Below are 57,671 nucleotides of genomic sequence, written 5' to 3' on the forward strand. Positions count from 1 at the left end.
CAGATAAAAATCGAAAAAATATAAAAGCAAGTGGAGAGAAACGAATTGTTTTTCTCCACTTGCTTCATTTTAGGGACTTATCGGACAGCCCCTTTAACTAAATCCTATAACTAACAATAACAATTCCTATATCTAATTAGTTAATGTAAAAACCGCATAAAAATCAATATTCCAGCGGTTTTTATAAATAAAATTTTTTCTTACTAGTATTCCATAGTATGTAAAAATATCCTCATACTCTCGAAATTGCATATCATAGATATAATAATAAAATCCAGGAAAACAAAAAGGAAACTCCTTCAAAAAAGGAATTCCCTTGAAAATTTACTTGCTGCCATACAACAGCACTTGCGCTATGCCGACAAAATATTCTGATTCACGAATAATATGGTTCAAAACAACTTTGGCGGTCGGATTTTTTCGAACAGCAGCGCTTTCCGTTTTAATTTGCCGGCATAATTTAATAAAATCGAGACTTTGCTTTAAGCAAAATGACACCAAATTCAATACTCGTTGATAAAGCTTTGCTGGAATATAGTAAGGGGAGCGTATGACAGACTCAATATAGCGCACAACCTTTTGATGCGTCTTCGACAATTCTTCTTCCCAATTTAACAAAGCATCTACATAGTTTTGCTCTAAATTTGCCACCAGCTCTCGGATCACAACAGTATGCTCTTCCTCTTGATGCTTCCAAAACTCCGCTTCATCCAATATGCGAAGCGGCATTTGCTGACCGTAATAAAATTGCATCATCCATCCTCCCATGATCGTCGTTCATTTCAATTGTATGGAAGGAATGGATAAGGTATGATAGCTTTGTTTGAGGATCTTTTTATTTTCAACACACTAGCTTCTATTATCTATGACACCGTAAAAAAAAGCGCCTTGCCTAGGCATTTTTTTGTTTTAAAAAATTTGAGATGTGATGACATGTGAAGAGTTTAGTGAATATGATTGGATTTACGCGAGAAAATCGGCTTATGTTTGTTTTAGCTGATATTTTTTTAACTTCCGATAAAGAGTGGACCTGGCAATATTCATTTTTTTGGCGACAGCTGATAAATTCCAGCCTGTTTCCTCTAAAAGCCTGACAAGCACTTTTTGCTCTTCGACTTCTATTAAAGATAAATCTTTAAGCTGGTTATTGATGGAGAGGCTCATTCTGTTTTCAATAAAGTATGCCGGTAAGTCTTCTATCCTAATAACAGGAGAATCACTAAATATGACGGCATACTCAATGACATTTTGCATTTCTCTTATGTTGCCGGGCCACGAATATTCTAAAAAGTAATTTAAAGTTTCTTGCGCAATGGAAAGGGATTCTCTCGCATACTTTTTTGCAAATTTTTTTAAGAAATAATCAGCAATCAGAGGAATATCTTCCCTTCGCTCACGAAGAGGAGGAATATTAACCGTAACAACGTTAAGTCTAAAAAATAAGTCTTCGCGAAAAAGCCCTTGTTTACACAAGGCATATAAGTTCTTATTCGTTGCAGCAATAATTCTCACATTGATTGGAATCGTTTGAGATGAACCCAGCCTCATAATCTCCTTTTCTTGCAGCACCCTAAGCAAATGGACTTGCAGATCTAGTGGCATCTCGCCGATTTCATCTAAAAACAAGGTTCCTTCGTTTGCTTCCTCAAATTTTCCTTTCTTCCCTTCTTTCGAACCTCCGGTAAAAGTTCCACTTTCGTAACCGAACAGTTCACTTCCAATCAATTCTTTCGGAATTGCGCCACAGTTTATTGCTAAAAAAGGTTTGTCTCTTCTCTGACTAGATTGATGTATTGATTTTGCAATTTTTTCCTTTCCTGTACCGCTTTCTCCCAACAGAAGAATCGGAACATTTGAAGGAGCAGCTTTATAACATTTGTTTAGTGCTGTTAACAATGCATCCGATGTCCCAATAATATCGTTCCATGGTTCATCCTTGAGAATGTATCGCGCAGTGGTACGGAATACCTTTTTGTTATCCTTCAACACGACCATATATCCAGCAACTTCCCCTTTAAAATGAATCGGCTCGATTGCTAAAACCTTGAAATCTCGAACCATCAAATCGCTGGAAATATCGTTTTTCGCAGAGAATTTGGACATCCTTTTCATCTCATTTATTAAAGGATGAAAATCAGGATTTACCGCCAAATCTCCTGCATGTTTCAGGTTAAATAATTCCATTAGCTTTTCACTGCTCTTCACAACATAAAAGGCATGGTTCAGTACTAGAATATGATCGTTTTTCCATTTATTTGCGCATTGAAAAAAATAATCTATTAAATAGTTATTCACTTTCATATAGACGTATGCAAGCTGTTTTTCAATCACTTGTGCAGTGGATACAGCTAAACCAAGTGTATGAGGCTGAGCATCTTCCCAAAATCCTGTAAAATCGATGACACCGATGACCTCTTTTGTGAAGGGATGAATGATAGGAGCTGAAGAACATGTCCATGGATGACATCCTTGACAAAAGTGTTCTGCAGAAAAAATTTGAATGGGATTTTGGGTGACGATACACGTTCCAATCGCATTTGTACCTGCTGCATTTTCGCTCCAGTCCATGCCAACTGTGAAATTCATTTTTTCCGCTTCCCGCAAAACATACGGTTCACCTTTCAAATAAATTATGCAACCGTTTTCATCCGTCAGCGTGATAAGATACCTAGTACCTTTCAACTTATAAAATAAATTATCAATAATCGGTTTCGCAATTTGATATAGCTCAGATCCTTTTAACAGATGATTTAATTCGTATTCTGTTAAAGCTGCCTTCGTTTGCAATTGCATCGGGTCAACTCCAGTTTCCTGACAGCGGCTCCAAGAATCTAAAACATTTTTTCGTATTTTGCCCGATATTTTATCTTCCCACGATCTTTCCACAAACATTTCCCATAAAGTTTCCAAATCTCTTTTTTTATCTGGCAAGTTGTGCGTAGAGAAAATAGATATATATGGATTGCCCATGTACTCCCCCCTCCTCTTGAACATATTATCAAAATTTTTCGAAAATAGATTATAAAAATACTTTATTCGGGGCTTTAAAAGCAAAAAACTTACCACCCCCGTAGTTCTTAAGGAATTACACACCAGTGATGATAAGCAAGGAAGTGACAAGTGTTACCACAATTATTAACGTATTTACTCGAAGATATCAAGTGTCTAGATTCGCATTTTTAATCTTTTGAATCAAATTCATGCGTTCACCATCGCTTTATCAAAACGATGTCAAATGTTTAACGCATTTGCTCAAGTGTGCATGCGACAGATTAATTTTGAGCAATACGTTTTGAACTGCTTGTCGTAAAAAATTCTGTTTCTTTATGGTATTCTCTCTAAAAATGAAATAATGTGTCAACTTTCTATAGTTTTTTTAAAACTGCTTTAAATAAAAGTGGATAACCTTTGTGATGAAAACACTAGGTTATCCACTTGCTGTTCGATTGTGTCAGCCTTTAGTCAGAAACGAACTCCTGGTTGATGGTTTATTTCACTTGAGGTATCGGACGCTTCAGCCATTCATTGTAAAATGCATCAATATCTGGTTCAAAATCTTTTAAGATTGGATACCAAGGTGTTACAGCTTCTACCTCCAGTTGACTTGCACAATTTGGGCAATAGTATTCACGTATAACCTGCCACTCCGGATCTGGAGCAAGCAGCTTCGGATACAGCTCCACCATTTTTTCCTCTGTATCACGAACGTGTATAAGCGCATGAAGTTTCCAGTTGTCACTTGCCTCACAAAATTCATGTCCGCAATCACACTTTACGACTCGTTTGCCATCTGGCTTCAAAACGATATAAAGGTGAAGTCCAGCCGGCAATAGAATTGGATCATCCCATGGAACTCTTTCCTGCAAAATGCTGATATATTTATCAAATCGGTCAGTATCCTTAAAATTTGAAAGCATTTCTTTTAATTTGTAAAAATCAATTGTTCCGTCGATCAGCTCTTCAATCGTCTTACGATCATATTGTGCCATGTTCTCACCCCGTTTTTTTCTGATGATTTATTTTTGCTCCGAAGGTTGGTACACCTAACTCATCTTCTGATAAATGCCATTCTGTCGGCAGATTCCAGAACTGTTTAAACTCATTCGCAAATTTTTCACTTAAGGCAAAGCTGCCGGCATACATATGACGAACCTGTACAGCCGCTTCTTTGTTTAGAATTTTTTGTCTCTCCTGCTCCATCCATTCTTTTACAGGAACCCCGCGCTTTAGACGCTCTTTTCTTATTTTTTTGCGGCGTTTTTCTGTCGCTTTTTCATCAACGATATACTTGCCTTTTTCATTTTTGCTGACAACTGCTCCGTAAACGCTTTCTGCATAACGCGGCAGCAGCAGTCCTTCATTTAAATCATCCTCAATCATTTTCGGCTTGCGCTCAAGCGGATCCCCAAAACCAGGTCCCCCACGAAGGTAATTTAAATACAGATCGTAATTTTCAAAAATTGTTTCTGTTGTAATGGATTGCTTATCACGGATAATTTCCTTTGCTTCCATTAAAGTATCGTATTCTGGATTATCCGGATCACTGTCTCCCCCTGTAGGAATAGGCAGTCTTTTTTCGATCCGTTCTTTCAAATTCGTTCCATGTGCTTCAAAACGGTATCCTGATGCTGCTGGATAGCCTCCCATTAAACCGCAGTCACTTGACATATAGCCATTTCCCATAAAGAACATTGTCCAGTCTTTTGCACCATATACCATCCGCAAAGTCTCGTAGCCGCTGCCTCCCCGGTATTTTCCATACCCTGCTGTATTTGGTTTTATGCTTCGTCCCAAATAAAGAAGCGGTTCTGCGAGCTCCCAAATTTCCATATCTCCCATATCACCTTCAGGGTTCCAGATGGCTGCCGCATGGTTAATACCGTCTCTTACCGCACTTGCTCCGACCCCTTCGGCTGCTGATTCGAAGCTGTTAACGGCATGATTTTCGTTAAATTGGTTATATCCTCCTCCTTGCAGCCAGTTAGAAGTGTTGGCATTTCCGGCGTTAACTTCTTCTAAATACCCGCGTGCAAAGTAGTTGCGGCTAAGTGCACGCCATAATGGACTCCATGCAGATACAAGGAAGTGCCATGCATAGCTGTGAGCGGTCCGAATATCGTCCGGATTTAGCCATGAACCGTAAGGCAAGTCGAACTGGCTCGCATAATAAGCGCCATCATTAACCCGATCGTTCGGGATGAGCGTTTGCGACATCATGACCCATATTCCGCTCGTAATCGAAACAGGTGTAGCATTGTAGCTGTGCCATCCCCATCTGTTAACGCCTTCAAAGTCGATTTGGAACTTGCCATCTTTGTGAACAGTCAGTTCTGTTGGGGCATGCATAATCGTGTTTACACGAGCGTAAGGAGGAACATCTAGGTTTTTATACGGTACGTCCACAAATGAAACTTGGCGGTATTTACCCGGAATCAGCAACGTTTTTACTTGATTGACAAAACCGCGCCGTCCATCCTCAATTACCTCGCGAATAAATTGTTTATAAGTGTCGACACCTTCCTCCTTAACAATATCAAGGACAAGGTCTCTGATCATATGGCAGCCGGCAACGCGAGTCCGTTCATCAAGAAGCCAGTACTTTGTTGTTCGGACAGAACGCTGGCTTTCAATAAGCCAATCTTTTAAGAGCGTATCATTTTTACCGATTTTACGGCAGGCCACTTGATAACCGTCATCGTAACGGCTAACTGGTCCAACGGTCATACTTCCTGGTGCAGTCGCCCCAACATCAATTACGTGGGTAACTCCGCCAACCCAGCCTATCAGCTCGCCCTCGTAAAAGATTGGAACAATTGTATGAACGTCACATGGGTGCACATTTCCGATCTGGCAATCATTGTTACAGAAAATATCTCCGTCTTCAATTCCCGGATTCTCTTCATAATCGTTTTTAATCATGTATTTAATCGCTGCGCCCATCGTCCCGACGTGAATGATAATTCCAGTAGAAGTTACAATCGAATCTCCTTCAGGAGTGTATAAAGTAAAGCATAATTCCCCTTCTTGCTCAACAATCGGGGAGGCCGCCACTCTTTTGGCCGTTTCCCTTGCATGCACAACTCCTCCCCGTAATTTTGAAAAGATCTTTTCATAGCGGATTGGATATGACTCTTTTAATGGCAATGTTTTTAAACCTGCGTAATGTCCTGTCTCTCGGCTGATTTCATCAATTTCTTTGCGCATTTGCTTGAGTGTTTTTCCGTGCCAACCAATATTTTTCTGGCTTTGTATTGTTTTTTCAGTAATCGTCATGAAAAAATACCCTCCTTTTTCCTTAAAGTTCTTTTAAGTGGAAAATGCGATGCTCATCAAGATATGTTTCAAAACCAGGTGGAATCACAAACGTTGTGGCTGGTGATTCTAAAATTGAAAATGCACCGATTTTGTTCCCTGGCTTCAATTTTTCCATTTCCCAAATGTTTGCTTTGATCCACTCGCCCTTCCAATACACATCACGCTGGCCAAGAAACGCTTCTGACGGCGGAGTTTCTCCAGATAAAGGCTCCTCAGGAATTTTCGGCTTTGCCACTTCAACAATACCGCGTACGATTGCTCCTGTGATGCTGTAACCGAGTTCAGGCGATTTGGCCGCTTTTGCGTAAATTCTCGCATACGTTTCTTCGAATGCTTTGACAAGCTCTTCCCAGTCGTTAATATCCTTAAACTTTTGAATCGGCGATTCAATTTCAAGGTCGTTTAACTGACCTTGGTACTGCATGCGGAAATAAAGACGGAAACTCACATCTTGTCGTTTAAAGTTATTTTTCTCAAATTCAGCTGCCACTTTTTCGATTAGTTCATCCCAAGCATCCTGCAATTCTTTACCTGCCTTCAGCTTACTGCTGTCTTCATCTCCGTTGTTTACATTGATATCAAGTGTTTTATCATAGCGGTATTCAAAGTCTGCCGCACCGCAGCCAAAAGCAGAAAATCCAGCTGCCCACGCCGGTACTAGAACATCTTCAAAGCCAAGACCTTTTGTGTAGCCGGCAGTATGAAGCGGACCACCGCCTCCATAAGAGAAGCATACATATTGAGATGGCGAATACCCTTTTCCAAGGATCATAGATTCAAGGTAATTGCGCAGTTGCGACTCAAGCAGATCGATAACACCGTATGCTGCGTCTTCAACAGATAATCCGAGCGGATCGGCGACCTGCTTCTTCAATGCTTCATAGGCTCTTTCCGGATATAGCTTAACCTCGCCGCCAAGGAAATTATCCGGGTTGATTAGTCCAAGAACAACGTGGCAGTCGGTTACTGTTACCGTTTCTATACCGCCTTCCGGATAACAAACGCCGACTCTCGAACCTGCGCTGTCCGGTCCAAGTGTTAATGATTTGAAGTTCGGATCCACTCGCACAAAGCTGCCGGCCCCAGCTCCAACAGTATCCATGGAAACAAGCGGTAATGATAGTACAAGCCTTGCCATATCTGGGCTTGTATTAATACTCAAATCCCCTTGAGTAATAAGCGCCATATCAAAACTTGTTCCGCCGATATCCGAGCATGCAATATTGCGAATACCGAGTTGTTCACCAAGATATTTCGCGCCAACTACTCCCCCAATCGGACCTGAAACGAGCGTTCTTGCCAGTTCATTTGCTCGCGTACTTATCGTTCCACCGTGGCTGGCCATGACCCGAAGATCAAATTTTGCCCCGTGATTTCTTAACATGTTATCAATTTTCGACAATGTCTCCCGAGACGGGTCTGCTGCATATGCCTCAATAATGGTTGTATTTGTGCGGTGAGACTCTTTTCTAACAGGGTAATAATCAACCGATGCAAACACAGGCACTTCTTTTCCGACTTTCTTCATGACTTCCTTTGCAATATCCCTAATTTTTCGTTCATGCTGCGGATATTTGTAAGAATGAAGCAAACTGATCACAATTGCTTCGACATCCTGTTCCAGAAGGTCCAATACTGCTGGTTCCACTTCATGTTCATAAAGCGGAATGACAACGTTTCCAAATAAATCGACTCTTTCTGTTACGCCTCTTGTCAATTCTCTCGGTACAAGTGGAGGATCGTAACGATGAGTATTCAAGTGTAAACGGTCTGAATAAGAATATCCTAGGTAAGCCTGGATCGCCCGGCCCATTCGATGGAAATCCTCCATCCCTTTATTAACGATCAGACCGACGCGGCGTCCTTTCCTTGACACGAGACGATTCAGCATCGCTGTTCCGGAGTAGACACCCGCAAGCAATTTAGGAAATTCTTCTTCTACTGTTGTGTTCCAGTAAGTTAGTGCATCCCTTGCAGAGTTGAGAAGACCAATTGATTCATCTTCAGGTGTGGATTGTGCTTTTCCGACGACAAATTCACCATTGTCGTCAATAATGAAGGTATCTGTCATCGTTCCCCCTGCATCGATAGCAAGTATTTGTGCATTGCGAGTTGTTACTGCTTCCATCCATTTCTCTCCTTTCTTTTTTCAAAAATTGATTTTGTTTTCGCTTTTTACTTTGCAACATTCGTGCCAATATTAAAAATTATCAAAAAATTAAGGAGAGAAAAGGCTTTCGTAAATTAGAGAATGGTGAAAGAGAATGATGAATTGTAGTGAATCGCTACACTGTTTCGCTACAATTTTTTCGTACAACAATACAGCTAAAAAAGAATTTGTTGCAATTTGCCCATAGAATTTTGTTGCTTGCTCCATACTATTCGACAGACAGCTTAAGCTCGATCAAGAGATTTTTTGTAAAAAAATAGACCATCTTTTAGTCTAGTAAACATAAAAATAACGACAAGGAATTTTCCAAGGGACAACAAAGACGACTTGAATGACAAAGCCACTATTGTACCGTCCTAATTTTATGATGGAAAATTTGATGAACAATAACTGCAGTTTCATTTTGTTTCTAAGTAAAAAACAAGTTTGAATGTTCTCAAATTTTCACCGGAAACAGTTGATACTTTGATGAAAGTCCCCATTATCGAAACGATAAATACGTTTGAAAAATCATAATGGATTTTCTTTAAGCATTTCCAGCAATTTTTTTAAAGCAAATGAGTGATATCTACCTTTTCTCGTAATGATGCCGAGTCTCCAAAGAAGAGGCGGATCTTTAAGTGGAACAATCGTGATGTTGGGGCTGTTCTGTTTATGAAAAATCATTTTCGGCATTAAAGTAATACCTAGTTTTGATGAAACAAGCTCAAGAATTAAATCCCATTGCGAGCTTTCATATGAAACAATTGGAGTAAAGCCTGCATTTTTACATGTGTTGATGATGTAATCGTGGAGTTTGAAGTTTTTTGAAAACAATATAAACGGTTCATCTTTTAATTCATGTACTGAAACTGTTTGTTTTTGTGCAATTGGGTGGTCGCGATGAATAAACAAGACAAATTCTTCTGTAATAAACGGATGAATATGAAAAACGGATTCGTCTACAGGCAGTACAACTATGCCAATGTCAATCTCTCCTTCTTCCACTAATTGTTCGATGACCTTTGCCCCAAGCTCTATAAGTTCAAGTTTCACATTCGGATAGTTTTGATGAAACATTCTAGCAATAGAAGGAAAAAACAAAGTTCCAATGAGCGGCGGAACCCCCATCTTAATCTCTCCAGTCGCAAGATTAGAAAGTTCATCTAATAACATTTTCATTTCTTCCAACGTTTCAATCAATTTTTTTCCTTGCTGATATACAATTTGACCTGCATCTGTCAAACGGAGATGACGAGTTGACCTTTCGATCAGTTCAACACGCAGCTCAGCTTCAAGCTTTTTAACGGCTTTGCTCAATGAAGGCTGTGATAAGTAGGAATATTCAGCAGCCTTTGTAAAGCTGTTATGATTGGCAACATCAATGAAAGATTGAATATCACGAAATTCCACCATACTCCCCCCTTATTTATTCACTATTGGAATAAATTGTATTCTTTTTATCTATTTTACTTATAGATAATGGGAATGTAAACTCTTACATAAGACAAAGAAAGGAGGAGATGTTCATGAACAAAATCATGAATTCATTTTCGAAAGCGGTTTCAGACATTCAAGACGGTGCATCCATTGTTGTAGGCGGATTTGGGTTGTGCGGAATTCCAGAAAAGACTATTCAAGCTTTACGTGACAAGGGGACAAAGAATTTGACTATTTACAGCAACAATTGTGGTGTCGATGATTGGGGACTTGGTCTTCTACTCAAAAATAAACAAATAAAAAAAATGGTCGCTTCCTACGTAGGGGAAAATAAAATTTTTGAACAGCAATTTTTAAGCGGCGATTTAGAAGTAGAACTTATTCCACAAGGTACTCTTGCAGAACGAATGAGAGCAGGCGGAGCAGGAATTCCGGCTTTTTATACCGCAACAGGTGTCGGAACGCCGATCGCAAAAGGAAAAGAAGAAAGAGAGTTCAACGGAAAAACATATTTGCTGGAGGAAGCCATCGTTGCAGATTTTGCTTTTGTAAAAGCGTGGAAGGCTGATACTTATGGGAATCTTGTGTATCGGAAAACAGCGCGAAATTTTAATCCGCTTGCCGCGATGGCAGGTAAAATCACCATAGCGGAAGTGGAACAAATTGTTGAACCTGGTGAGCTTGATCCGGACGAAATTCACACACCATGTATTTATGTTCAACGCTTACTGGTAGGAACGAATTATGAAAAACGCATTGAGCGGAGAACAGTGGTTACTAAATAAGAGAAGGAGTGATCAGGATGTCTAACAATCGATTAAAGATTGTTAAGCGTGCGGTAAAGGAAATTGAAAACGGAATGATTGTCAATCTTGGTATCGGAATGCCAACACTTATTGCCAATGAGATTCCGTCCAATTTCAACATCTTATTACATTCAGAAAATGGGCTGCTTGGCATTGGACCTTATCCGGTTGAAGGGGAGGAAGATCCCGATTTGATTAACGCTGGTAAAGAAACGATTACTACAGTGCTTGGCGCTTCATTTTTTGACAGTGCCGAATCATTTGCAATGGTTCGTGGAGGACATATTGATCTTGCTATTTTAGGAGGTATGGAAGTTTCAGAGAACGGCGATTTAGCCAATTGGATGATTCCAGGGAAAATGGTCAAAGGTATGGGCGGAGCAATGGATCTTGTAAACGGTGCGAAACGTGTCATCGTCATTATGGAACATTTGAACAAGAGCGGGGAATCGAAAGTGAAGAAAGAATGTACACTTCCACTTACTGGAAAAGGGGTCGTCCATCGATTGATTACCGATTTAGCCGTGTTTGACTTTACAGATCAAGGGATGGTGCTGATTGAAACAATGGATGGTGTTTCAGTTGATGAAGTGATAGCAAAAACAGAGGCAAAATTCACAGTTTCTCCTGAACTTTCGGAGGTGAATTAAGTGGTAAAGACAGTTATTTTAGAAGGCGCGCGTACCCCGATTGGAAAATTTAACGGATCGCTTGCTCAATTAACAGCATCACAGCTTGGCGGTATTTCGATGAAAGAGGCTTTAATGCGAGCAGAAGTAAAGCCTGAAGATGTGAATGAAGTCATTTTCGGAAATGTTCTTCAGGCTGGACAGGGACAGATCCCGTCGCGCCAGGCAGCACGTGAAGCAGGTATTCCTTGGAGCATTAAAACAGAAACAGTGAATAAAGTTTGTGCATCCGGTCTTCGCAGTGTAACAATGGCTGATCAAATCATTCGGGCAGGCGACGAAGAAATCATTTTGGCAGGCGGCATGGAGTCAATGTCAAACGCTCCATATGCATTGAAGAACGCAAGATGGGGGTTAAGAATGGGTAATGCACAGATGGTTGATTTAATGATTCATGATGGCCTGTCATGCAGTTTTACTGGTGTTCATATGGGGACGTACGGAAACAAAATTGCGAAAGAGTATGAAATATCGCGTGAAGAACAGGACAATTGGGCTGTGAGAAGCCATAAAAGAGCAATTGCAGCAATCGAAGAAGGCAAGATGGCAGAAGAGATTGCAGCGGTTGAAATTCCACAGCGTAAAGGCAGCCCGCTTGTCATTTATAAAGATGAATCACCGCGAAAAGACACAACGAAAGAGATTCTGGCAACATTACCTCCTGTATTTGACAAAGATGGAACGATTACAGCCGGCAACGCACCTGGAATTAATGATGGAGCTGCAGCGCTTGTACTGATGAGCGATGAACGGGCAAAAAGAGAAGGTAAAAACGTTCTTGCAACCATCATTGGCCATGCAGAAGTTGCGGTTGAAGCAGAAAATTTTCCAATAACACCGGGCCTTGTCATTCTTGAGCTATTGAAAAAGACGGGGAAATCTGTCGATGATATCGACTTGTTCGAAATTAATGAAGCATTCGCAGTCGTTGCACTCGCTAGTATAAAAATTGCGGGAATCGATCCGGAAAAAGTGAATGTAAATGGCGGTGCTGTTGCCCTTGGTCACCCAATCGGCGCAAGCGGCGCGCGTATTCTTTTGACACTAGCGTACGAATTACGCCGTCGCGGAGGAGGGATTGGAATCGCAGCGATCTGTTCTGGAAGCGGTCAGGGAGATGCCGTGATGATTGAAGTAAAATAAAATGGATATAATTTGAAACCTATAAACAAAAAGAGTGAATTTGACCAAACTAATTATTATATTGATTTAATAGAAACATAATCGCCATTTTGCATCAAGCTTTGATTCTATTAAAACATTTAGCATCAGTAGTTTTGTGCGCCAGTGCAAAAAAAAAGAAGCCTCCATAAAATCAGGCCCCATTGAAAGCAAAAAATCATAAACATCGATATATCAACGTTTCAAAACATTAAAGGGGGCATCAATAAGCCGTAAAAGCGACTTATTAGACACCCCCGTATTTTGTATTAATTTTTTATTTTTTTCATCACATTGTTCGTTCCGCGGCCGAAATAGTTTACCAATTTTTTATACTCTTCATAATACAAATTATATTTTTCTACGTGATCCTGTTTCGGATAAAAAACTTTGTCTTTTAATTTGGCCATATTTGCTGCTGCTTCTTCGATCGTATCGTATCCACCTAGTTTTGATCCTGCAGCAACAGCTCCGAACATTGCAGCTCCGATGGCTGATGTGATTTTGTTAGATGCGATCTTGATTGGTCTTGCCGTTACATCTGCATATATTTGCATGAGCATTTCATTTTGATGAGGCAGTCCGCCGCATGCAACCAATTCATTAATTTCGATTCCTGCATTCTCAAAGCTTTCAATGATCAAGCGTGTCCCGAATGCTGTTGATTCAATTAATGCACGGTAAATTTCTTCAGGTTTTGTATTCAGCGTAAGACCGACTAATAAACCTGACAAATTGGCATCAACTAACGGAGTTCTATTTCCATTATGCCAATCCAATGCCAGCAATCCTTTTGATCCTGGAGGCAATGTGCTGGCTTTTTGTTCCAAATATTGATGAATAGATAGATTTTTGGCCTCCGCTTCTCTTTCGACATAACCCGGCACAAGCTCTTTGACAAACCATGCAAAAATGTCGCCAACAGCAGCCTGGCCTGCCTCATATCCGTAGTAGCCAGGGATTATTCCATCTTCGACGACTCCGCTGATTCCTTCGACAAACTCTTCTTTTGTGCTTAACAGCATATGACAGGTGGAGGTTCCCATAACCATAACCATGCTTCCAGGTGCGGTAACTCCTGCACCTGGAACAGCAGCATGAGCATCTATAATTCCAATGGCAACCGGTGTTTTTGGTTTTAGTCCAATTTTTGCTGCAAACTCTTCCGTCAGCTCGCCAGCCTTGCTGCCGATCGGAACCACTTCACCCGACAGTTTTGTTTCATAAATATTTTCCATCAATGGATGAAGTCTTTTTAAAAATTCTTTTCTTACATAGCCTTCCTGTTTATGCCACATTCCTTTATAGCCGGCAGAACAGCTATTTCGTTTCACTTCACCGACCATCAGCGACGTCAGCCAATCAGCTGCTTCAAGGAACAATGCCGCTTCATGATAGAGCTCCTCACGATCATGTATAATTTCTAATATTTTCGGCAGCATCCATTCTGACGAAATTTTTCCACCATAACGCTTTAACCATTCTTCATTCGACTCGCTTGCTAATTGATTAATTGTATCTGCTTCTGGCTGCGCTGCATGATGTTTCCATAATTTTACCCATGCATGCGGCTCATCTTTCCATTTTTCCTGAAAACATAATGGTGTTAATTGTTCATCGACAGGCAGAATTGTACAGGATGTAAAATCAATTCCTATGCCGACGATATCATCTTTGCTCACCCCGGAATCCTCTAACACTCTCGGGATGGACGTTTCCAGCACATCTAAATAATCTTGCGGGTGCTGAAGAGCTGTACTGTTTTTCAGCTTCTTCTGCTTATGAGGAAGAGTTTCCGTTATGACTCCATGTTTATATTGTGTGGAATGAGTACCAGCAACCTCACCAGTTGCAACATCTACTAAGACAACTCTTCCAGATTCAGTCCCAAAATCTACTCCGATTGCGTATTTTTTCATAAGCATCCCGTTCCTTTGTTACTTGTTATTTATAGATCGGCCCAAAGTTTTTACATGCTCTGTAATCAGCGCCTTCAAGATCTTTTGTTCCAAACATGCTCCAAGCATCTGGTCTGAATATTTTTTCCTCAGGTACATTGTGCATATTTACCGGAATGCGAAGAATGGATGCCAGCGTGATTAAATCGGCTCCAATATGACCATAGCTGATGGAACAATGGTTGGCTCCCCAGTTATTCATAACCGAGTAAACATCTTTAAATGCACCTTCTCCGGTTAGATTCGGAACAAACCAAGTGGTAGGCCAAGTTGGATCGGTCCGTTTGTCAAGCACGTCATGAACTTCTTCCGGCAAATCAACCGTATATCCTTCTGCAATTTGCAGAACAGGACCCAGCCCTTTAACAATATTTAAGCGCGAAATCGTTACAGGCATGCCGCCTTTTGTTAAAAAGTCAGTTGAATATCCGCCGCCTCTGAAGTATTCAGTTGAAGCAGGTCTAAATTGTGTTGCTTCCAAGCATTTTTTAATATCTTCATCTGTCAATTCGTAGTATGGTTTAATAACTGGTTTGCCGTCTTTTGTTTGTTCTCCTGTTCCATCCAATGCAGCCGCTCCAGAATTAATTAAATGGATGATTCCGTTTGCCGCTCTCCCTTCAAGAGTATAGCCAGTTACCCGCTTGACAGCCTCCGGACTCCAATAAGTTCTCACGTCGGCAAAAATTTGCGCCGTATTAGTTAAAAGGTAGCCGAACAACATGGAAATGCCGTTCAAGTTATCATTTTCCGTTGCAAAAATATATGGCGCTCTTTTTCCGTTCCAGTCAAAAGATGAATTTAAAATCGTTTCCATAAAATCTCCATTTGGGAAATAGTCGGTCCATTGACGCTGTCCTTGGAAACCAGCAACAATGGCGTTTCTTCCTAGAGCTTCTTCTCCATATCCCATTTCTTCTAATTTTTTATTGCCAACCATTAAGTCGCGTGCGATAAGAGCCATTTTTACGCTGATTTCCCAATCTTTTTCCTTCTGCTCTTCTGTTCTTTTAAAGCCGTCGCGATTGTTGTCCGGACCAACTTTACAGTTTTCCTTCACCCATTTTAAGGCTCTTTCATATTCCTCTTTATCGTAAATTTCCAGTTCAATTCTGCGCACGAATTCGCTCATATCAACATATTCATTTCTCATTCCAAGATAGTTTTGGAAAAAGTCTTCTTGCACAACACTTCCTGCAATTCCCATTGATACAGATCCAATGGAGAGATAAGATTTACCCTTCATCATAGCAACAGCCAGTCCTGCTTTTGCAAAACGAATGAGCTTCTCTTTTACATCTTCAGGTATATTCGTATCTCCTGCATCTTGAACATCCTTACCGTAAATTCCAAAGGCAGGAAGTCCTTTTTGGTTATAACCTGCTAGAACAGCAGCTAAATAGACAGCGCCAGGTCTTTCTGTTCCATTGAATCCCCAAACTGCTTTCGGAATGTGAGGATCCATATCCATTGTTTCAGTTCCATAGCACCAGCATGGAGTAACAGTAATCGAAACGCCAACGCCTTCTCTTGCAAACTTTTCAGCTGCTTCTGCCGCTTCTTTTACTCCTCCAATACATGTATCTGCAATCACACATTCCACTGGCTGTCCATTATAATAAAAAACATTTTCCTCCAGTAATTTAGCTACAGCTTTTGCCATGTTCATTGTTGTTTCTTCTAATGATTCACGAACTCCTTTTCTTCTGCCGTCGATCGTCGGGCGTATTCCTATCTTTGGTAGATTTCCTACATATCGTGGATCTTTTGCCATCTTTCATTCCTCCTGTATGTTATTTATTTAATGATTGCTAGAAATGATTTATAATGTTTTTCCCAATGATCACAGTTTTCGGGTTCATATGTTTTAAAGCTAAAGGAGTTGGTAACAATTTTTCTTGCTTCTTCTAAGTCTGCAATTTCTCCAAGGGCAATTAATTGAGAAAGCATATTGCCGATTGCGCTGGCTTCCACCGGCCCTGCATAAACGGTACGCTTTGCGGCGCCAGCAATAAATCGACAAAACCATTTGTTTTGTATTCCCCCGCCTCCCATATGAATCGACCGGATGTTATGGTGGATTAAATTTTCCAGCCGTTCGATCACGAAACGGTATTGAAAAGCTAAGCTTTCCAATATACATCTCAAAAATTGCCCTTTCGTTTCCGGAATAGGCTGTAAAGTTTTTTGACAATAATCTTGAATAGCTTTCAGCATGCTTGGCGGGTTAAAAAACGATGGATCATTTGGATTTATAAAAGAACGGAACGGTTCTGCTTCTTCTATCAGCCGGCTTTCTTCTTCATAGGAGATGCCTTCGCCATTATCGTTCCATTCTTTTTTACACTGTTGAATAAACCATAAGCCGGTATTGTTTTTTTGCAAACGGAACTTCCCGTCAAATGTCCCTTCATTTGTGAAGCCCCATTCATAAGCTTCATCTGAAACAACCGGCTTTTCAACCGTCACACCGATCAGCACCCATGTTCCGCAGCTCATAAAACAGCTTGTTTGATCATTTTGGATCGGCATGGCACCTAAAGCACAAGCTGTATCGTGTCCTGGAACCGCGATGACATTGGCCGGATCGATCCCTAATTCCTTATTAATAGATGCTTTCGTTTTGGCCAAAATGCGATTCGTTTCTACCAGAGGTGCAAAATTCACCTTATCTGCAAACAGCTTATTTAAAATCGTCTCATCCCAATCTTTTTTTTCCCAATTTAATAGTTGAGAAGTCGACGAGATTGTAAATTCATTTTTGATTTCCCCTGTAAACAAATAGGCGAACAGACTCGGTGTCATTAATATATATTTTGCCTTTTCTATTAGCTCAGGCCTTGTTTTCAAAATCGCATACAGCTGATAAAGCGTATTGATGGCAGCTGGCTCTACGCCAGTCATTTGAAAAAGTTTTTTCTTATCTATCTTCTCATGGACTTCATCCATAAAGAGAACGGTATGTGTATCCCGATAAGAATACGGGTTTTCTAATAGATCTCCTTCCTCAGAAATGAGACCGAAATCTACTCCCCACGTATCAAAACCAATTCCATCGATCCTTTTTCCATAAACCTCGACAAATTTTTTTATTCCTTTTTTCATTTCAGCAAATAAGTAGTTTAAATCCCAATGCAAATGATCTCCGATCGTGATGGGGTTATTTTGAAAACGGTGAATTTCTGTTATGTTTAATTTTCTATTTTCATATTCTCCGAGTATTAATCGACCATTCGAAGCACCCAAATCAAAAGCTAGTACTCTTTTCATGTCATTCGCACTCCCGTAAAAAAGCCTGTTTATGACTTCTTCTTTAACAGACTGGCCCGATACTTTTCGGATGACAAATTTCGTAAATCTTCGCACTCTTGTTCCGTTAAAATTCTCGGAGTACCAACAGTTGAAGCGATGGTAAATACTTTTGCTGATTCTTCGGTTAATTGCATATAAAAAAATGCTTCTTTCATCGTTTTGCCGACTGTGAGCACTCCATGGTTCCTCATCACAATGACATCGCTGTCATGGATGACTTCTCCAACAGCATCTGCTAAAAGATTGGTTGTAGGAATAATATAATCTAAGTAGGAAACTTTCTTTACCATTGCAGGAAAATCGGGGAAAAGCATTGGGATATCTTTCCCTGCACTAGAGACTCCAACAGAGTAGCTAGGATGCGCATGCAACACTGCATTGATTTCTGGATTTCGCCGAAAGCATTCTAAATGCATGAGCAATTCGGAGGAAGGTTTTAAATCTCCAAAAACTTCTCCAGTGTCAATTTTTACTTTAACCCATTGATCATCTTCAATCTCCTTTAAATCAAAGCCGCTTGGTGAAATGTACATATATTCACCATCACGCATGCTAAGATTTCCACCGGCTCCAACAACTAAACCAGCATCTACAATTTTATGTGCATATTTTTTTAGTTCTCCGATTACTGCTGACATTAAATTCCACCTCTAGTATATGTTTATCATCTTGAAAACAATTTTTAAGTTTCGTTTCACCCTGTTTTTATGAGCTGGTTAATCTTTTTCCCCTTCAAGTATTTGTATAACTGGGGCTGCAAAATGCATCCCCAGCTTTCAGGTTATTATTCGTAAATGGCAGATTTAATTTCTTCATTATCAAGATTGGTTTTGTCATACCAATAGAATCCTGTGTCAATAACCTTTTCTACTTTCTCGCCATTGATTGCTTGAACAGCAGCTTTTACTGTTTCATAGCCGATACCGACCGGATTTTGTGTAATGGCTCCTGCCATTGTACCGTCTTTAATCGCTTCAATTTGCTGTTTACCAGAGTCAAAGCCGATGACAACAATTTTGCCTTGTTTATTCATTTCTTTTACTGCATTAATTACACCGATCGCTGAACCTTCGTTGGCACCATAGATCCCTTTTAAGTCAGGATGCGCTTGGATGATTGCTTTCGCTAAGTCTGTAGATTTTAATTGGTCACCGCCGCCATATTGAATGTCGACAATTTCAATATCTGGATATTTTTCTTTTATTCTCTCAACAAATCCATCTCGGCGGTTAACACCAGTTATACTTGTTTGGTCATGAACAATTAGCGCAACTTTTCCTTTGCCTCCAATTTTTTCAGCCATTTTGTCTGCCGCTAACGCTGCAGCAGCTTTGTTATCTGTAGATGCAGTTGCCAAAGGAATATCGCTGTCAACCCCTGAGTCAAATGCAATAATCGGAATACCTTTTTCATCAGCTTCTTTTAATAAAGGAATTGATGCTTGGCTGTCTAGAGCAGCAAAACCAATTGCATCCGGCTTTTTATCAATAGCTGTTCTTAACATTTCAATTTGTTTGTCGACTTGAGATTCACTTTCTGGACCTTCAAACGTAATTTCTACGTCAAACTCTTTTGCTGCTTGTTCAGCACCTTTTTTAACAGCTTGCCAGAATTGATGCTGGAATCCTTTAGAAACAATAGCGATATAGGGTTTTCCACTGTCGCCTCCTGCGGATTCAGAGCTTCCTTCGCTCTCGTTTTTCGAGGAGCTTCCGCATGCTGACAAAACGAGCGACAACATTAAAATACCGCATAGAGTTAACAACCATTTCTTCACTGAATTTTCCCCCTTATAATTTTTTTATTTTTTAACTCTAGTTTGTAACTAGAGATAAAAAACGGAATTTAACTGCTTTTGCCTCGACGGATAATATCGATATAAACTGCAACCAAAATGACAAATCCAACAACAACTGTCTGCCATTCTTGAGGGATTGACATAATTCTCAAACCGTTTGTTAATACGCTCATAATAAGAGCCCCAATAACTGTTCCTAAAATAGTTCCTTTGCCACCACTTAACGAAGTCCCTCCGATAACGACAGCTGCAATTGCTTCCAACTCATACCCGGCTCCCAAAGCAGGCTGTGCTGAATTAAGCCTTGAAGCCATTAAAACTCCTGCTATTCCTGTAAACACACCTGCAACCGTGTAAATGATGATTTTCCATTTATCCGTATTGATACCGGATAATCTTGTTGCTTCTTCATTGCTTCCAATAGAAGTTGTAAAGCGGCCAAAAATAGATTTCGTTAATAAAATTCCTGCAATAATTGCCATAATAATGAAAATTAGGACACCGTTAGGCAAATTAAATCCTGGTATAATTGAACCTAATGCAATTTCACTGAAGCTAGGTTTATCACTAAAATAAATTGGAGTTGCATCTGAAATAACAAGTGCTAATCCTTTCGCGATCATCATCATCGCCAATGTTGCAATAAATGGAGGAATTTTTAATTTTGAAACACTGAATCCGCTTATAAATCCCATTAATGCACCAGTCAGAATTCCGCCTAAAATGCCGACTATAATTGGCAAATCCCAAAAGACGATAAATACCCCTGTCATAACAGCACATAGCGTCATTCCTGTACCAATGGAAAGGTCAATTCCTCCAGTCATAATAACAAATGTAGTTCCTAACGCCATGATTCCGATAACTGTCGTTGATAATAATATCCCAGTAATATTAGTCCAATTTAAAAAGTTATCGGAGGAAATGGTAAAAAACAGAATAAGTACAATTAAACTAGCAAATGCCAATATTTGTTGCAGTGCATTGGATTTTAATAGATTTCCACTCTTTTTTGTCTCTGTGTTAGGTGCAGTTCCTGTACTCATATTGATCCTCCTCGTTTTGTATTCCAAATCCTTTTGACATAAAGGACACTTCAATCGAACTTACAATTTATGATCTAGTTCGTGTTGCATAATCCATAATCTTTTCTTGAGATGCTTCTTCGTTTGTCAACTCTCCGGTGATTCTTCCTTCACACATGACGATGATTCGATGGCTCATTCTTAATATTTCCGGTAATTCGGAAGAAATCATAATAATGGATTTTCCTTGCTGAGCCAGTTCATTTAGCAGCTGATATATTTCAGTTTTCGCCCCAACATCAATTCCGCGTGTAGGTTCATCAAAGATTAAAATGTCGCAGTTTTTAGCAAGCCATTTGGCAATGACAATTTTTTGCTGGTTTCCTCCCGATAAATTCTTCGCTAGCTGTTTGATGCTTGGCGTTTTAATTTTCAGCGACTTTACATACTCTTCTGATGTTACATATCCTTTTGAGTCATTGACAAAGGTCAGCCAATTCACATAATTGCTCAGTGAAGAAATTAAAATATTCGAATTCACGTCCATTTCAAGCATTAAGCCATATCGCTTTCTGTCCTCAGACAAATAGGCGATTCCGTGCTTTACTGCATCTTCAGGCTTATTGATTTTCACTTCTTTTCCATTGATAAAAATTTGCCCTTCATCGATTTTGTCAGCACCGAAAATGGCTCTTGCTACTTCTGTGCGTCCAGCTCCCATTAAACCGGCAAAGCCTAAAATTTCTCCTTTTTTCAAAGTAAAGCTGATATTTTCTAAAAAGTTTTTGGTCGATAAGTTTTTCACTTCCAGGACTGTTTCAGCCTCTTTTGAAACCGTCGTTGTAGGGCGAGATTCATCCTGGATGTGACGGCCTACCATTAACGAAATAACCTTTTTCATATCTGTATCTTTCGTATATAACGTGTCGATGTATTGACCGTCGCGCATGACTGTTATTCGGTCAGAAATGACTTTCAATTCTTCCATTCTGTGTGAAATATAAATGATGCCAACACCTTTGTTTTTCAAATTTTCAATTAAATCAAATAATGTTTTAATTTCAGATTCCGTCAAAGCGGCAGTTGGTTCGTCCATCACGATAATTTTCGCATTGTAAGATAACGCTTTCACAATCTCCACCATCTGCTGCTTTGCCACTGTTAAATCTGATACTGTTTCTTTAGGATTTAAATTAATATTGAGTTTCTCAAGCAACTCTGCTGTTTTTTCATTCAATTCCTTTTCCTTCAAAAAGAAATTAAATCCGGTGCGAGGCTCCCTGCCAATAAAAATGTTTTGGGCAACCGTTAAATCAGGCATTAAATTTAGTTCTTGGTGTATAATGCTAATGCCCATTTCCTGTGCTGCTTTCGCATTAGGAATTTCAACTTTGTTGCCTTCTAAGTAGATTTCACCTTCATCTTTTTGATAGACTCCAGACAAAATTTTCATTAAAGTCGATTTTCCAGCACCATTTTCGCCAACTAATGCTAGAACTTCCCCATAATTTAAATCCAGTCGAACTTTTGATAATGCCTTTACTCCAGGAAAACTTTTGCTTATCCCTTCCATTCTTAATAATTGAGCTGACATCCTATCACCTACTTTACGTAACTGTCATTATCCGTCCTGAATTTTTGTTCCACTTTTACATTAATAAGATTTTTCAGATTTTTTCGCGGATTGATATTGCTTCCAATCATTTAAAAACCCTTTTAACCCGATATTTGTAAGATCTGACGCAAACATTTTCTTAAAAATATAAAATGGCATCGTTACAGCATCTGCGCCTGATTTTGCAAGATCAACGACAACCTGCGGATTTCGGATGCTTGCTCCAATAACTTTCGTTTCCGCATGCATTTGATGAATAATTTCTTTTGCCTCTTTAATAAATTGCAGCCCGTCAATCGCATGATCATCCATTCTTCCGATGTAAGGGCTTATAAAATCCACCCCTGCTTTGGCAGCTAATACAACTTGAGGCAGTGTATAAATAAGAGTCATATTCACCTTTATGCCTTCCTGTTTCAATTGATAAGCTGCGGATAATCCTTCTTCAGTCATCGGGAGTTTAATGACAATATCTTTTCCCCATGTGGACATTTCTCTCCCTTCAAGGATCATTTCTTCAGCTGTTTCTCCTGTTACCTGGCACCAGACTTCTCCATTAATTTTGGAGGAAATATCCACAATAATTTGCCGAAACTCTCTATTTTCTCTTGAAATAATGCTTGGATTTGTTGTAATCCCTGCTAAAAATCCATATTTTGAAGCAAATTCTATTTCTTGTTCATTTGCGGTGTCTAAATAAATGTCCATGATTTTCCCCCTTTCTCGCACAATTGTTTGTACATTTATTCAACCCCGTTCCATTGATTAAAAATCGGCTCCACTTGTTTATAAACTTGTTCAAACGCTTTCAAAGCTGTTTGATAAGATTGATGGTTGTGTTGATCTGGTTCAAATGATTCAGCTTCAACACACCAAGCTTTCGCTGCTGTCAAATCTTTCAGAAGGCCTACTCCTACACCGCCTGCAACCGCAGCGCCCATTGAGGTCGTTTCATCCAAAATTTTCGGTATACGGATGGTAACACCGAAAAGATCAGCCAGCATTTGCCGCCATATTCTGCTTTTCGCTCCGCCTCCAAACAGCCATATGTCTTGAAATGGCCGATCATAATTTTCTTGCAGAGCATCGAAAATAAGTTTTAAATTCATTGAAATCCCTTCCAAAACAGCACGAATCAAATCAGATCGTTTATGATTGATCGTCAATCCTATGAAACTGCCTTTTGCGTTTGGATTCCACCAAGGAGACCGCTCCCCCATTAAATACGGAAGAAAAATCAATTGATTGGAGCCGATTGGTGAGCTTTCAGCTTCTTCATTCATCATTTCATAAATATTCTTCGCTGCATCCGTTTTCAAAACGTCTTGAAACAGTATGTCTCTTAACCATTGAAAGGAAGTCCCTGCTGCTTGCATCGTTCCGATGGGAATATATTTATTTTCATCCAAATGGATAAAATTGAATGTCCGCATTTCTTGATCAAAAACTGGACGAGATGACGAAAATGAGATCCAGGAAGAAGAGCCAATGTAATTAAAAATATCTCCCTCATCAATCGCACCTGCACCTAATGCAGCACAGCACCCATCTGCACCGCCCATTACAACAGGTGTACCAGGCATCAGACCTGTTTCTTCCGCCGCCTTTGAATGAACTTCACCAACAACCGCTGTTGAAGGCAAAATCTCAGGCAATTTTTCATCATCAATTTGCCATAATTTTATTAATTCTTCCGACCACTCTTTCTTTTTAATATTTAATAGATTCGTGCCGCTTGCATCAGAATAGTCGGTGGCAAATTTACCCGTTAGTTTAGCAATTATATAATCTTTTGCTTGTAAATATTTAAATGTTTCTTTATGAACAGCTGGTTCATTTTCTTGAATCCAATTAATTTTTGCTGCAGAATAGGATGGGGATAATCTGTTTCCAGTAATTTCATAGTGTTCTTTCATTCCTATCTTTTCTGCAATTGCTTCTGTTTTTTGCGCCGAACGCATATCAGCCCAAATAATTGCATTTCTTACAGCTTCTCCTTTATGATTGACTGGGACAGCCCCCATCATCTGGCCGCTGAACGTAATGCATGCAATTTGTTTCGGATCAATTTTTGCTTCTGAAATAAGTTGTTTTGATGCATTTGCCACGGCATCCCACCAATCATTCGGATTTTGTTCAACCCAATGCTGCTTCAAAAAAATGGTGGAATATTGATAGGTAGTATGAGCTATGATTTCACCGTCCGGCGATATTAATGTGGATTTATTTCCGCTTGTCCCAAGATCATGAGCAAGAATAAATTTTTGCACCATATTGTCTCCACCATCCTATCGCTTCCATCTTGAACGGAAAATGTACTAGTTTCCCAATGAAATCTATTATGAAATGACACCTTTTTTTAAAATGATATTGGCATAAAGCGCACTCTCGCTCGTTGCGATAATTGCATAAGCATTTTTGGCTCTTTCATAAAAGCTGAATCTCTCCATAAATTCTATATCCCATGGTTCGGAACATTTTTTCTCCAGAAGTTTTTTATATTCGTCCCAAATGGCCGGTTTGCTTTCATTTTGGTTTACTACTTGCATGAGAGCCACCGGTTTATCCACAAAAGTATCCAACGGAAACAAATCTAAGATAGAATCCAACAGCTCAGGAACACCATGTCCGTCAGCTCGAACCAATCTTTGAGCAAAATTTGCTGCCGGAAAATTCCCGTCTGCAATGACAATTTCGTCACCATGGCCCATTTCCATCAAAATTTTTAACAGCTCAGGAGAAAGATTCTTTGGAATACCTTTTAACAACGCTTACACAACCTTTGTTTATTTTTGTTTGTTTTTATATTATCAAATATACCAAAAAAAATAAAGAGTGTTATTATAAAAAATTTTTTGTTTTTTTTGTTTTATTTTGAAACAATTTGACTCCTTTTACGATAAAGGAACGATTGTGATTTTTGTGTTTTTTCCTTCAAACTCTTTTTTATATGCTGGATGGATATTGGAATCTGTAATAATTTCGTCCACTTTCTCAATATGATTGATTAAAGCGAACGTCCGAACGCCAAACTTGCTGGAGTCAACTAGTAAAATGGTTTTATCTGCTATCTCCATCATTTGCTTTTTTATTAATGCTTGCCATTCATTCGAATCGCTGAGACCGCCTTCAAGATGCACACCTTTGCAGGATAGGAAAGCTTTATTGACATGGTATGTTTCCAAAGATCGTTCTGCGAGAGGACCAATATACGATAATGATTTTGAAGAGAGCATTCCGCCGGTTGACATTACCTTTATTTGATCTTTGACACTTAATTCAATTGCTACTCTAATGGAATTTGTTATAACTGTTAGTGGTACATTCGGCAGTTCCTTTGCCATATACCATGCCGTCGAACTTGCATCTAAAACAATCTGGTCTCCTGGCTGTATGAGCTTGACTGCTTCTGCTGCTATCGCTTTTTTTTCTTTGGCATTTGTGACTTCACGTTCTAAATAGGACAATTCGAGCTGCTGGTCTCTTTCAATGCTGACCGCTCCCCCGTGGCTGCGCAGAAGCCTCCCTTCCTTTTCCAGCTTTTCTAAATCTCTTCGTATCGTCTCCTCCGTGACTGAAAACATTTTGCTAAGCTCCGATACTCGTACACTTAATTTTTTGTTAACGATTTCAACTATTTTCCTATGTCTTTCGGCTACAAGCACCTTGCACGTCCCCCCAATATGTTCAAAAGTTTTTCAATAGTTATCAGAAAATAATATACCACATTACCCCAATATGTCCTAAAGATTTCAAGCGCTGCCAGAAAATAATATACCACATTATAAAATGAATCATTAAATCATTGTCACCAATATTTTTAGCGCATCAGGCTCAAAGCAGTTTTCTCACAGCGCATCTATTATCTTTTAAAGCGGAAAAGGTTTTTATGCCCTTTTCCGCTTTCCGGAAGCCTCCTGATGGTTAAGTCTCCGTACGTTGTTGAAGGGGGATGACCTGCTGCAATGATTAAATCTTTCTTATTCACGAATTCGTTATAATAACCGATAACTGTTATGTGGAGAATTTTCATGAAGAGCAATGGCCAATAGGCTATTGCTCTTTTGTATTGTCGAAAGATTATCTAGTAAATGCCGCTGGAACACCTCCGTCAACTGTGATCATGCATCCTGTTGTTTTTTCAGCTTTAGAAGATGCAAAAAATGCAATCGCCTCTGCAATGTCTTCAGGATACACATTTACTAATAATGTTGTTCGTTTTTTATAATAATCTTCTAATTCATCCGGTGAAATTCCATAAGCTCTTGCACGCTCTTCACGCCACTTGGAATCCCATATTGCAGAGCCTTGAAGAACGGCATCCGGAAGAACGGAGTTTACACGTATTCCGTATTGGCCGCCTTCAGCAGCAATACATCTTGCCAAATGAGTTTCAAGCGCCTTTGCAGCACTGTAAGCAGCCGCATTCTTTCCAGCATAAATTGAATTTTTCGAGCCAACAAATACCATATTCCCGCCAATACCTTGCGTCTTCATTTGTTTAAACGCTTCGCGAGCTACTAAAAAGTATCCTGTACCAAGAACGTTCATATTTAAATTCCATTCTTGCAAAGTTGTTTCATCGAACGGACTGGATGTAGCAAGTCCAGCGTTGTTGACAATAATATCGACTCCGCCGAAGGCAAGGGCAGCTTCTTTAAAGGCAGCTTGCACTTCTTCCTCTTTTGTTACGTCCATTTTGACGGCAATTGCACGATTTTCGCCATATTTTTCGTTAATTTCTTTAGCTTTTTCCTCTGCTCCTTCGATGTTTAAATCAGCGATAACAACATGTGCGCCTTCGCTGGCTAGACGTCGGCACGTCGCACTGCCAATTCCTCCTGCACCGCCTGTGACAAAAGCCACTTTGCGCGAAAATTCTGCTTCTGGCGGAGCAAGCGTTAATTTGTAGAGCTCAAGCGGCCAATATTCTACATTATAAGACTCATTTTCGTTTAATGAGACGAACTTCCCGATCGCATCTGTCCCTTTCATGACAGCGATGGCGCGATGATAAAGAGCTCCGCTGATCCTTGACATTTTTTCGTTTTTCCCTGTATTCACCATTCCAATACCAGGAATTAAGATTACTCTAGGGGCAGCTTCAAACATTTTGTCCCCTTCGTTTTTGTTCCGCTCAAAATAAGCTTTGTAGTCTTTTTTATAATTGGAAACTCCTTCTTTTATTTTTTCCTTTAATTGCTCTTTATTTTCTGTTTGCGGATCCCATTCGATGTATAAAGGAACCCGCTTCGTGTGAACTAAATGATCAGGGCATGCTGCGCCTATTTGAGAAAGTTCTTTTGCGTTTCGACTGTTAACAAACTGAAGAACATCCTCTCCGTCATCCCAAGTTAAAATCATTTTTCTTTCATCGCTTACAGCACCACGAATAACTGGCAGTATTTCCGCTAGGATTTCTTTTCTTTCATCTTTGGAAAGGGCTTTATATTTTAATCCGCCAAATGCTTTTTCTTCATCGATTCGCTCTTTTATATAGTTTTCAGCTTCATTAATAATAGAAATCGTTTTTGCATAGCATTCCTCTGAAGTATCGCCCCATGTGACTAAGCCGTGTTTTTCCATCAACACTAACTCTGCATTCGGGTTGTTTTTCACGCCTTCAGCAATCATTTTGGAAAGCGTAAATCCAGGACGCACGTAAGGCACCCAAACAAATCGGTTGCCGTAAATCTCCTCAGCAATTTGCTTTCCGTTGTCCGCACAGCAAATGCTGATAATCGCATCAGGATGCGTGTGATCAACATGCTTGAACGGAAGAAATGCGTGCAGCAAAGTTTCAATCGAAGGGCGTGGATGCTTGTGATCAATCATGCAATGAGATAAATAAGCTACCATTTCTTCGTCGGACATTTCATCTCGTTCTATAAGCGGGCGGATATCGTCCAATTTAAGTCCTGTAAAATTGTGCGCTTTCATTGTCGCTAAATCTGAACCGCTTCCTTTTACCCACATGACTTCAATTTCACGGCCGCGGAAATCGCTTTCAATTGTTTTCATTGAAGTGTTGCCTCCGCCCCAGTTGCATACAGCGCGATCAGCTCCGATTAAATTGGAACGGTAGACTAACTGTTCTAAACCTTCCGACAATTTCTTAGCTTTTTCTGAATCCCACAAACTTTTGACCATTTGTTGACCTCCATTTTTGTTTTTATTTATTTTAAATATAACATATGATTGTTTATTATTGAATATATTTTTTTATTTTTGTTTTTTTGTTTTGAATATTTTATTTATAGCTAAGATTTGAAACGTATATTGTTTACTTGTTGATTTCACGTCTATTATTTTGGGATTTTTCAATCAAGGGAAAAATAAAAGGTAAATCAACATAAAAAAAAAGGGATCAAAATATGAAGGGAATATAATCAGGCAGGATCATATAGTTGCTCTCTTTTACAAGACGAGGGGAATAATGTATAATGAAGTTGAAAAATTGCATCAACAACCAGACGACCAAAGGTGCTGCGACACCTTTGGCCCTGCAACAGACGGTTCCCTTCAAGGGGATCAGGCAGCAGGTAAAAAATAATCCACCACTGCTATCAACTCAAGGGTGGATTATTTTTTTTGCGGATTTGACAGCATTGTAATTATAAGGCTTGAAAAACTGATCGCAAACATTAACGCTTCGAATACTGTCATCGGCACACCCCCTTTCTGTACGGGGTAAATGCCAACCACCCTTGAGTCTACCGTTCTATTGCATTTTCATTATATCAAATACTAAATTTTGAATCTATAAAAAACAGAACATTTGTTCCTTTTTTACTAGAAATTAAATTTTTAGCAAATAATTATTGAAAATTCTGTAAATGGGGTATACATTTGTAGTAAGGGGAGGGAGAAGTATGAGCCGTTTAATAAAGAAAAAAGCTGCTCAACAAGCACTCAAAAAAGTCGTGCATGTAAGCGATATCATTAAGAAACAGCTAGATCCTCAGCTTCCGCTAACCGAACAGCTCGACAAAATTCGAAAAACGTTCGATGAAAGGCTGGACCAAGACGAATATTTTTTGGTCGTAGATGAAACAGGATATTCTCCGCTACATACCAATCGCCTTCGTGAAGGAAGAGTATTTTCGGATGAGGTCGGCAAAAAAGCCGCTACAACAAAAGAACCGCTTTTGCAGCTGTATATCCGTGATACAGGAGAAATTCTTGTTGATGCGAGCTGTCCGCTCGTTACAGACAGTACTGGAAAACGTTATAATATCCGGTTAGGAAGACTCATTCATCGCCCGTATTTGCAAATGAATTTTGCCATGCTATCGTTTTTGCCAAGCTTTCTTTGCCTCATGACAGCTTTATTTATGCAATTATCTTTTCGTCAAGCAATTATTTTATTTTTCGTAACTATTTGCGCCAGTGCAGTAAACAGCTTCTTTGTTTACCGCTCGTTCACTTCTAATCTTAGACAATGGTATAACGTCACTCGTACTGTATCATCAGGCAACCTTCATGTCGAAGTAGATATTGTCGGCAAACGCAATGAGTTTCATCAAATAGGTTATGAAATCAATAAAATTATTTTTGGAATCCGGTCGATTTTAAGCGAGTTTGCCAATGCCGTCAAAACTGTCAAGAAGGTCAGTCAAGATCAAAAAAAAGAAGCGAATCGCTTATCGGAAATTTTTGATGAAGTTGCTGCAACAATGGAAGTGTTCCGCGAAGGCTCCAAACAGCAGACCGATTCGTTTAAAAAAGTTAGCGAACTGGCAAATTCGATGATAGAAGGTGTATCAAATATGGGATCGGAAATTGAACGTGTTGTTGAATACGCTCAATCAACGATGCGTTCAGCAGATGAAGGGCAACAAATGATTGAAAAAACGGAACAGCTTATGCTAAATATTGAAAATGACACGAAAAAGGCAACTTCTCTCATCCAAATGGTATCCAAAAAAGCGGATCAAGCGATGGAAATGGCTTCTGCGATCACAGCAATTGCCAAGCAAACGAACCTTTTAGCATTAAATGCTTCCATTGAAGCAGCGAGAGCAGGTGAATCTGGAAAAGGCTTTGCGATTGTAGCTGCAGAAGTGAGCAAACTGGCAGATGATACAAATTCTTTTGCGGCTAAAATTTTATCTTCGTTGGAAGAAACGAGAAATGATTTAGCTCATGCCGTTACTGCCGTCAAAAAAAATGAAGAAAGTGTTGATCAAGCTTCCTTGTCTATATCTGGAACAAAAGAAAGCATGCAGACATTTAAGCGAATGTTTTCAGACATTCATTCTCTGTTAAAGCATAATCGAGAAAACGTCATAAACATTCGTGAAAACGGCAACAATTTAAAAGGTTTAATAGAAAATGTAAACTTAATCGCACATGATTTCACCAACACAGTCAACGAAACAACGGCAGCATTGGAGGAACATATTGAAGGGATCCATGAGCTTGCAAAGGAATCAGTTATTCTTTCCGATGCTGTCATACATCTTCAAAAAATTTTAAACCGCTTTCAATTACAATAAATGTCTTGATTGACTGGGGATTTTCTCTTTACTATTAAAAATCACATCGTCAAGAAGCGAATATTTGCAGGAATAATCGAAAATGCAAAAGGGAGATCCCCCAACTTCGGTAGTTGAGAAAAAATACTGCGCAGAAATTGACTCATTTTCATCATTATCAAAGCTTCCAAAAAATTAAGCAGCCAAACTCCTAGTATATAGGAATCGGGCTGCTTGCTACGTTTATTATTATCTGCTCAAAATCAAAAGAAAACCATTTTGCGTAATGTCTTCTTTATTTATTTTTCGATAGCTGTAAAGCTTTTTTAATATCTTTAAGCGCATTGGATTTTCCGTACATCAATACGCCGCCTTTGTAAACTCTTGCCCCGAAGACAGCTAATATAGCAATGGATGCTATTAATAAACCGATTCCTAAAAGCGGCTCCCAAATTGGAAGATCCAGCATTCCAACCCGCAAAAACATCAGCATCGGGGTAAACGGCGGAATGTATGATGTGATCGTAACATAGGAAGCTTCCGGATTGCTCAAACCAAATATCGCTAGCATAAAGCCCGCCACAACCGTTAAAATCATCGGAGTGATCAACTGCTGAACATCTTCTATACGACTGACCAGCGAGCCTAGAAAGGCAGCCATCGTCGCATATAATAAATAGCCTAAAATAAAGAAAATGACTGCATATAGAATGGTCGACAACGACGTGTTTTGGAATCCAAAGAAAGAGAAAAATCCTCCATCCATCGATTCTAAATTCTGTTTAATGGAAACGTAGCCGACAATAAGCCATAAGGCAAGCTGCGTTAAACTCAATAGAGCAACACCTAAAATTTTCGCAAACATTTGTGTAATAGGAGGAACACTGGAAATTAAAATTTCCATCACTCTAGAAGATTTTTCTACTGCTACCTCCATCGCAATCATATTTGCATACATGATCACTGCAAAATATATTACAAATAAAAGTACATATACGAGACCTCTCGCTTGATTCAATTCTTCCACCGTTTTTGCGTTGGCATTCAACGCTTCCATTTCAAAAGATACTGGCGCATTCAGCTTCATCAGTTCCTCTTGCGTCAATTTCAATTGACCTGCTGTCCATACCATGCTCACTTGTTGGAGGGCATATTGCAAATCGTTTGGAACGGTTGAGTCTGCAAGAGACGCTGCTTTATATACCGCCATCGGCCGGTTTTCATCATTTAAAGATAAAACGAGATACCCTTTGATCTCATCATTTAATACATTCTTTTTCAGCTCTTCTTCGGAAGCATTAGTTTTTTGCAATTGAATGTCCGGATTAACTTCTTTTAATTGCTTTTTAAACGGTTCAAATAAAGAATTTGATTGATCAATGACTGCAAGGCGTTCTTGATTTTCACCAGAATTAAAAAAATCAATAATTTTTGATATGTTTCCCAAAACTAGAATAATAAGCAATGTAATAACCGTGGAAATGATAAATTGCTTCGATCTTAGTTTGGTAAAATAAGTGTGGAACAAAACAGTCCAAAAGTTATGCATAGGCCGCACCCACTTTCTCTATAAAAATATCATGTAATGAAGGCTCTTCTATTTGGAATTTGCGAATAAATCCTTTATCGACAATCTCCTGTAACAATTGTTGTGCGGTCTCTTCTCTTTCAATTTGCAATTGAATCCCTTCAACTGTTGTCTTGGCTTTTACGACACCTGGGAAATCCTTCAAGAAATTGAGATCAAAATCCGCATGAATCACGAGATTTTTTTTGCCAAAGGAACGTTTAATTTCTTTGAGCGACCCATGAACTACAGGGCTTCCCCTATGTAATATGCATAAATGTTCACATAATTCCTCAACGTGCTCCATCCGATGGCTGGAAAACACAATGGATGTACCGGCATTTTTCAAATCAATGACAGCCTCTTTCAATTGCTCAACATTGACCGGATCCAATCCGCTAAACGGTTCATCCAAGATGAGCAGCTTCGGTTTATGTATGACAGCAGCAATAAATTGAATTTTTTGCTGGTTTCCTTTCGACAGCTCTTCGACTTTTTTTTCAGCGTACTCCGGCACTTTAAACCGTTCGAGCCAATTTGCCAGCTCCTTCAGCGCATCTTTTTTGTTCATCCCTCTTAATCTGGCTAAATAGACAATCTGATCCTTTACCTTTAATTTCGGGTACAATCCCCGCTCTTCGGGCAAATATCCGATATACGGGCTCGTGCTATAATCAATTTTTTCTCCATTCCATGTAATGGTTCCTTCAGTTGGTGCCAGCAGCCCTAAAATCATGCGAAATGTTGTCGTTTTTCCGGCACCGTTTGCCCCTAAAAAACCAAACATTTCTTTTTCCGGAATGGATAAAGACAGCTTATCCACAGCGGTGAAATCGCCAAATTTTTTCGTCACTTGCTCTAGCTTCAACGTCATGTATTTTCCTCCTCTCATCTTTTAATACGGATCAAACAAGAAAAAAGTTCAGTATCGTTTTAAATTTCTGTCTAACTCACAAGTGAAACATCGTTAGTGACAATGATGATATGAAAACTATGTTAAAAATATTTAAACCACATAATTAAAACAGGAGGATGCTTCACAAAAGTTGTTCAAACTTTTGGAAGCATCTCTCCATTTAATAAATGTTGAGATGAACAAAAAGGCAGAAACCTTTTTTTATTACTTAAAGGTTCACTGATTTGATTTTAGAATCCGAACTGAGATGGATTTTGAAGAAATACAACTGTGAAGGACAAAAATAATCTAATAAAATTTATAAACGTCCTTCATGGAGGTGATGGAATCCAAAAAAAGGAAATTGCATATACTGAATGTCCGTCATAACTTTTGAAGGACAGAATGAAAATGGCGTGCATAGAAAAAGTCCTTCATAAGATTCCCGAAGGACATGATCAAGATAGGGAAACATAGGAAAAGCAGTTGTCCAGAAAGCCAAAATCTTTTGGAAACGAAAAACATAAACATTGAATATTGAAAGGGCACCTATAAGCCGAAAAAATCGACTACTTTGACAGCCACTTTTGCCATTATGATTCGGCTTCTTTTCGGCAATAGGAACGCCATCCTCCAAAATCTGTAATATCCTCGAATCGATTGGCGATATACGCCTTCCAAAAGAAAGCCCGACACTTTGTTTCCGTTGATCAGTTCTACTGTTCCTATACTCTAAAGGATTTGTATCCCTAATTTTTTACAGAATATTAAAACCATTTCTTCTTGCCTCTCTTTTTATCGATGACAGCTAAAGCTCTAATGGGAAATTTATCAATAAACGGTTCTACTGAAATACTATAATGTGCCTCGATATCTTTTTTTAATTGATCGCGTAATTCTGTCAATTGGTTCACTATATAATCCATCTTAAATACAGGATCAAACGGTTCCTTTCTCCAAATAGATGTGAGTCGAGCCTTATCGTTATTGTCAAAAGGGATGATTGAAATCAACGGCTCATCTTCGTCAATTTCAAGAGTATAATAATGAAATTCCGGGATATCATATTTGTCACTTTCGATAATGGCGAGCCATCTCTCTAGGTATAAATAAAACTCCAACAATGCGATATCATCTCGGAAATAGGAGATTCCATCTACTTTTATGTCAAAATCTCCACTAACTCTAAGCACAATGGCAGCATTCTTTTTCAACTTTTTAGGAATATAAGATTCATCGGTTGTAAAGTGATAGACAAATTCTATTTGACTGGATATGCTGTCCATATTTCACCATCCCATCCCCTATTACTCTTTCGTACCTATGTTTTACCGAGTGGTTATCACTACAATGATAAATCAGCATTCTTTGTTTCTACCTCTGGATTTATAGAATTGAATCCTTTTCATTCGATTGCGTACTTGGCTTTTATCAGTAGTGTTGAATTAGCATAATTCGGACACTTTTTGAAAAAATAAATGGGGCTTCAAAAATAATAGGCAGCCCCAAGAAATGTTATCAACTACAAACATTGACATAGTCTTTAACAAGTAACGTTCAATGACTAAAGCCATTTCGTCTTACCCTTTTTTTTGTCTACAACTGCTAAAGCTTTTATCGGAAATTTATCAATAAACGGTTCTACTGAAATGTTATAATGTGCCTCGATATCTTTTTTTAATTGATCGCGTAATTCTGTCAATTGGTTCACTATATAATCCATCTTAAATACAGGATCAAACGGTTCCTTTCTCCAAATAGAAGTGAGTCGAGCCTTATCGTTATTGTCAAAAGGGATGATTGAAATTAACGGCTCATCTTCGTCAATTTCAAGAGTATAATAATGAAATTCCGGGATATCATATTTGCCACTTTCGATAATGGCGAGCCATCTCTCTAGGTATAAATAAAACTCCAACAATGCGATATCATCTCGGAAATAGGAGATTCCATCTACTTTTATGTCAAAATCTCCATCAACTCTAAGTACGATAGCAGAATCTTTTTTCCACTTTTTAGGAATGTAAGATTCATCGGTTGTAAAGTGATAGACAAACTCTAATTGATTGGATATGCTGTCCATATTTCACCATCCCACCCTACTACAATTTTTATTTTTTCTGACCTTTTGTACCTATTACTTTACCAAGGTCCGCTATAACTACAAATGACAAATCCGCATTCTTTTTTTCTTCCTCTGGATTTAAAGAATAAGATGCGTTCTTAGAATTTAATCCTTCTTTAACCCAATTACGTATTTGGCTTTTATCAGTAGTATTGAATTTAGAAAAATTACCTCCAGCATTTTTTAAATGCTTATTACTTACATTGAATTTGGAAACTTTACTTTTTGCTGCTTTAACGGCTGCCTTTGCAAATGTGTTAAGAACGGCTTTAGAGCTTTTTATCGACTTAACGATAAGTTTTTTTCCAAATTTTTTTATGGCATACTTGATTCCATGTTTTGCAACTACTCCGATTATAACCGCCGGCAGAACCGAAGCTTGAGCATCAATGGTATTGATCTGGTAAGATTCTCCAGTATCTTGATCAATGAGTGTTGCAATAAAATCGGTGCCGTCAATTTCTTGCAACACTACATCAAAATGTTGAGTAATGATTTCTCCATTCTCTAATGATACTAGCAACCGCTGTACCATGTCCGTATGAATCTATTTGATTATTTTTCTCGTTGAACCTTTTTGATACTTTGACACGAGCCTTTTCTTCATCAATTCCACTATCAATAATGGCAATTTTTATAGGTGTGTCTGTTAAAGAGTTAGGATCAGCATATTCCTTCTGTATGGAGCATAGAGCCCAATTCTGATTACAATCAATTTTTTGATCATAGGATAATTGATGATTGCATGAAGCTAAGAAGATGAAGAATATTATAAAAAAAATAGTTTTCTTAATTTTTATAAATTCCCACACCCCCTAGTTATTTTTACAATATATAGTAATTTTACCAAAATTGTAATTTAAATACAATATTTTAAAATTTTATGTAATAAATCTAACTAAGAGGAAATACTATTTTTTCAAGCAATTTGGAAATGAATTGATACATTGGTATTTTCAATATTCAAGTAACCAGCAGAGGTAAAAGTCGTATTTTACAGTTTAAAAAATAAACAAAACAGAAGTATGCAGCTAACTTTCTGTCTCCTAATACACTGTACGTACACGTCGATTTTATCTAAATAGTTCAGTCACTCCATCCTGTCAATCTCTTAAAATTAGAATTTTGCGCTTGAACGTGAAAAAGCCGCCAACATGTTTGACGGCTTTTGTATTATGAATTGAGTTCTTTCAGGCAATAGGAACGCCATCCTCCAAAAGCTGTAATATCCTCCGCTTGATTGGCTATATACGCTTCACAAAGAAAGCCCGGCACTTTGTTTCCGTTGATCAGTTCTACTGTTCCTATACTTAAAGGTTCTGGAATAGATGCTGTAAAAGCACCAAATGAAGCTAATGGCATTTCCCATATCTCCAATTGAATGGAGGCGCCATTGTGGTTTGTTTTGATAAGCCCAGGTTTGGCAGGATCCGTAGGCAGCTTATACAGCCGGTAATTAGGAGCAGTTGTTGCTTCACATACGAATTTGCCGCCGAATTGATGCATTTCATTTTCGAGCGGAAACCCTCTCATATGCAAACCGCAGACGGCAACAAAAGTCGTATTTTTTTGCGGTTGAAAATTTTCTGTTAGAATCTCTCCTAAAAATTGAGAAGCAAGTCCGAATATCAATCCTTCCTGTTCTGCCAGCGAAAACATCGTCATGCCAAAAGGAACATTTGCTTCCGCATCCTCTGCCGGAATGGCGATTGCCGACAGATCCAAAAGATTACAGTGATTGGTGTATTTTCCCATTTCGTTATTTGTGCGAATCGGATCGAGCCTAACTTGTTCGCGCGTCCAAGTACCGCCACAAGTAGGCAAAACTAATACTGCATCTTTTAACAATTTTTTCACTTTATGCTTGATTGATTGGATCCTGTGCATCGCTTGAAAAGCTGATGCTGCCGTATGATCAGGAGAAGCTCCGGAAGAAAGGACTTTTTCCGTAACGGAAAACACATCTTCTGTATTTGCTTTCACAAAATCACCTAAATCCGCCCATCTTTCCGCCACCCAAGGACCTTCATAAAGAAGAGACGCCGCTTCGGAAAACAAATCATAATCGATATACTCAATCGGAAGACGCAAACGTTCCAATCTTTTCATCGTTTTCATCCATGCATTCCTATATCCTTCACGAAATGGGCCAAAAAACGAAAGCGGTTGTTTCGGCAAACAAATTTTGCTCGGACTTTTCGGCGATACGTTCGGGAAATAGCGTGACCAAGGATCTGTTTCATCCTCGCCGCGCACAATTCGATCAACTTCCAATGCATCCTGCAAATTGTGCGCAAAAACTGTCACACAATCAAGGCTTGCGCAAGCCGGAACTACTCCAGCGGTCGGCCAGGCTCCCCTGCTCGGCTTAAATCCGACTAAGCGATTTAAGGCTGCCGGCACTCGTCCGGACCCAGCAGTGTCCGTTCCGAGTGCAAACGCTGCATGGCCTCGTGCAACGGCCACCGCAGATCCAGAGCTTGATCCCCCGCTGATCAGTTCTTCTTTTAAGGCATTTTTCGTTTCTCCATAAGGACTTCTTGTACCGACAAGCCCAGTGGCAAACTGATCTAAATTTGTTTTTCCTAATGGGATCGCACCTGCTGCGATTAACCGCTCAACCACTGTTGCGCTTTTTTCTGGTATATAAGCATATTGGGGGCAAGCTGCAGTTGTCGGAACCCCGGCTAAATCAATGTTGTCTTTAATAGCAAATGGAATTCCCCATAATGGCAAGCTTTTCCGATCCAGTGAAGCAAGCCTGTCTAGATAAGGCTGAATTCTTTCCATTGCCGGAGGGGTAATCCATATATTCATATCCTCATCTTGTTTAACTCGATGAATGATTTCAACGACTACTTCTTCGGGAGTCAATTCATTGTTAAGGTACATCTCTCTCAACCGCGCAATCGTCAAAGGTTGAGGAAAATGTTTGACCGATTTCATTTGAGAACCTCCTCTCGTTCTTTCTGCTTTAAAATGCTGACAATCAATTGTCCTGATTGCACCTCGTCCCCTGGTTTCACGTAAACATTTACTATTTGTCCATCGCACGGGGCCAGCTGCGGAAACTCCATTTTCATGCTTTCTTCAATCATCAGAACATCGCCTTTCTTAACTTGCTGTCCAGGAGACACAAGAACTTTCCATACACTTCCAGGCATGGAAGAACGAACAACCTCAGCACCTGGAGGGATATTTTCCTCTTGCCCTTCTTTCATTGGTTCATGCTCTGATATATATTCCGCCAATCCTAGCTTCTTCCACCGTTCTCGCTCTGCTTGAAAAGCTTCCTGCTGCCGCATGCGGAAAGTTTCGGCACTATCTTTGATCGAATCCAAGAATTTTAAATATTCGCCAAGATCAAACGTTGTTTCTGTTATTTCCACTTCAAACCTTCCTCTAAGAAAATCTTCCCGCAATTGCAGCAACTGTTCCGCATCTACTGGGTAAAACTGAATTTGATCGAAAAACCGCAATAGCCAAGGTTTTCCTTGTTCAAAACTCTTCGTTGTCCGGAATTTATTCCACATTTGAATCGTCCGGCCGACAAATTGATAGCCTCCAGGACCTTCCATTCCATATATACATAAATACGAACCGCCAATTCCTACCGCATTTTCAGGCGTCCAAGTCCGGGCAGGGTTATATTTTGTTGTGACTAAACGGTGCCGAGGATCAATTGGGATGGCTACTGGAGCGCCAAGATAGACGTCGCCTAATCCTAAAACAAGATATTTTGCATCAAATACAATTTTCTTTACATCATCAATGCTTTTTAAGCCATTTATGCGCCTGATGAATTCCAAATTACTCGGACACCACGGAGCATCGGAACGGACGTTTTTCTGGTAGCGTTCAATGGCCAATTGAGTAGCCGGATCATCCCAGGAAAGAGGCAGCCGAACAATACGTGAAGGGACTTTTATCGATTCCAGCGGCGGAAGCTCGCGATCAATTTCTAAAATTTTTTGACAAGCCTCGCGAACGGACATTTTCGATGGGTCAATGTGCACTTGCAAAGACCGAATGCCCGGCGTTAAATCAAGGAAAGGGATGTTGCCTTTTTGTTGTATCGCTTGCATTAAAGCATGTACTTGAAACCGATACAGCAGGTCTAAATCCATTGAACCGTACTCAATCAGCAAATTTTCGTCGCCGCTTGAACGAATCGTAATTGGAATGTTTCGAGATGTTTGTTCTTGAGCCAAAATTGAATCGTCGGCTGTAATTTTTGGATTAATGGCAGGAAGTTGAGAAGGTTGAAATCCGTACAAACTGCCATTTTCAATTTTTTGCATAAACATTTCTTGTTTTTTTCGAAGTTCCGCCGCTTCTTCCAATGACAACAAATGAAACTTGACGATATCGCCCGGATGCAATTGCCCAATTTTCCAAAACTCAGCTGAAGCCGTCGTAACTGGGCAGACAAATCCTCCTAAACTAGGTCCATCAGGTCCCAGTAAAATCGGCATATCGCCTGTTAGATCAAGCGATCCCACTGCATAAGCGTTATCATGAATATTTGATGGATGCAAACCTGCATCTCCGCCGTCTTCTCTTGCCCATTTCGGCGCTGGGCCCATTAACCGGACGCCTGTGCGCGAACTGTTAAAATGCACTTCCCATTCTGTTTCAGTTAATTGCTGCAAATAATCCGGCTGCAAAAATTCGCTTGTACAATGAGGGCCCGGAATGACGCCTATCGTCCATTTATTCGTCATGATCGGTCTATATTCAGCTGGAAGCCCCTTCGTTTTTTTGACAACAGCCCCCCGGTTGACCAAAAGCACATCGCCAGTGCGCAAGGCGCGTCCGCCATGGCCGCCGAATCCGCCGAGCGTAAATGTGGAGGAGCTTCCTAAAACTTCAGGCATGTCAAAACCGCCTGCTACTAATAAATAAGTCCGCATTCCCCTTTTCGCTTCACCAAATGATAATACTTGGTTCTTTTTTGCCAAAACAGGTTCATACATCGGCACGGGCTGATCGTCAAGCTTAGCCTGCATATCGGCACCTGTAATACAAAACCATATATCATCTCGAAAACGATAAGATCCCCCGAGCAATGTCATTTCAAGACCAGGGGCGCCTTCTCTGTTCCCGAGAAGTTTATTTCCAATCCGGAACGAGAGCTGGTCCATTGGACCGGAAGGCGGCACACCTACGCTCCAATATTTAATGCGTCCGGGCCAATCCTGAACAGTTGTTTGAATTCCTCCGTCCAATACTTCCAGTGCATGTTCTCTAGGTTGAAAATGGTTTAATAAACGGGTGTATACATTTCCTTTTATAAAATCCTTTTCCTTCAATAAAGCTTTCAAGTAGTGGAGATTGGTTGTAATACCGTACAATTTCGTTTCGTTTAGCGCTTGTATGAGTTTTCCGATCGCCTCTTCCCTGTTTTTTCCACGAACAATCACTTTCGCCAGCATTGGATCATAAAGAGTCGTAACCGTGATTCCGTTTCTTACCCACGTTTCCGTTCGAGCTGTTTTAGGAAATTTTGCCTCATCAATCTGTCCGGCGCTCGGCCGAAACTCATGCAAACAATCTTCCGCATAAATACGCGCTTGAATGCTATGCCCTTTCGGCTCTTTAACCAAGGAATGCAATTCATGCAGATCATCTGCTGCTTCACGTATCATCCATTCAACAAGATCGATGCCAAAGACCTCTTCTGTTACACCATGCTCCACTTGAAGTCTTGTATTCACTTCAAGAAAGTAAAAGGAGCTTGTTTCAGGATCATATAAAAACTCAACGGTGCCTGCACTCCGGTATCCAACTTCTTCCGCCAATCGGATGGCGGCTGCGAACATTCCTTTTCTGACTTCCTGGGACAAAAGAGGGGCCGGACTTTCTTCCACAACTTTTTGATTGCGGCGCTGAATAGAGCAGTCTCGTTCGCCTAAAGCTACCACTTCACCAAATCGATTTCCAAAAATTTGAACTTCTATATGGCGTGCTCTAGCGATATATTTCTCCAGGAAAACGCCTTTATTTTTAAAATTTGTTTCAGCAAGACGACGTACCGCCTCAAATGCCGAGCGCAAATGCTGTTCATTTTCGCAAACGCGCATTCCGATACCTCCGCCTCCTGCCGTGCTTTTTAAAATAATTGGATAACCAATATGTTCAGCTTGTTTTACCGCCTCATCCAAATCGGTGATGAGGTCCGTTCCCGGCAATAAAGGAACATTGGCTTTTTTTGCAATTTCTCTGGCAGAATGCTTTAATCCGAATATCTCCATCTGTTCAGGTGAAGGTCCGATAAACGTAATTCCATTTTGTTCGCACAAGCGGGCAAAATCTGCGTTTTCACTTAAAAATCCATATCCGGGATGAATGGCATCGGCTCCTGACTCAATGGCAGCTTTTATGATTAAATTTCCATTCAAATAGCTGTCTTTGACCGGGCCTTCTCCTATTAAAATAGCTTCATCTGCTTCGTCTACATGTAAACTGTCTTGATCCACCTTTGTATATATAGCAACCGATAGAATTCCAAGCTTGCGAAGCGTCCGTTCAATCCGGACGGCTATTGCCCCGCGATTGGCAATCAGAATTTTTTTAAACATTTTTGTTCTCCCCCCTGACGCATCCGTATCCTAGTTGATTCTGTTTATTTATCCCAAATCAGCACTTGTATTTTTGTTGGATTGTAAGCATTGCAAGGATTGTTTAATTGCGGGCAGTTGCTGATCAGCACCAATGTCCGCCGAAGGGATAATAATTCCACATAACTTCCGGCATAAGAGATTCCATCAGCAAATTCTAAATGACCATCTTCAGTAACCGGAACATTCATGAAGAAGTTAATATTTGGAGCCAGATCCCTTTTTGTAAAACGCTCCCCATATTTCGACAACTGCAGCATAAACGTGTCGCGGCAATTGTGCATATGCAATTTATCATGTGCATATCGGACGGTATTGCTTTGTGCTGAGCAAGCACCGCCTAATGTATCGTGCCGCCCGCATGTATCCGCTACAATCTTCAGCAATTCATTTCCTGATTCAGAACGAAGCACCGAACCTGTTGTTAAGTAAATATTTTTCTGTCCTGTAATGGTGGCTGTTACACTGTAATGATCCTCCGGATTATCTGCATCGTAAAACAATGTATCTACTGCTTGGTTTCCTTCCAAGTCGACAATTCTTAGAACTTGCCCTGGCTTTAGTTCATGCATCCAGCCTTCACCGGCAGGGATGATTTTGTTATAGATTGCATTTTCTTCTTTTCGAGGACTTTCTACTTTTTTAATATTTTCCATGTTCCTTTCCTCCCCATATCGTATTTTTAAATCGGTATTTTCTATAATGTTGATCTTTAAAGGCATCAGCCTGGGTACTCAAACAATTTCCTGCCCAATGCTATAAAAGCGCATAATATTCCCAAGTATTTTCAAATGCCCGGCGGTTTTCAGGACGATAATTTACACAATAATCGTTCAAATCGACAGGCTCTGCCGGAAGCATTTCCATTGCCACCGGAACGGACGGATAGTTGGTTCTTGGATCAAGCGGATTTGGTGTATTAGATACAATCAGCAAAATATCCATTTCTGTTCTTAATGTTACTGTGTCATTTTTTTTGCAATGATCCAAACAATAGGTAAGGTTGCCTTTGTCGTCGGTTTTCACTTTTGAAAACAGATTGACGACAGGAGCCATGTCGCGCAGGCTGAGCCCGTTTCTTACAAGTTCCATGGCAAAGTTCTCTTCTCCGCTTCTGAGCCAGTCATTTCTTAATTCTTGATAGCTTGTTTTTCCATATTTCTCATCTGTTCCTTCCCTTGTGGTATAGCCTGAAACAGTGTCGTGCCAGCCAAGGCTGTCGCTAGTGATGCTGGCCAATACTCGGCCGTTATCGCTCATCAATACGTTTCCCTTTGTCAAGTGAAATGTGTGCTGGGCTTTTAATGTATCCGGCATGTTATACCGCTCTGAAAGATCATGTACATGATACATCATAAGCGAAAGATTGGCTCCAGACTCCAAGGCTGTAAAACGAATAAGCTTTCCTTTTCCGATTTTTCCTGACCATTTTCCTCCAGGTACGATCGTTTTGCTGAAAATTTTAGTCATCCAAAATACCTCCCTTGAGACTTTTCTTAATGATCGTTGTAAAAAAATAAAAGCCTAGGGAAATCTCCCAGGCTTTTATCCTTCCGTGTTTATAGAAAGACATCTTTTGATGCTTTCTATACGCTCTCTCTCGGACCAGACCTGCTGCAAACTTAAGCAGCAGCGGAACCCTAGACAGCTTTTTTGTTCCTATCGATCAGGAACCTTTATGAAATTTTTATTTAAGATTAATATAGAAAGGAGTGCAGCATTGTTCAATGATTTTGTTAGATAATATAACATGAAACTTACAATGAATGCTGGAAATAGATAAAAACAATGTTAAACATTAAATTCCCCGATCATGTTTCTCAGTTTTTTTGCTACATTTGAGAGATTTTCTGCCGTTGCTGTAAATTCTTCAATTGCAGCCAGTTGTTCTTCCGTTGAGGCTGCCACATTTTGTGAATGAGCTGATGACTTTTTGGCGATGTCAGCCAATTGTCCGATAGAAACAGCAACTTGATCAGCTCCTGTTGACATTTGCTGGACAGATGAGGAAACCTCTTGTATTTGACATGTTACTTTTTCAACTGATGTTAAAATTTTATGGAAAGCACGCCCAGCATCATCAACAACCCTTTTACCCTCTTTTAGATCGCTTCTTCCTTTATCGATATTCTCCACGGCAGCAGCAGCAATGGAGAGGACATGCTGTATCATTTCATTTATTTGAATCGCAGATTGTTTTGACTCTTCCGCCAAGTTTCGAACTTCCGTTGCTACAACAGTAAAACCCTTGCCTTGTTCCCCTGCACGCGCCGCCTCAATGGCAGCATTTAGAGCCAATAAATTCGTCTGCTCCGCTATATTTGCCATGACATCTGATATTTTTTTTATCTCGTCGGTAAGCTTGCCAAGTTCCTCAATCTTAATAAACGCTTCATCAACGGATTTTTGTAAAAATTCCATCTGCTTGACTGCTTTGACAATTGATTTGTTTCCTTCTTCTGCGATTTTCGATGTGGTCAAGGCCGATTCTGCTGCGAAAGAAGATGACGATGCAATTTTTTGAACTTCATTGGCAATATTATTCACCGCATGTGAGCTTTCATCCGCCATGTCACCTTGATCACCGGCTCCGGAAGCAATGTCTTGAACTGCCATCGTGATCTGTTCTGTACTTTCCGCAAAGTTTTTAGTACCTTCAGAAAGCTCGAGTGCTGAAGCGGAAACTTCATCTGTCGTTTCCTTTATTTTTAGCATCATTTTTTGCAGGTTCTCCAGCATTCTATTAAATGCCGTCGCCAGCTTTCCAATTTCATCTTTATTCGTGATATGGATTCTAGCTGTTAAATCTCCTTTATTTCGCGCCAATTCCTCTAATTTATTTGCAATTTTCCACAATGGCCGGGTGGTTCTTTTAGAAATAAATATTGCAATTAAAATTCCTGCAAACAGTGCTGTGATAAATACCGCTGCACCCGCCATGATTTTTTTTCTTATTAATTTTTCATCTTCCTCAATTTTCTTGGTTATCCGTTCTGTCTCAATTTGTTTGAATTCTTCCAGTTTGGAACTAAAAATAGCGCGAATATCCGCATATTCTCCATGAAAAATAGCAAGTGTTTTTTGGCGGTCTTCCCCGGCCAATTCCATCATCTGCGTTTCTAATTCAACTAATTTTTGATTGTTTATATTTAGATCGTGGAAAATTTTTTTCGTCCTGGAATCATCCAGCATCGGAGTCACTTCTTTAATATGTTGATCAATTTGCTTTGCAAACTGATTGTACTTTTCCCTTTCGGCCGTATTATCCGGTTCGATAATCACCCCTCTGACCGCATCTGTTAACGCAAGGTCTTCAAATTGAATCTGGTGGGCAAGCTGCAATTTTTTCATATCGGTATTTGCTAAATTAAAATAGGATTTGGAAACGTCCTGCAAAGTAGAGTAAACAATAAGAAAGGCGAGCAGGACAATTAGCAAAACGGTTCCAAAGCTAAGGAGCAGTTTGTTTCGTATCTTCATCATCAACAGCCCTTCCGATCCTTCTGTAAGTTTTTTACTAATGCTTTAATAAAGAAATGATATGTTTTTTTACGTTCATAAATTTCTCTACATCCACAAGCTCCCCATCTTGAAATAATTGCAAATCCGCATCAATTTCTTCGAGAATTCTCCCCGGTCTTGCTTCCATGACATATATTCGCTGGGATAAGAATAAGGCTTCATCGATGTCGTGCGTTATAAACACAATGGTTGTTTTTTCCTTCTTCCAAATATCCAACAATAATTGCTGCATGGATTGCTTTGTTTGTGCATCAAGCGCTCCAAAAGGTTCATCCATTAATAACACTTCCGGATTATTGGCCAACGATCTTGCAATAGCCACACGTTGTTTCATGCCGCCGGACAATTCTTTGCCGTAGGAATCCGCAAATCTTTCCAGTCCTACCAGCTCTAAATATCGATCGGAAATTTCTTTACGCTCTTTTTGTTTCATTCCTTTTAGCTTGAGGCCAAACTCTATGTTTTCTCTTACTGTCAACCAAGGAAACAACGTATAAGACTGAAAGACCATACCTCGTTTCGCACTTGGTCCTTTCACTTCTTCACCGGATACTTGCACACTGCCTGATGTCGGCTCCTCCAAACCTGCCAAAATTCTCAAAATGGTCGACTTACCGCATCCCGACGGTCCAAGAATGGAAACAAATTCTTCATTTTTTACGTACAAAGAAACATTCTCCAGCGCTTGAAAGGAGCCATTATTCGTTTTATACACTTTCGACAAATTTTGAATGTTTATTTCAATCTTCTCTTGACGAAGATTTTTTTCAGCTTTGATAGCATTCAACATTTAATTTCCTCCTTCCGCCCATGGAAATAATTTTTTATTAATGTAGGCAAAGCATCTGTCAATAATAAGTCCCAACAGCCCGATAACAATGATTCCGACAAAGATGGACTCGGTATCCATGAAACGCTGCGCTTTCATAATCGAATATCCAAGACCGTTGTTTGCCGCCACCAGCTCTGCTACAACTAAATACGTCCAAGCCCATCCCATAATCAGCCGCATAGTTGTCATTAATTTCGGAAGCATTGCAGGGATGATAACCTTTGAGATGACTTGCCAGCGGTTTGCTCCAAGAGTATAGGAGGCATAAAGTAGGTCTTTATGAATCCGGTTTGTGTCATCTGCCACCATTAAAACGAGCTGAAAAAAGCTTCCGATAAAAATCACTAAAATTTTTGCTGTTTCCCCAATTCCTGCCCAAACCATAATAAGTGGAATAAAAGCGGCTGCCGGCATATACCTGATAAACTCAGAGACGGGCAAAATAACCGATTCTGCAAGCTTAAAAGTGCCAGCCAATATTCCGAGCGGAATCCCTAACAGACATGCCAGTAAAAACCCCATAAAAACTCTGTAGACGCTAATCCCGATTTCTCCCCAATACTCCGGACTTGAAAGTGCAGCAAAGAAAGAGCCCACAACAGCTGCGGGAGTCGGAAGAAATACTTCATCCACAAGTTTTAAATTGCTCAGCAAAATCCAAATGAGCAATAACAAGATAAAAGCAGCTGATACCCCAGTAAAATACCATTTTTTCGGAATATCCTCGCGTATTTTGAATAATGTCCATTGATGCCTTTTTCCTTTTTGAAGCTCCATCCATTAATCCTCCTTACTTTGCCCGTTCAATTTCCGCTTTTATAAATGAGGTGTCAACGAAGCTGCTAAAATCAGGAATGTCTTTAATAAACCCTAACTCTTTTAAAAATTCAGCATTTTTTTCAGCTGTGTAATAAAAAGATTGATAGTTATCTCCCTCTTTAAAAGCGTTCAAGCTTTCTTCAGGAGAAAACAGCTTGAATCCTTTCATTCCTACATCCAGCTCTTCTTTTGAAATTCCCGCCTCGTCCGCTATTAGTTGAATCGATTGATCGTAATTTTGCGAAAGATAGTCAACCGCATCAAACCATGCTGCTACGATTTTTTGCACGTCCTCTTTCCTCTCTTTCGCAACATCTCCCCTTACAACGAATAAGTCGGAAATCAAGCCCGGAAAATCAGCGGATGTCACCAACTTATGTCCTTTTCCCTTATTCACTGCCATGCTTAAAAAAGGCTCCCACAAACCGGCTGCATCCAATTTTCCAGCTATAAATGAATTTCCCGCATCTTGAACAGATAAGTTTGTAAATTTCACATCGGACTCCTTTAATCCCGCTTCATGCAATGCCGTGAGCAGAAAAAAGTGTTCAATCGTACCTATTTCCGTACCAACTTTCTTCCCTTTTAAGTCTTTAACCGAGCGAATATCATTTGAAGCAACAAGCCCATCGCCGCCAAGTGAATTGTCTGTAATAAATACCGCTTTTAAATCAATTCCTTTTTCTAAAGGGGAGATCGAATCAAGCAAAGCTTGGCTGTTTCCATCAATTTCTCCCGTATTTAATGCAGAAAGGGAATCAGCATATACTGGAAACCAAACCAATTCGACATCCACTCCATGTTTTTCGAAAAAACCCTTTTTTTCTACGAGATGCCATAAATACCAGCTCGGCAAGGCGCTGAAACCAATCTTAATCGGTTCTTTCTTGCTTTTATTGCCGAAAGAAGTTTCATTTGCAGATTTACTTCCGCAAGCAGCCAACAACAAGCAAAAAATGATAGAAAGAACAAGTAGTAGAAGCTTCTTTTTCTTCATGTCTTTCACCTCGGCTTTATATTTTTCATCTCTTTTTGAAATTAGGTATTTCAAAATAGTGCTTAAAGAAATTCTGTTATATCCCCCTCCCCAGATTTTTAAATTTTCAGCTTTAAAAAAATAAAAGCCAGAGAGAATAGATCTCCCAGGCTTTTATCCTTCCGTGTATATAGAAGTTGCAATCAAACGCAGCTTCTATACGCTCTCTCTCGGACCAGACTTACCGGCGGTGATACAGCCTGCCAGCAACGGAACCCTAGACAGCTTTGATTTCCCACTTATTTCGGGGAACGATATTCACTTTTCATCATTCCAAGATACGCTGGCAAATGTCAGCTTTTCACCTTCTTTTTCCGGTTGACAGAGAATGAGAGATCACTACAAACTCTTTAGGGGGATTTTTTATTTATTAAGAATTATAGTTTATATGACTATATCTGCAATAAATATGTAATATTTTCTAACATAATTTCTCGAAATATTCGCATATTACGGAAACTATTATTACATAAAAGAATTATATTTTTTCAAAAAAACAGCATGAAAAGCTGCAAAACGTTCAAAATCTTCTTAAAAAAAGCATCTGCCCTTAATCAGCAGATGCTTTTTTCTTGTGAAAATCATTCCGAGTCATTTATAAGCGTCAATAAAGGTTCGCCAATTTTGATTTGTTTTTCTTTCGTTTCATTTATTTCTTTGTAGTGACTAGTGTTGGTTATAACAACCGGTGTCGCCAAATCAAAGCCCGCCGACTGAATTCCATTTATGTCAAATTCAATGAGCAGCTGTCCTTTCTCTACACGGGCGCCTTGAGTTGTATGAGCAGTGAAAAATTTACCTTCCAATTGAACGGTATTCATGCCAATATGAATCAAAATTTCCGCACCTTGATCAGATGTTATTCCAATTGCATGTTTCGTAGGAAAAAGAGTCGTTACTGTGCCGGATACAGGCGCTACTAATTTTCCTTCCGAAGGCTCAATAGCTACGCCCGCGCCGAGGGCCCCGGATGAAAATGCTGCATCCTTGATGTCTGATAACGGCTTTACTTCGCCGTTAAACGGGCTGAAAATAATTTCTTTTTTACCTAATAATTCTTCTTCCGCGTCAGCCTCAGCTGTTGCTTGTTGGAATTGCCGATCTGCTTCTGCTGCCGATTTTTGACTGAATCCAAAAAGGAAAGTGAGGATAAAACCAAGGATAAAGGCAACGGTAATGGCAATTAAAGTGCCCCACAAACCAAACGTAATGCCTTCAGTCGGACTGATAAAGGATGGAATACCAAAAATTCCGAGACCTCCCAGCATATACATTTTTGAATCAAATACTCCTATGAGTCCTCCGCCAATTGCCGCAGCAATACAGCTGATAATAAACGGTTTTTTGAGCGGAAGCGTAACACCATAAATCGCCGGTTCTGTAACCCCGAATACTCCGGAAATAAATGCAGGAACACTAAGTGTTTTCAATTTTTGCTGTTTCGTTTTCAGCATTACGGCAAGTACAGCACCTATTTGTGCAAAAGAAGGAGCAAATGCCATCGCTAAAATAGGATCCGCTCCCATTGTGCTCATATTGTTGATGGCAATCGATACAAGCCCCCAATGAAGACCGAAAATCACAAATACTTGCCACAATCCACCAAGAAGCAGCCCTGCGATAATTGGCGATAAATCATTGATGGCAACGGTTCCTTGTCCAAGCAGCTTTCCTGCCCAAGTTGCAATTGGTCCAATCAATAAAAATGTTAAAGGAACTATGATAATCAGTGTAAAAAAAGGAACTAAAAATGTTTTCACGACATCAGGAATAACTTTCTTAAACCAATTTTCCACCTTTGCACTAAAATAAGCAGCCAAAATAATCGGAATAACGGAAGATGAATACGTCATTAAAATGACCGGAATGCCAAGAAATGTAATATAAATAGGCGACTCAAACATCGTGCCTGAAAACAAAGTGTAAAGCGCTTTTCCGCTAGTAAGATTAGATAGTGCCGGATAAACCAATGACGCCCCGATCGCCATACCGATGAATGTGTTGCCGCCGAATTTTTTGCTGGCCGTATAACCAAGAAAGATCGGGAAGAAGTAAAATAACGAATCGCCAATTGCATATAAAATTTGATAAGTTCCTGATTTATCTGTTATCCAGCCTAGTGATGCGAAAAGAGCGGCAAAACCTTTAATCATTCCTGTTGCAGCTAGAACGCCGAGAGTTGGTGCAAAAATTCCCGAAATAATGTCAATAAAGTTGTTGAATAAATTTTTATCCTTTTTTCCCGCTTCCGTATCGACAGACTTTGCAGCTTCAAACCCGCCAATAGCAACGACCGCCTTATATACATCAGGCACATGATTGCCGATGACAACTTGATATTGTCCGCCGCTTTTCATAACGGTGACGACTCCGTCCATGTTTTTTAACACTTCTGTGTTCGCTTTCCCTTCGTCCTTTAATTGAAAGCGCAATCTTGTAATACAGTGAACAACACTGATAACGTTTTCTTTACCGCCGACATTTTCGATAATGTCTTTAGCCAATTGCTCATATTTCATGATTGACCCTCCCAAAAATATATTTGATATATAAAAAACCTGAACCAATTTGAACGCGCACGAATAAACGCACTGTGTTGTTCAAATCAGTTCAGGTTATGCCCGGATGGTAACATTCCTTCCTGATTTTTGACAGCTTCCCGAAAAAATTATGCAATTGTCGAATTTACTCTTTCTAATCTAAATTGGCTCCATTCGATGAGATGACTTGCTTATACCAATAAAAGCTTTGTTTTCGAATTCGGCGCAAATCTTTTAAATCAAATTCATCACGGTTAACGTAAATAAAACCGTAGCGTTTGCTTATACCTTGATGCGTGCTGACGAGATCAATAGCTGACCAAGGACAAAAACCGAACACTTCAACACCGTCACTAATCGCTAATTGCATTTGTTCGATATGGTTTCTTAAAAATTCAATTCGGTATGTGTCGTTTATAACATCGCCTTCTTCCAATTGATCGATGGCGCCTAATCCATTTTCCGTAACAATCAATGGCAAATGATAGCGGTCATATATTTCTCTTAATGTTGTCCGAAACCCGACTGGATCAATTTCCCAGCCAAATTCATTTTTCTTTAAATGCGGATTGGAGGCTCCTTTATAAACTCCCGGTTCCCCAACCGTAATATGCTGATCTCCTGTTTGGTTCACATCTTCTTCATTTCCTTCGCTTGCTGCTACTGTTTGCGAAGTATAATAGTTAAAAGCAATAAAATCCGGCTTGGCATTTTGTAAAATTTCCATATCGCCTTCAAGAATTGTTGGAGTATATCCCTTTTCCTCCAAGTAAGCCCAGGCAATATTGTTATAGCGCCCATATACAGCCATATCCAAATACAGCCAATTGCGGATGGCTGCGTAATTATTGGCAGCTAAAACATCTTCAGGTTTTGAGCTTGCCGGATAAATCGTCACAATATTCGGCGCCGGTCCGATTTTTGCATCCGGCAGCATTTGATGGCATAACGCCATTGCCTTCGCCTGAGCGACAAACATATGATGATTTTGTTGATACAATTCTTTTTTTGGATTTTTTAAGTTCGGATCAACGGTCCCGATCGCTTCGCCATGAAGGATCATCATATTTTGTTCATTAATCGTCAGCCAATATTTTACCCGATCGCCAAAATGCTCGAATAATGTTTTGCAATAATTTTCATATGCATCAATCGTTGCACGATTGGACCAGCCGCCTTTTTCCTGTAATGCATAAGGCAAATCAAAATGATAAATCGTCACAATCGGTTCAATTCCATGCTTTCTGATTTCATTGATAAGTTGATCGTAGAACTCTATCCCTTTTCGATTTACCTCTCCGTCGCCATTAGGATAAATGCGTGTCCAGGCAATGGAAAAACGATATGCTTTAAAGCCCATTTCAGCAAACAGAGCAATATCTTCTTTGTAACGGTGGTAATGATCGCTGGCTACTTTAAAATCAGTTGTGCCTTCGGGGTATTTGGCCATATCGATAACGGAAGGTCCCTTTCCGTCTTCATTCCATGCGCCTTCCACTTGATAGGCTGATGTGGAACCTCCCCAAAAAAAATCGTTTGGAAAAGGCTTGCGCCGCTCGTGTTTCATGCTTACTACCTCCCATTTCATTTTTAAACAGAGTGATTTCGACATCGCAATCGTTTTTACAATTCTTCTCCATTCGTTTCGATTACTTTTTTATACCAATAGAAGCTGTCCTTCCGGAGGCGTTTCAATGTTCCGTTGCCGAAGTCATCTTGATCGACATAAATAAAACCATACCGTTTGCTCATTTCTGAGGTAGATGCGCTTACTAAGTCAATAGGCCCCCAAGTTGTATACCCCATTAATTCAACACCGTCGCCAATCGCTTCTTTCATTTGCTCAATATGTTTGCGCAAATAGTCGATTCGGTAATCGTCATGGATGCTGCCGTCTTCCTCAACCTTGTCGTAGGCCCCTAATCCGTTTTCCACTATAAATAAAGGAACTTGATAGCGGTCATACAATTTATTTAACGTAATCCGCAAGCCGACCGGATCAATTTGCCAACCCCAATCAGATGATTCAAGATAAGGGTTTTTCACACCGCCGATTAAATTGCCTGAAACTTCTTCAGCATCATCCTTCGTGCTGGCTACAAGTGTCATATAGTAGCTGAACGAAAGGAAATCCACTGTATATTGTTTTAAAATGGCATCATCGCCTGGAAGTTTTTCAATGTGAATATTATTTTCTGCAAAATAGCGTTTCATATAACTTGGGTATGCGCCGCGAACTTGAACATCTGTGAAAAATAAGTTCAGCTGATCTTCTTTTAATGCTTTAAGTACATCGTCCGGGTTGCATGTTTCCGGATATACTTCCAATCTAGCTAGCATACAGCCGATTTTTGCATCCGGAATGATTTCGTGGCATGCTTTAACAGCTAGTGCACTTGCTACAAATTGGTGGTGTACCCCTTGGAAGGCAGCTTGTTTTACATTTTCAACCCGATCGGTTAAAATGCCGCCGCCGGTGTACGGACTGAAAGTAATCATATTGATTTCATTAAATGTCAGCCAATATTTCACCTTGTTTTTATACCGTTTAAATACGGTTTCAGCGTAGTGAACAAAGAAATCTATCACCTTGCGATTCGTCCAGCCGCCGTACTTTTGCACAAGGCCGAGCGGCATTTCGTAGTGGGAAAGTGTAACAAGCGGCTCAATATTATATTTCGCCAGTTCGTCAAACACTTTGTCATAAAAGGCTAATCCTGCTTCATTTGGTTCGGTCTCATCCCCATTCGGGAAGATACGCGGCCAAGAAATGGATAAACGGAATACTTTAAACCCCATTTCTGCAAATAAGGCGATGTCTTCCTTATAGCGATGATAAAAATCGATTCCGAAACGTTTCGGGAAAATTTTATTTGACGCTTCTCCATTTAATATTTCCTCGATTTCTGCACTTGTCACATCTAATGAATGTCCGTTTTTACCACGTTTTTCTTTTGGTACATAAGCCACCATATCGGCAGTAGAAAGACCTTTTCCATCTGCATCAAAAGCACCTTCTAATTGGTTGGCAGCAGTTGCGCCGCCCCAGAGAAAGTTTTCCGGGAATTTCGCTTCGAAATGGCCCATTGTTCATTCACCCTCTCGTTATTATTAAAACAATTTCCAACTTTATCCTGTCGCAAAACTCTTATACGATCAAGAAAATAAAAAAACCTAAATTGCCCGCCATAAAAATGACGAAACAATTTAGGTTTTGCCTGCATGACCAGTAACAATCCTAAATGAAACGGTTTCTATTCGATTGTTATTTACAAATTAGCATACGCTTTCATTTCCTGTCAACAGTTCATTTAAAAATTTTTACGAGAAGCTGAGATTTTGTTTAATTACGATTCACGACTCGATCAATATGAATTGTCAAATATAGTTTTTCTTCCGAAGTTATTTCATGGCCATGCACCTTTTGAATATAATCTTTTATTTTTTTCGTGCAGGCATAAGCTTCCGGATGCTTATTTTTTACGATTTCATACAATTCATCATCATCGCTCTTCAGAAGCATGTTGTTTATGAGCCGTTGCGCGAAAAATTTCAAGTGGGTAAGGAAACGGAAATAATTTAATGAATCCTCATCAAGCTCAATTTTAAAATGGTATTTTACAATATTCAGTATATCTTGAATAATCTTTGTCATATTGGCGACATCCGTCATTTCTTCATTCAGCTCAGCATTGACGAAATGCATAGCAATGAAACCGGCTTCATCTTCAGGCAGTTCAATCGCCAATTTGTCTTTAATCATTTTCAGTGCTTCCAAAGCGATTTGAAATTCATCTTTATATATCCGCTTGATTTCCCAAAGTAATGGATTCACAATCTTTATCCCTTGTTTTTACCGTTCTATGGCGAAATTAATATGGTCTGTCAGCGATATATAAATAATATCATTCAGTTTTTTGCCAAGTTTATTTTTCGCGTATTGTATCATTTCCTCCGTTACTTTTACATATTCCATCGGAACCTCGTACAATAGCGATTTAAATTTACTGGCCATATCCTGATTTTCCAATTTAAAAATCTTTTCAATTCTGTCTTCATCAACCTCATCGCCAGGTCTTTTCTTAAAGGCAATCCCTCGTCCCATGATGACCAGCTCTTGATCATCTTGTATAACGCTGATCACGTTATTATTAATCACTTTTGCGATTTTCACGCGTACCCCCTGCCTTTAGTTTGATGCTATTATACCTATATATTGCAAAATGCACCCGATATTATTTATGAAAGAAGTCCTTAATTAAGAGAATTTACGATTTATTAGGATTTGTCAATACAAAAATTCGATTGCTAAAGCAGATTTTCGTTTTTTAAATAGTAAGAGAGTTTCAAAAAACTCCCTGCCACCATGCGTTGGGTACAGCCCGACGATAAGGGGAGGTGAATTCACTTCCTGTCCAGTACGCTTTCTATTGGTCAAAATGATAAAAAATAACGGCGAGAACACATGCCCCGCCGTTTTGTCATTTTATTTGAGCGAAATCTTTTTTCCCTGTTTGATCGATTCATAGCAAGCTTCGATTACAGTCATATTTTGGATCATATTTTCGCTTGTGTAGGAAGGATTTTTTCCATGCAGCACCGCATCTGAAAAATGCTCAACTTGAAGAGCGTATTGATCCGCTACAATGCTTTCGATTCTCTGTTCATTTTCTTTTTCAACAATGATTAAGCCTTCTCCTCCTTGGCGGTCAGGTCGATAGGCTCTTGGAACGCGAATAGAACCTTTCGTTCCGACCACTTCATAAACATTTGAAAAACTCGCGTTAAAACTGCAGTCAAAAACGGCTTTGACTCCATTGTCAAGCTCCATATATCCGACAGCCGTCGTATCAACGCGATGAACAGGATCTATTTCAGCATCTACTCTCACTTCAGTCGGTTCGGCTTGAATAATATTTCGAATCGAATGAATACAATAGCAGCCAATATCATAAATACTGCCGCCGCCCATATCAGAATTTAAACGAATATTTTGCGAGGCAGGATCCAAATAAAACGAAAAGTTGGCTCTCATTAATTTCACGTCGCCAATTTCACCTGATGCGATGATATCTCGAACTCTTCGATGCTGTGGGTGAAATTGGTACATAAACGCTTCCATAAACTTCACATTGTTTTTTTCACAAACGGCTGCCGCTTCTTTCGCTTCCTCAGCTGTCAACGTTGCCGGCTTTTCACATAATACATGTTTTCCTGCTTCAGCTGCCTTCACAATCCATTCTTTGTGCAAATGGTTAGGCAGCGGTATGTATACAACATCGATATCTGGATCCTTTAGCAAGTCTTCATAACTTTTATAGGCTTTCGGAATATTTAGTTCATCAGCCACCCCGATCACTTTATCGGATCGGCTTGCTATCGCCGCCACAACAGCATTTTTAGATCTTTGAATCGCAGGAATCAACTGCTTTTTAGCGATTTGTGCTGTGCTTATTATTCCCCAACGAGTTTTTTTCAATTTCTAAATCCCCTCCAGATCAATTTTGAAAAAACATAATCTTGTCAATTATTTTTGAAATTCTTTTGATTTTACATTAATATTTTTTGATTTTGAAAACGCTTTTTTATATTTTACCACATTTTCACACATCGTCCATATAACTTTTCAGCAGCTTCCTCCACAAGAATTCAAACCGCTGCTGCCACCGTCACCAGAACATTGACCGCCTGCCAACTTTTTATGTTTGAAGATGTTTGTTTGTACTTGCAATATTTTTGCCACCGGACCAATTGGAACAATCGTATAAATGTTTTCCCTTGGTTGTGTGAACACATAAGGGAATCGGTGCTCAAATTCCTTCAGCAGCAAATACGGCAAGTCACTCGGTTGCCGAGGGAATGTAGGCTTTGACATTTGCAAGTTTTTGAAAAAGAGGAATGTTGCTAGATTTAAATTTTTGTTTATGATTGAATTTTTGTGTTTTTTTCGACTAGTCGGCCCTTAAAAGTGATTTCGTACAGATTATCGTTCATTGTCATTCGCCTCTACTTCATTCGTTGCATTAGACAGTTTAGCTTATTAGATGTATAGTATATTTGGAAATAATGGAAAGAGGCGAGTCCAATTGGTATACATAAAAATGAACAGTCCAGAATATGTAAAGGCCAGCATAGCTCTTTTTTTCGGCGGGTTTGTCACCTTTTCCATTTTGTATACAACACAGCCTTTACTGCCTGTTTTCTCAAAAGAATTTCATATCTCTGCCGCATCAGCCAGTTTAACCGTATCGGCTTCAACCGGAACACTGGCTTTTATGATGCTGGTAGCTGCTAGTTTGTCAGATGTTCTTGGAAAAAAGAAAATCATGATCATCTCGATGCTGCTTACTTCCATGCTCTCTATGTTTATTGCTTTGAGCCCAAATTTTCCTTTGCTTGTTGTATTCCGAACACTGCTTGGAATTTCTTCAGCAGGCATCCCCTCTCTCGCTATGGCGTATGTAGCAGAAGAGTTTCATCCAACTGCAATTGGCAAAGTGATGGGATTGTATATAAGCGGAACAAGCATCGGCGGAATGGCCGGCCGAATAATCACTGGCTTGTTGACAGATTTTTTTTCATGGAGGACCGCTTTATTTTCCATCGGAGCGCTAGCTCTTATTTTAAGCATCGTCTTTGCTATTATTCTACCGACACCAAAGAATAGCGAAAAAAAGCCGTTTAATATAGAAGCTGTTATAAAAGCATATACTGTACACTTAAAAAATAAGCCGCTTTTATCTCTCATTTTTTTGGGCTTTTTATTTATGGGAAGCTTTGTGACATTATACAATTATATCGGCTATTTACTGAGCGAGCCTCCTTATTCATTCAGCCAATCATTGCTTGGCTTCCTTTTCATCGTCTACATTTTCGGAAGCTTCAGCTCTGTATTTTTAGGCAAAAAAGCTGATGAACACGGCCATTCAGCCACGCTAATTTTTGCCGTCGCTTTGACTATTGCCGGAGC

Annotated in this window: 43 protein-coding genes, 1 pseudogene and 2 riboswitches (1 of these 46 running past the window's edge); of the genes and pseudogenes, 6 read left to right on the forward strand and 38 right to left on the reverse strand. The window is 39.6% G+C overall.

All coding sequences use genetic code 11. The features are described from left to right. Positions 1-324: 324 nt before the first annotated feature. The 6 genes from FB379_RS11720 to FB379_RS11745 form a co-directional block, all read right to left on the reverse strand. On the reverse strand, positions 325-753 hold the full coding sequence (locus FB379_RS11720) for a DUF2935 domain-containing protein (protein WP_063389235.1): 429 nt from the start codon (positions 751-753) through the stop codon (positions 325-327). A gap of 228 nt (positions 754-981) precedes the next feature. Further along, entirely contained in the window at positions 982-2,970 is a 1,989-nt protein-coding gene (locus FB379_RS11725; RefSeq protein ID WP_066246779.1) for a sigma-54-dependent Fis family transcriptional regulator, read from the reverse strand. A 518-nt stretch (positions 2,971-3,488) separates the two neighbouring features. Then, a complete protein-coding gene (locus tag FB379_RS11730) occupies positions 3,489-3,989 on the reverse strand; it encodes an acetone carboxylase subunit gamma (protein ID WP_144598056.1) in 501 nt (166 codons plus the stop codon). A gap of 4 nt (positions 3,990-3,993) precedes the next feature. Further along, positions 3,994-6,273 (reverse strand): hydantoinase B/oxoprolinase family protein, encoded by a 2,280-nt coding sequence (locus FB379_RS11735; RefSeq protein WP_063389237.1) that lies wholly within the window; start codon positions 6,271-6,273, stop codon positions 3,994-3,996. A gap of 22 nt (positions 6,274-6,295) precedes the next feature. Beyond that, the gene (locus FB379_RS11740) at positions 6,296-8,443 is read right to left on the reverse strand and encodes a hydantoinase/oxoprolinase family protein (protein ID WP_063389238.1); all 2,148 of its coding nucleotides are present in this window, start codon (positions 8,441-8,443) and stop codon (positions 6,296-6,298) included. A 552-nt stretch (positions 8,444-8,995) separates the two neighbouring features. Further along, positions 8,996-9,877, reverse strand: coding sequence for a LysR family transcriptional regulator (locus FB379_RS11745; RefSeq protein WP_144598057.1), 882 nt, complete (start codon positions 9,875-9,877; stop codon positions 8,996-8,998). Positions 9,878-9,993: 116 nt separating this feature from the next. On the opposite strand from FB379_RS11745, the gene FB379_RS11750 reads away from it, so the two are divergent. The 3 genes from FB379_RS11750 to FB379_RS11760 are packed head-to-tail and all read left to right on the forward strand — an operon-like array spanning position 9,994 to position 12,542. Then, positions 9,994-10,689 (forward strand): CoA transferase subunit A, encoded by a 696-nt coding sequence (locus FB379_RS11750; RefSeq protein WP_412674461.1) that lies wholly within the window; start codon positions 9,994-9,996, stop codon positions 10,687-10,689. 17 nt (positions 10,690-10,706) lie between these two features. Further along, positions 10,707-11,360: a CoA transferase subunit B gene (locus tag FB379_RS11755; protein ID WP_063389241.1), complete on the forward strand. Its 654-nt coding sequence runs from the start codon at positions 10,707-10,709 to the stop codon at positions 11,358-11,360. Beyond that, on the forward strand, positions 11,361-12,542 hold the full coding sequence (locus tag FB379_RS11760; protein ID WP_063389242.1) for an acetyl-CoA C-acetyltransferase: 1,182 nt from the start codon (positions 11,361-11,363) through the stop codon (positions 12,540-12,542). It begins immediately after the preceding gene. Positions 12,543-12,829: 287 nt separating this feature from the next. On the opposite strand, the gene FB379_RS11765 is transcribed toward FB379_RS11760, so the two are convergent. From FB379_RS11765 to FB379_RS11820, 12 genes are all read right to left on the reverse strand, one after another. Then, positions 12,830-14,479: a ribulokinase gene (locus FB379_RS11765; protein WP_130156712.1), complete on the reverse strand. Its 1,650-nt coding sequence runs from the start codon at positions 14,477-14,479 to the stop codon at positions 12,830-12,832. A 25-nt stretch (positions 14,480-14,504) separates the two neighbouring features. Next, entirely contained in the window at positions 14,505-16,292 is a 1,788-nt protein-coding gene (locus tag FB379_RS11770) for an L-fucose isomerase (RefSeq protein ID WP_063389244.1), read from the reverse strand. A gap of 23 nt (positions 16,293-16,315) precedes the next feature. Then, a complete protein-coding gene (locus FB379_RS11775; protein WP_066246784.1) occupies positions 16,316-17,788 on the reverse strand; it encodes a rhamnulokinase in 1,473 nt (490 codons plus the stop codon). 29 nt (positions 17,789-17,817) lie between these two features. Continuing rightward, positions 17,818-18,468, reverse strand: coding sequence for a class II aldolase/adducin family protein (locus tag FB379_RS11780; protein ID WP_066246786.1), 651 nt, complete (start codon positions 18,466-18,468; stop codon positions 17,818-17,820). A gap of 146 nt (positions 18,469-18,614) precedes the next feature. After that, the gene (locus FB379_RS11785; protein WP_063389293.1) at positions 18,615-19,571 is read right to left on the reverse strand and encodes an ABC transporter substrate-binding protein; all 957 of its coding nucleotides are present in this window, start codon (positions 19,569-19,571) and stop codon (positions 18,615-18,617) included. Between the two features lie 104 nt (positions 19,572-19,675). Then, positions 19,676-20,674, reverse strand: a complete 999-nt coding sequence (locus FB379_RS11790) for an ABC transporter permease (protein WP_063389247.1) — start codon at positions 20,672-20,674, stop codon at positions 19,676-19,678. 67 nt (positions 20,675-20,741) lie between these two features. Beyond that, the gene (locus FB379_RS11795; RefSeq protein WP_063389248.1) at positions 20,742-22,247 is read right to left on the reverse strand and encodes a sugar ABC transporter ATP-binding protein; all 1,506 of its coding nucleotides are present in this window, start codon (positions 22,245-22,247) and stop codon (positions 20,742-20,744) included. A gap of 60 nt (positions 22,248-22,307) precedes the next feature. Continuing rightward, positions 22,308-22,976: a transaldolase family protein gene (locus FB379_RS11800; RefSeq protein ID WP_066246789.1), complete on the reverse strand. Its 669-nt coding sequence runs from the start codon at positions 22,974-22,976 to the stop codon at positions 22,308-22,310. A gap of 35 nt (positions 22,977-23,011) precedes the next feature. Beyond that, positions 23,012-24,541, reverse strand: coding sequence for a xylulokinase (xylB, locus tag FB379_RS11805; RefSeq protein ID WP_144598059.1), 1,530 nt, complete (start codon positions 24,539-24,541; stop codon positions 23,012-23,014). A gap of 66 nt (positions 24,542-24,607) precedes the next feature. Beyond that, the gene (locus FB379_RS11810) at positions 24,608-25,036 is read right to left on the reverse strand and encodes an RbsD/FucU family protein (protein ID WP_063389250.1); all 429 of its coding nucleotides are present in this window, start codon (positions 25,034-25,036) and stop codon (positions 24,608-24,610) included. Positions 25,037-25,162: 126 nt separating this feature from the next. Then, positions 25,163-25,933 carry a DeoR/GlpR family DNA-binding transcription regulator gene (locus FB379_RS11815; RefSeq protein WP_066246791.1) on the reverse strand — a complete coding sequence of 257 codons (771 nt, stop codon included), beginning with the start codon at positions 25,931-25,933 and terminating at the stop codon, positions 25,163-25,165. Between the two features lie 415 nt (positions 25,934-26,348). Then, a complete protein-coding gene (locus tag FB379_RS11820) occupies positions 26,349-28,418 on the reverse strand; it encodes a bifunctional aldolase/short-chain dehydrogenase (protein WP_144598060.1) in 2,070 nt (689 codons plus the stop codon). A gap of 293 nt (positions 28,419-28,711) precedes the next feature. Here FB379_RS11820 and FB379_RS18475 point away from each other — a divergent pair, with 293 nt between their 5' ends. Next, entirely contained in the window at positions 28,712-28,882 is a 171-nt protein-coding gene (locus FB379_RS18475; RefSeq protein WP_158640191.1) for a hypothetical protein, read from the forward strand. Here the strand turns inward: FB379_RS18475 and FB379_RS19250 are convergent. After that, positions 28,851-28,934, reverse strand: coding sequence for a putative holin-like toxin (locus FB379_RS19250; RefSeq protein ID WP_375338799.1), 84 nt, complete (start codon positions 28,932-28,934; stop codon positions 28,851-28,853). The two genes, FB379_RS18475 and FB379_RS19250, sit on opposite strands and share 32 nt — an antisense overlap. 206 nt (positions 28,935-29,140) lie before the next feature. On the opposite strand from FB379_RS19250, the gene FB379_RS11825 reads away from it, so the two are divergent. Next, positions 29,141-30,766, forward strand: a complete 1,626-nt coding sequence (locus FB379_RS11825) for a methyl-accepting chemotaxis protein (protein ID WP_094245152.1) — start codon at positions 29,141-29,143, stop codon at positions 30,764-30,766. A gap of 274 nt (positions 30,767-31,040) precedes the next feature. Here the strand turns inward: FB379_RS11825 and FB379_RS11830 are convergent, their stop codons facing one another. The 19 genes and pseudogenes from FB379_RS11830 to FB379_RS11920 all read right to left on the reverse strand — a co-directional run bounded on the left by FB379_RS11830 (position 31,041) and on the right by FB379_RS11920 (position 56,576). After that, positions 31,041-32,294: an ABC transporter permease gene (locus tag FB379_RS11830; RefSeq protein ID WP_063389255.1), complete on the reverse strand. Its 1,254-nt coding sequence runs from the start codon at positions 32,292-32,294 to the stop codon at positions 31,041-31,043. Next, positions 32,287-33,186, reverse strand: coding sequence for an ABC transporter ATP-binding protein (locus FB379_RS11835; protein WP_144598061.1), 900 nt, complete (start codon positions 33,184-33,186; stop codon positions 32,287-32,289). Before FB379_RS11835 ends, FB379_RS11830 begins: the two co-directional genes overlap by 8 nt. 788 nt (positions 33,187-33,974) lie before the next feature. Next, entirely contained in the window at positions 33,975-34,493 is a 519-nt protein-coding gene (locus FB379_RS11840; protein ID WP_144598062.1) for a DUF7878 domain-containing protein, read from the reverse strand. A gap of 278 nt (positions 34,494-34,771) precedes the next feature. After that, positions 34,772-35,290 (reverse strand): DUF7878 domain-containing protein, encoded by a 519-nt coding sequence (locus FB379_RS11845; protein WP_144598063.1) that lies wholly within the window; start codon positions 35,288-35,290, stop codon positions 34,772-34,774. A gap of 28 nt (positions 35,291-35,318) precedes the next feature. Then, the gene (locus FB379_RS11850) at positions 35,319-35,867 is read right to left on the reverse strand and encodes an SAR2788 family putative toxin (protein ID WP_130156700.1); all 549 of its coding nucleotides are present in this window, start codon (positions 35,865-35,867) and stop codon (positions 35,319-35,321) included. A 638-nt stretch (positions 35,868-36,505) separates the two neighbouring features. After that, positions 36,506-38,278: an allophanate hydrolase gene (gene atzF, locus FB379_RS11855; protein WP_144598064.1), complete on the reverse strand. Its 1,773-nt coding sequence runs from the start codon at positions 38,276-38,278 to the stop codon at positions 36,506-36,508. Then, positions 38,275-41,913, reverse strand: a complete 3,639-nt coding sequence (gene uca, locus FB379_RS11860; protein ID WP_144598065.1) for an urea carboxylase — start codon at positions 41,911-41,913, stop codon at positions 38,275-38,277. Before uca ends, atzF begins: the two co-directional genes overlap by 4 nt. A gap of 44 nt (positions 41,914-41,957) precedes the next feature. After that, positions 41,958-42,608: an urea amidolyase associated protein UAAP2 gene (locus FB379_RS11865; RefSeq protein ID WP_094245131.1), complete on the reverse strand. Its 651-nt coding sequence runs from the start codon at positions 42,606-42,608 to the stop codon at positions 41,958-41,960. 100 nt (positions 42,609-42,708) lie between these two features. Further along, on the reverse strand, positions 42,709-43,422 hold the full coding sequence (locus FB379_RS11870) for an urea amidolyase associated protein UAAP1 (RefSeq protein WP_094245130.1): 714 nt from the start codon (positions 43,420-43,422) through the stop codon (positions 42,709-42,711). 62 nt (positions 43,423-43,484) lie between these two features. Next, a riboswitch (guanidine-I (ykkC/yxkD leader) is annotated at positions 43,485-43,607 on the reverse strand. Positions 43,608-43,743: 136 nt separating this feature from the next. Further along, the gene (locus FB379_RS11875) at positions 43,744-45,435 is read right to left on the reverse strand and encodes a methyl-accepting chemotaxis protein (RefSeq protein ID WP_144598066.1); all 1,692 of its coding nucleotides are present in this window, start codon (positions 45,433-45,435) and stop codon (positions 43,744-43,746) included. Positions 45,436-45,469: 34 nt separating this feature from the next. Beyond that, positions 45,470-46,264: an ABC transporter ATP-binding protein gene (locus FB379_RS11880; protein ID WP_186439255.1), complete on the reverse strand. Its 795-nt coding sequence runs from the start codon at positions 46,262-46,264 to the stop codon at positions 45,470-45,472. Beyond that, positions 46,265-47,083, reverse strand: a complete 819-nt coding sequence (locus tag FB379_RS11885; RefSeq protein ID WP_063389266.1) for an ABC transporter permease — start codon at positions 47,081-47,083, stop codon at positions 46,265-46,267. It abuts the gene before it with no gap. A 13-nt stretch (positions 47,084-47,096) separates the two neighbouring features. After that, the gene (locus FB379_RS11890; RefSeq protein WP_144598067.1) at positions 47,097-48,122 is read right to left on the reverse strand and encodes an ABC transporter substrate-binding protein; all 1,026 of its coding nucleotides are present in this window, start codon (positions 48,120-48,122) and stop codon (positions 47,097-47,099) included. Between the two features lie 140 nt (positions 48,123-48,262). Beyond that, positions 48,263-48,393: riboswitch (guanidine-I (ykkC/yxkD leader) on the reverse strand. A 349-nt stretch (positions 48,394-48,742) separates the two neighbouring features. Beyond that, complete coding sequence (locus FB379_RS11895) at positions 48,743-50,680, reverse strand: beta-glucoside-specific PTS transporter subunit IIABC (RefSeq protein ID WP_144598068.1); 1,938 nt, start codon at positions 50,678-50,680, stop codon at positions 48,743-48,745. Positions 50,681-50,855: 175 nt separating this feature from the next. Continuing rightward, positions 50,856-52,268: a glycoside hydrolase family 1 protein gene (locus FB379_RS11900; RefSeq protein WP_144598069.1), complete on the reverse strand. Its 1,413-nt coding sequence runs from the start codon at positions 52,266-52,268 to the stop codon at positions 50,856-50,858. A gap of 56 nt (positions 52,269-52,324) precedes the next feature. Then, complete coding sequence (locus tag FB379_RS11905) at positions 52,325-53,788, reverse strand: glycoside hydrolase family 1 protein (RefSeq protein ID WP_144598070.1); 1,464 nt, start codon at positions 53,786-53,788, stop codon at positions 52,325-52,327. A 256-nt stretch (positions 53,789-54,044) separates the two neighbouring features. Beyond that, positions 54,045-54,875, reverse strand: a pseudogene (licT, locus tag FB379_RS11910) (BglG family transcription antiterminator LicT). 312 nt (positions 54,876-55,187) lie between these two features. Next, positions 55,188-56,180, reverse strand: a complete 993-nt coding sequence (locus FB379_RS11915; RefSeq protein ID WP_144598071.1) for a Gfo/Idh/MocA family protein — start codon at positions 56,178-56,180, stop codon at positions 55,188-55,190. Between the two features lie 147 nt (positions 56,181-56,327). Further along, positions 56,328-56,576 (reverse strand): hypothetical protein, encoded by a 249-nt coding sequence (locus tag FB379_RS11920; protein ID WP_144598072.1) that lies wholly within the window; start codon positions 56,574-56,576, stop codon positions 56,328-56,330. A gap of 211 nt (positions 56,577-56,787) precedes the next feature. Between FB379_RS11920 and FB379_RS11925 the strand changes: the two genes are divergently transcribed. Beyond that, positions 56,788-57,671 carry the 5' portion of an MFS transporter gene (locus tag FB379_RS11925; RefSeq protein WP_242009326.1) on the forward strand. Its footprint extends 295 nt past the window's final position, so only the first 884 of its 1,179 coding nucleotides appear in the window; its start codon is at positions 56,788-56,790; its stop codon lies off the right edge, out of view.

The organism is Aeribacillus composti, from assembly GCF_007827555.1.
Classification (GTDB): Bacteria; Bacillota; Bacilli; order Bacillales; family Aeribacillaceae; genus Aeribacillus; species Aeribacillus composti.

Bases quoted from the DNA above. Each gene is read 5' to 3' on its own strand.
- FB379_RS11880 (WP_186439255.1), bottom strand. From the start codon at position 46,264: ATGTTGAATGCTATCAAAGCTGAAAAAAATCTTCGTCAAGAGAAGATT.
- FB379_RS11905 (WP_144598070.1), bottom strand. From the start codon at position 53,788: ATGGGCCATTTCGAAGCGAAATTCCCGGAAAACTTTCTCTGGGGCGGC.
- FB379_RS19250 (WP_375338799.1), bottom strand. From the start codon at position 28,934: ATGACAGTATTCGAAGCGTTAATGTTTGCGATCAGTTTTTCAAGCCTT.
- FB379_RS11835 (WP_144598061.1), bottom strand. From the start codon at position 33,186: ATGACGTTGAAGCTAGAGCAAGTGACGAAAAAATTTGGCGATTTCACC.
- FB379_RS11920 (WP_144598072.1), bottom strand. From the start codon at position 56,576: ATGTCAAAGCCTACATTCCCTCGGCAACCGAGTGACTTGCCGTATTTG.
- FB379_RS11870 (WP_094245130.1), bottom strand. From the start codon at position 43,422: ATGACTAAAATTTTCAGCAAAACGATCGTACCTGGAGGAAAATGGTCA.
- FB379_RS11795 (WP_063389248.1), bottom strand. From the start codon at position 22,247: ATGTCAGCTCAATTATTAAGAATGGAAGGGATAAGCAAAAGTTTTCCT.
- FB379_RS11785 (WP_063389293.1), bottom strand. From the start codon at position 19,571: ATGTTGTCGCTCGTTTTGTCAGCATGCGGAAGCTCCTCGAAAAACGAG.
- FB379_RS11895 (WP_144598068.1), bottom strand. From the start codon at position 50,680: ATGAAATATGAGCAATTGGCTAAAGACATTATCGAAAATGTCGGCGGT.
- FB379_RS11865 (WP_094245131.1), bottom strand. From the start codon at position 42,608: ATGGAAAATATTAAAAAAGTAGAAAGTCCTCGAAAAGAAGAAAATGCA.
- FB379_RS11770 (WP_063389244.1), bottom strand. From the start codon at position 16,292: ATGGCAAAAGATCCACGATATGTAGGAAATCTACCAAAGATAGGAATA.
- FB379_RS11850 (WP_130156700.1), bottom strand. From the start codon at position 35,867: ATGGTACAGCGGTTGCTAGTATCATTAGAGAATGGAGAAATCATTACT.
- FB379_RS11885 (WP_063389266.1), bottom strand. From the start codon at position 47,083: ATGGAGCTTCAAAAAGGAAAAAGGCATCAATGGACATTATTCAAAATA.
- FB379_RS11730 (WP_144598056.1), bottom strand. From the start codon at position 3,989: ATGGCACAATATGATCGTAAGACGATTGAAGAGCTGATCGACGGAACA.
- FB379_RS11890 (WP_144598067.1), bottom strand. From the start codon at position 48,122: ATGAAGAAAAAGAAGCTTCTACTACTTGTTCTTTCTATCATTTTTTGC.
- FB379_RS11900 (WP_144598069.1), bottom strand. From the start codon at position 52,268: ATGAAACACGAGCGGCGCAAGCCTTTTCCAAACGATTTTTTTTGGGGA.
- FB379_RS11845 (WP_144598063.1), bottom strand. From the start codon at position 35,290: ATGGACAGCATATCCAATCAATTAGAGTTTGTCTATCACTTTACAACC.
- FB379_RS11790 (WP_063389247.1), bottom strand. From the start codon at position 20,674: ATGAGTACAGGAACTGCACCTAACACAGAGACAAAAAAGAGTGGAAAT.
- atzF (WP_144598064.1), bottom strand. From the start codon at position 38,278: ATGAAATCGGTCAAACATTTTCCTCAACCTTTGACGATTGCGCGGTTG.
- FB379_RS11825 (WP_094245152.1), top strand. From the start codon at position 29,141: ATGAGCCGTTTAATAAAGAAAAAAGCTGCTCAACAAGCACTCAAAAAA.
- FB379_RS11775 (WP_066246784.1), bottom strand. From the start codon at position 17,788: ATGAAAAGAGTACTAGCTTTTGATTTGGGTGCTTCGAATGGTCGATTA.
- xylB (WP_144598059.1), bottom strand. From the start codon at position 24,541: ATGGTGCAAAAATTTATTCTTGCTCATGATCTTGGGACAAGCGGAAAT.
- FB379_RS18475 (WP_158640191.1), top strand. From the start codon at position 28,712: ATGAAGTTGAAAAATTGCATCAACAACCAGACGACCAAAGGTGCTGCG.
- FB379_RS11740 (WP_063389238.1), bottom strand. From the start codon at position 8,443: ATGGAAGCAGTAACAACTCGCAATGCACAAATACTTGCTATCGATGCA.
- FB379_RS11780 (WP_066246786.1), bottom strand. From the start codon at position 18,468: ATGTCAGCAGTAATCGGAGAACTAAAAAAATATGCACATAAAATTGTA.
- FB379_RS11735 (WP_063389237.1), bottom strand. From the start codon at position 6,273: ATGACGATTACTGAAAAAACAATACAAAGCCAGAAAAATATTGGTTGG.
- FB379_RS11820 (WP_144598060.1), bottom strand. From the start codon at position 28,418: ATGGTCAAAAGTTTGTGGGATTCAGAAAAAGCTAAGAAATTGTCGGAA.
- FB379_RS11750 (WP_412674461.1), top strand. From the start codon at position 9,994: ATGAACAAAATCATGAATTCATTTTCGAAAGCGGTTTCAGACATTCAA.
- FB379_RS11725 (WP_066246779.1), bottom strand. From the start codon at position 2,970: ATGGGCAATCCATATATATCTATTTTCTCTACGCACAACTTGCCAGAT.
- FB379_RS11800 (WP_066246789.1), bottom strand. From the start codon at position 22,976: ATGGACATTTATTTAGACACCGCAAATGAACAAGAAATAGAATTTGCT.
- FB379_RS11755 (WP_063389241.1), top strand. From the start codon at position 10,707: ATGTCTAACAATCGATTAAAGATTGTTAAGCGTGCGGTAAAGGAAATT.
- FB379_RS11720 (WP_063389235.1), bottom strand. From the start codon at position 753: ATGCAATTTTATTACGGTCAGCAAATGCCGCTTCGCATATTGGATGAA.
- FB379_RS11875 (WP_144598066.1), bottom strand. From the start codon at position 45,435: ATGATGAAGATACGAAACAAACTGCTCCTTAGCTTTGGAACCGTTTTG.
- uca (WP_144598065.1), bottom strand. From the start codon at position 41,913: ATGTTTAAAAAAATTCTGATTGCCAATCGCGGGGCAATAGCCGTCCGG.
- FB379_RS11765 (WP_130156712.1), bottom strand. From the start codon at position 14,479: ATGAAAAAATACGCAATCGGAGTAGATTTTGGGACTGAATCTGGAAGA.
- FB379_RS11840 (WP_144598062.1), bottom strand. From the start codon at position 34,493: ATGGACAGCATATCCAGTCAAATAGAATTTGTCTATCACTTTACAACC.
- FB379_RS11830 (WP_063389255.1), bottom strand. From the start codon at position 32,294: ATGCATAACTTTTGGACTGTTTTGTTCCACACTTATTTTACCAAACTA.